This window comes from Marinomonas sp. IMCC 4694 (assembly GCF_008122525.1).
Taxonomy (GTDB): Bacteria; Pseudomonadota; Gammaproteobacteria; order Pseudomonadales; family Marinomonadaceae; genus Marinomonas.
Map to the genome: position 1 here is coordinate 519,043 of NZ_VSRV01000001.1, position 57,671 is coordinate 576,713.

At 44.1% G+C, this 57,671-nt stretch carries 52 protein-coding genes and 1 tRNA gene (2 of these 53 only partly in view); 25 read left to right on the forward strand and 28 right to left on the reverse strand.

Annotated features, from left to right (window positions below; all coding sequences use genetic code 11):
- Positions 1 to 1,834: the 3' portion of a DNA helicase Rep gene (rep, locus tag FXV75_RS02415; RefSeq protein WP_148831018.1), read on the forward strand. It extends 215 nt beyond the left edge of the window; 1,834 of the gene's 2,049 nt are visible here — the last part of the coding sequence; its start codon lies off the left edge, out of view; the stop codon is at positions 1,832 to 1,834.
- A 12-nt stretch (positions 1,835 to 1,846) separates the two neighbouring features.
- On the opposite strand, the gene FXV75_RS02420 is transcribed toward rep, so the two are convergent.
- Complete coding sequence (locus FXV75_RS02420) at positions 1,847 to 2,176, reverse strand: c-type cytochrome (RefSeq protein ID WP_148831019.1); 330 nt, start codon at positions 2,174 to 2,176, stop codon at positions 1,847 to 1,849.
- Between the two features lie 180 nt (positions 2,177 to 2,356).
- On the opposite strand from FXV75_RS02420, the gene FXV75_RS02425 reads away from it, so the two are divergent.
- Positions 2,357 to 2,433, forward strand: a tRNA-Arg gene (locus tag FXV75_RS02425).
- Between the two features lie 236 nt (positions 2,434 to 2,669).
- Here FXV75_RS02425 and FXV75_RS02430 read toward each other — a convergent pair.
- Entirely contained in the window at positions 2,670 to 2,879 is a 210-nt protein-coding gene (locus tag FXV75_RS02430) for a helix-turn-helix domain-containing protein (RefSeq protein ID WP_148831020.1), read from the reverse strand.
- 128 nt (positions 2,880 to 3,007) lie between these two features.
- Between FXV75_RS02430 and FXV75_RS02435 the strand changes: the two genes are divergently transcribed.
- On the forward strand, positions 3,008 to 3,223 hold the full coding sequence (locus FXV75_RS02435) for a hypothetical protein (RefSeq protein ID WP_148831021.1): 216 nt from the start codon (positions 3,008 to 3,010) through the stop codon (positions 3,221 to 3,223).
- 184 nt (positions 3,224 to 3,407) lie between these two features.
- Here the strand turns inward: FXV75_RS02435 and FXV75_RS02440 are convergent, their stop codons facing one another.
- The 6 genes from FXV75_RS02440 to FXV75_RS02465 all read right to left on the reverse strand — a co-directional run bounded on the left by FXV75_RS02440 (position 3,408) and on the right by FXV75_RS02465 (position 11,546).
- Positions 3,408 to 4,178 carry a M48 family metallopeptidase gene (locus FXV75_RS02440; protein ID WP_148831022.1) on the reverse strand — a complete coding sequence of 257 codons (771 nt, stop codon included), beginning with the start codon at positions 4,176 to 4,178 and terminating at the stop codon, positions 3,408 to 3,410.
- Between the two features lie 6 nt (positions 4,179 to 4,184).
- Positions 4,185 to 7,526, reverse strand: a complete 3,342-nt coding sequence (locus FXV75_RS02445) for a type I restriction endonuclease subunit R (protein WP_148831023.1) — start codon at positions 7,524 to 7,526, stop codon at positions 4,185 to 4,187.
- 77 nt (positions 7,527 to 7,603) lie between these two features.
- Entirely contained in the window at positions 7,604 to 8,239 is a 636-nt protein-coding gene (locus FXV75_RS02450; protein ID WP_148831024.1) for a TIGR02646 family protein, read from the reverse strand.
- Positions 8,223 to 9,617, reverse strand: a complete 1,395-nt coding sequence (locus tag FXV75_RS02455) for an AAA family ATPase (protein ID WP_148831025.1) — start codon at positions 9,615 to 9,617, stop codon at positions 8,223 to 8,225. Before FXV75_RS02455 ends, FXV75_RS02450 begins: the two co-directional genes overlap by 17 nt.
- A gap of 193 nt (positions 9,618 to 9,810) precedes the next feature.
- On the reverse strand, positions 9,811 to 10,710 hold the full coding sequence (locus tag FXV75_RS02460; protein ID WP_148831026.1) for a GIY-YIG nuclease family protein: 900 nt from the start codon (positions 10,708 to 10,710) through the stop codon (positions 9,811 to 9,813).
- A complete protein-coding gene (locus tag FXV75_RS02465) occupies positions 10,707 to 11,546 on the reverse strand; it encodes a restriction endonuclease subunit S (protein ID WP_222863081.1) in 840 nt (279 codons plus the stop codon). Before FXV75_RS02465 ends, FXV75_RS02460 begins: the two co-directional genes overlap by 4 nt.
- Before the next feature lie 32 nt (positions 11,547 to 11,578).
- Between FXV75_RS02465 and FXV75_RS02470 the strand changes: the two genes are divergently transcribed.
- A protein-coding gene (locus FXV75_RS02470) for an IS3 family transposase (protein WP_187424833.1) occupies positions 11,579 to 12,735 on the forward strand; the annotation gives its coding sequence in 2 pieces (ribosomal slippage) (positions 11,579 to 11,849 and positions 11,849 to 12,735; 1,158 coding nt in all).
- Positions 12,736 to 12,958: 223 nt separating this feature from the next.
- On the opposite strand, the gene FXV75_RS02480 is transcribed toward FXV75_RS02470, so the two are convergent.
- From FXV75_RS02480 to FXV75_RS02495, 5 genes are all read right to left on the reverse strand, one after another.
- A complete protein-coding gene (locus tag FXV75_RS02480; protein ID WP_114413812.1) occupies positions 12,959 to 13,906 on the reverse strand; it encodes an IS30 family transposase in 948 nt (315 codons plus the stop codon).
- 97 nt (positions 13,907 to 14,003) lie between these two features.
- Entirely contained in the window at positions 14,004 to 14,147 is a 144-nt protein-coding gene (locus FXV75_RS16310) for a hypothetical protein (protein WP_187424836.1), read from the reverse strand.
- 77 nt (positions 14,148 to 14,224) lie between these two features.
- Complete coding sequence (locus FXV75_RS02485) at positions 14,225 to 15,244, reverse strand: YhcG family protein (protein ID WP_148831028.1); 1,020 nt, start codon at positions 15,242 to 15,244, stop codon at positions 14,225 to 14,227.
- On the reverse strand, positions 15,237 to 16,766 hold the full coding sequence (locus FXV75_RS02490) for a type I restriction-modification system subunit M (protein WP_148831029.1): 1,530 nt from the start codon (positions 16,764 to 16,766) through the stop codon (positions 15,237 to 15,239). Before FXV75_RS02490 ends, FXV75_RS02485 begins: the two co-directional genes overlap by 8 nt.
- A gap of 13 nt (positions 16,767 to 16,779) precedes the next feature.
- On the reverse strand, positions 16,780 to 17,376 hold the full coding sequence (locus FXV75_RS02495; RefSeq protein WP_148831030.1) for a restriction endonuclease subunit S: 597 nt from the start codon (positions 17,374 to 17,376) through the stop codon (positions 16,780 to 16,782).
- A gap of 421 nt (positions 17,377 to 17,797) precedes the next feature.
- Between FXV75_RS02495 and FXV75_RS16315 the strand changes: the two genes are divergently transcribed.
- The 7 genes from FXV75_RS16315 (at position 17,798) to FXV75_RS02525 (ending at position 26,982) form a co-directional block, all read left to right on the forward strand.
- Positions 17,798 to 17,947: a hypothetical protein gene (locus tag FXV75_RS16315; RefSeq protein ID WP_187424837.1), complete on the forward strand. Its 150-nt coding sequence runs from the start codon at positions 17,798 to 17,800 to the stop codon at positions 17,945 to 17,947.
- A 91-nt stretch (positions 17,948 to 18,038) separates the two neighbouring features.
- Positions 18,039 to 18,323, forward strand: coding sequence for an IS66 family insertion sequence element accessory protein TnpA (gene tnpA / locus FXV75_RS02500; RefSeq protein WP_148831031.1), 285 nt, complete (start codon positions 18,039 to 18,041; stop codon positions 18,321 to 18,323).
- The gene (tnpB, locus tag FXV75_RS02505) at positions 18,323 to 18,667 is read left to right on the forward strand and encodes an IS66 family insertion sequence element accessory protein TnpB (RefSeq protein WP_148831032.1); all 345 of its coding nucleotides are present in this window, start codon (positions 18,323 to 18,325) and stop codon (positions 18,665 to 18,667) included. Before tnpA ends, tnpB begins: the two co-directional genes overlap by 1 nt.
- Positions 18,668 to 18,693: 26 nt before the next feature.
- Positions 18,694 to 20,313 carry an IS66 family transposase gene (tnpC, locus tag FXV75_RS02510; RefSeq protein WP_222863082.1) on the forward strand — a complete coding sequence of 540 codons (1,620 nt, stop codon included), beginning with the start codon at positions 18,694 to 18,696 and terminating at the stop codon, positions 20,311 to 20,313.
- A 27-nt stretch (positions 20,314 to 20,340) separates the two neighbouring features.
- Entirely contained in the window at positions 20,341 to 21,207 is an 867-nt protein-coding gene (locus FXV75_RS02515; RefSeq protein WP_148831033.1) for a hypothetical protein, read from the forward strand.
- Complete coding sequence (locus tag FXV75_RS02520; RefSeq protein ID WP_148831034.1) at positions 21,204 to 23,783, forward strand: hypothetical protein; 2,580 nt, start codon at positions 21,204 to 21,206, stop codon at positions 23,781 to 23,783. Before FXV75_RS02515 ends, FXV75_RS02520 begins: the two co-directional genes overlap by 4 nt.
- Positions 23,776 to 26,982 carry a site-specific integrase gene (locus tag FXV75_RS02525; protein ID WP_148831035.1) on the forward strand — a complete coding sequence of 1,069 codons (3,207 nt, stop codon included), beginning with the start codon at positions 23,776 to 23,778 and terminating at the stop codon, positions 26,980 to 26,982. The genes FXV75_RS02520 and FXV75_RS02525 overlap by 8 nt, the downstream gene beginning before the upstream one ends.
- Before the next feature lie 547 nt (positions 26,983 to 27,529).
- Here the strand turns inward: FXV75_RS02525 and FXV75_RS02530 are convergent.
- A complete protein-coding gene (locus tag FXV75_RS02530) occupies positions 27,530 to 28,423 on the reverse strand; it encodes a LysR substrate-binding domain-containing protein (RefSeq protein WP_148831036.1) in 894 nt (297 codons plus the stop codon).
- A 104-nt stretch (positions 28,424 to 28,527) separates the two neighbouring features.
- Between FXV75_RS02530 and FXV75_RS02535 the strand changes: the two genes are divergently transcribed.
- The 4 genes from FXV75_RS02535 (at position 28,528) to FXV75_RS02550 (ending at position 32,742) form a co-directional block, all read left to right on the forward strand.
- Entirely contained in the window at positions 28,528 to 29,736 is a 1,209-nt protein-coding gene (locus tag FXV75_RS02535; RefSeq protein WP_222863083.1) for a M20 aminoacylase family protein, read from the forward strand.
- Between the two features lie 85 nt (positions 29,737 to 29,821).
- Positions 29,822 to 30,877 carry a TRAP transporter substrate-binding protein gene (locus FXV75_RS02540; RefSeq protein ID WP_148831037.1) on the forward strand — a complete coding sequence of 352 codons (1,056 nt, stop codon included), beginning with the start codon at positions 29,822 to 29,824 and terminating at the stop codon, positions 30,875 to 30,877.
- Positions 30,878 to 30,934: 57 nt separating this feature from the next.
- On the forward strand, positions 30,935 to 31,453 hold the full coding sequence (locus FXV75_RS02545) for a TRAP transporter small permease (protein ID WP_148831038.1): 519 nt from the start codon (positions 30,935 to 30,937) through the stop codon (positions 31,451 to 31,453).
- Positions 31,450 to 32,742, forward strand: coding sequence for a TRAP transporter large permease (locus FXV75_RS02550; RefSeq protein WP_148831039.1), 1,293 nt, complete (start codon positions 31,450 to 31,452; stop codon positions 32,740 to 32,742). Before FXV75_RS02545 ends, FXV75_RS02550 begins: the two co-directional genes overlap by 4 nt.
- 70 nt (positions 32,743 to 32,812) lie before the next feature.
- Here the strand turns inward: FXV75_RS02550 and FXV75_RS02555 are convergent, their stop codons facing one another.
- From FXV75_RS02555 to FXV75_RS02585, 7 genes are all read right to left on the reverse strand, one after another.
- Positions 32,813 to 33,991 carry a benzoate/H(+) symporter BenE family transporter gene (locus FXV75_RS02555; RefSeq protein WP_148831040.1) on the reverse strand — a complete coding sequence of 393 codons (1,179 nt, stop codon included), beginning with the start codon at positions 33,989 to 33,991 and terminating at the stop codon, positions 32,813 to 32,815.
- 29 nt (positions 33,992 to 34,020) lie between these two features.
- Positions 34,021 to 34,416 carry a Rid family hydrolase gene (locus tag FXV75_RS02560; protein WP_148831041.1) on the reverse strand — a complete coding sequence of 132 codons (396 nt, stop codon included), beginning with the start codon at positions 34,414 to 34,416 and terminating at the stop codon, positions 34,021 to 34,023.
- Positions 34,417 to 34,486: 70 nt separating this feature from the next.
- Positions 34,487 to 35,272, reverse strand: a complete 786-nt coding sequence (locus tag FXV75_RS02565; protein WP_148831042.1) for a 1,6-dihydroxycyclohexa-2,4-diene-1-carboxylate dehydrogenase — start codon at positions 35,270 to 35,272, stop codon at positions 34,487 to 34,489.
- Between the two features lie 11 nt (positions 35,273 to 35,283).
- Positions 35,284 to 36,300: a benzoate 1,2-dioxygenase electron transfer component BenC gene (gene benC, locus FXV75_RS02570; protein ID WP_148831043.1), complete on the reverse strand. Its 1,017-nt coding sequence runs from the start codon at positions 36,298 to 36,300 to the stop codon at positions 35,284 to 35,286.
- Positions 36,301 to 36,382: 82 nt separating this feature from the next.
- Positions 36,383 to 36,877, reverse strand: coding sequence for a benzoate 1,2-dioxygenase small subunit (gene benB / locus FXV75_RS02575; protein ID WP_148831044.1), 495 nt, complete (start codon positions 36,875 to 36,877; stop codon positions 36,383 to 36,385).
- Between the two features lie 10 nt (positions 36,878 to 36,887).
- Positions 36,888 to 38,264 carry a benzoate 1,2-dioxygenase large subunit gene (gene benA / locus FXV75_RS02580; RefSeq protein ID WP_148831045.1) on the reverse strand — a complete coding sequence of 459 codons (1,377 nt, stop codon included), beginning with the start codon at positions 38,262 to 38,264 and terminating at the stop codon, positions 36,888 to 36,890.
- 252 nt (positions 38,265 to 38,516) lie between these two features.
- Entirely contained in the window at positions 38,517 to 40,082 is a 1,566-nt protein-coding gene (locus FXV75_RS02585; RefSeq protein WP_148831046.1) for a methyl-accepting chemotaxis protein, read from the reverse strand.
- A gap of 186 nt (positions 40,083 to 40,268) precedes the next feature.
- Here FXV75_RS02585 and FXV75_RS02590 point away from each other — a divergent pair, with 186 nt between their 5' ends.
- The 6 genes from FXV75_RS02590 to FXV75_RS02615 all read left to right on the forward strand — a co-directional run bounded on the left by FXV75_RS02590 (position 40,269) and on the right by FXV75_RS02615 (position 45,859).
- Positions 40,269 to 41,444, forward strand: a complete 1,176-nt coding sequence (locus tag FXV75_RS02590) for an ABC transporter substrate-binding protein (RefSeq protein WP_148831047.1) — start codon at positions 40,269 to 40,271, stop codon at positions 41,442 to 41,444.
- Between the two features lie 91 nt (positions 41,445 to 41,535).
- Positions 41,536 to 42,399, forward strand: a complete 864-nt coding sequence (locus FXV75_RS02595; RefSeq protein WP_148835185.1) for a branched-chain amino acid ABC transporter permease — start codon at positions 41,536 to 41,538, stop codon at positions 42,397 to 42,399.
- A 15-nt stretch (positions 42,400 to 42,414) separates the two neighbouring features.
- Complete coding sequence (locus FXV75_RS02600) at positions 42,415 to 43,383, forward strand: branched-chain amino acid ABC transporter permease (protein WP_148831048.1); 969 nt, start codon at positions 42,415 to 42,417, stop codon at positions 43,381 to 43,383.
- Entirely contained in the window at positions 43,373 to 44,134 is a 762-nt protein-coding gene (locus FXV75_RS02605; protein WP_148831049.1) for an ABC transporter ATP-binding protein, read from the forward strand. Before FXV75_RS02600 ends, FXV75_RS02605 begins: the two co-directional genes overlap by 11 nt.
- A complete protein-coding gene (locus tag FXV75_RS02610; RefSeq protein ID WP_148831050.1) occupies positions 44,134 to 44,844 on the forward strand; it encodes an ABC transporter ATP-binding protein in 711 nt (236 codons plus the stop codon). The genes FXV75_RS02605 and FXV75_RS02610 overlap by 1 nt, the downstream gene beginning before the upstream one ends.
- Before the next feature lie 193 nt (positions 44,845 to 45,037).
- Entirely contained in the window at positions 45,038 to 45,859 is an 822-nt protein-coding gene (locus FXV75_RS02615) for an IclR family transcriptional regulator (RefSeq protein WP_148831051.1), read from the forward strand.
- On the opposite strand, the gene FXV75_RS02620 is transcribed toward FXV75_RS02615, so the two are convergent.
- The 5 genes from FXV75_RS02620 to FXV75_RS02640 form a co-directional block, all read right to left on the reverse strand.
- Positions 45,845 to 46,807 carry an AraC family transcriptional regulator gene (locus tag FXV75_RS02620; protein ID WP_148831052.1) on the reverse strand — a complete coding sequence of 321 codons (963 nt, stop codon included), beginning with the start codon at positions 46,805 to 46,807 and terminating at the stop codon, positions 45,845 to 45,847. The genes FXV75_RS02615 and FXV75_RS02620 overlap by 15 nt on opposite strands.
- A gap of 238 nt (positions 46,808 to 47,045) precedes the next feature.
- Complete coding sequence (locus FXV75_RS02625) at positions 47,046 to 47,816, reverse strand: alpha/beta fold hydrolase (RefSeq protein ID WP_148831053.1); 771 nt, start codon at positions 47,814 to 47,816, stop codon at positions 47,046 to 47,048.
- Positions 47,816 to 49,027, reverse strand: a complete 1,212-nt coding sequence (gene pcaF, locus FXV75_RS02630) for a 3-oxoadipyl-CoA thiolase (protein ID WP_148831054.1) — start codon at positions 49,025 to 49,027, stop codon at positions 47,816 to 47,818. Before pcaF ends, FXV75_RS02625 begins: the two co-directional genes overlap by 1 nt.
- Complete coding sequence (locus tag FXV75_RS02635; protein ID WP_148831055.1) at positions 49,024 to 49,857, reverse strand: CoA-transferase subunit beta; 834 nt, start codon at positions 49,855 to 49,857, stop codon at positions 49,024 to 49,026. Before FXV75_RS02635 ends, pcaF begins: the two co-directional genes overlap by 4 nt.
- 1 nt (position 49,858) lies before the next feature.
- Entirely contained in the window at positions 49,859 to 50,674 is an 816-nt protein-coding gene (locus FXV75_RS02640; protein ID WP_148831056.1) for a CoA transferase subunit A, read from the reverse strand.
- A gap of 186 nt (positions 50,675 to 50,860) precedes the next feature.
- Here FXV75_RS02640 and FXV75_RS02645 point away from each other — a divergent pair, with 186 nt between their 5' ends.
- Complete coding sequence (locus tag FXV75_RS02645) at positions 50,861 to 51,661, forward strand: IclR family transcriptional regulator C-terminal domain-containing protein (RefSeq protein ID WP_148831057.1); 801 nt, start codon at positions 50,861 to 50,863, stop codon at positions 51,659 to 51,661.
- Between the two features lie 18 nt (positions 51,662 to 51,679).
- Here the strand turns inward: FXV75_RS02645 and FXV75_RS02650 are convergent, their stop codons facing one another.
- On the reverse strand, positions 51,680 to 52,582 hold the full coding sequence (locus tag FXV75_RS02650) for a LysR family transcriptional regulator (protein ID WP_148831058.1): 903 nt from the start codon (positions 52,580 to 52,582) through the stop codon (positions 51,680 to 51,682).
- Positions 52,583 to 52,600: 18 nt separating this feature from the next.
- On the reverse strand, positions 52,601 to 54,361 hold the full coding sequence (locus tag FXV75_RS02655) for a sigma-54-dependent Fis family transcriptional regulator (protein WP_148831059.1): 1,761 nt from the start codon (positions 54,359 to 54,361) through the stop codon (positions 52,601 to 52,603).
- A 267-nt stretch (positions 54,362 to 54,628) separates the two neighbouring features.
- On the opposite strand from FXV75_RS02655, the gene FXV75_RS02660 reads away from it, so the two are divergent.
- The 3 genes from FXV75_RS02660 to FXV75_RS02670 form a co-directional block, all read left to right on the forward strand.
- Entirely contained in the window at positions 54,629 to 55,588 is a 960-nt protein-coding gene (locus FXV75_RS02660; protein ID WP_187424838.1) for a PDR/VanB family oxidoreductase, read from the forward strand.
- 142 nt (positions 55,589 to 55,730) lie between these two features.
- Positions 55,731 to 56,786, forward strand: a complete 1,056-nt coding sequence (locus tag FXV75_RS02665; RefSeq protein ID WP_148831061.1) for an aromatic ring-hydroxylating dioxygenase subunit alpha — start codon at positions 55,731 to 55,733, stop codon at positions 56,784 to 56,786.
- 177 nt (positions 56,787 to 56,963) lie between these two features.
- A protein-coding gene (locus FXV75_RS02670; RefSeq protein WP_148831062.1) for a muconate/chloromuconate family cycloisomerase crosses the window boundary here: on the forward strand, positions 56,964 to 57,671 show its 5' portion. It continues 411 nt past the right edge of the window; the window shows 708 of its 1,119 coding nt (coding positions 1-708); its start codon is at positions 56,964 to 56,966; the stop codon falls past the right edge of the window.

A 57,671-nucleotide genomic window follows, 5' to 3' on the forward strand; every position in this document is an offset into this window, starting at 1 on the left:
TCGCGAGATGAAAGAACGAGTGATGGGCATGTTATCTAAGCCTGAAAGTCGCGGTTTGAGCATCTCGACGTTTCATAATTTGGGCTTGCGGATACTGCGTAAAGAGTTCCGTCGCGCCGGCTTAAAAGAAGGCTTTACGCTGTTTGATGCGCAGGACTCTTTGAGTCTGGTGAAAGAGATTCTAGACAAAGAATTCAATGGTCAAATGGACTCGGCGGCGTATTGTCAGCATACGATTTCGAATTGGAAAAACGACCTGACCACACCTCAAGAAGCGATGACCAACGCCGACACGGAAGAGTTTCTGCTGGCCGCGCAAGTCTATGCGCAATATCAACGTTATTTAAGAGCTTACAACGCCGTCGATTTTGACGATCTGATTTTATTGCCAGTGAGCTTGCTCATGGCCGATCAAGAGCTGTGCGATCGTTGGCAGAAAAAAGTGCGCTATTTGCTGGTGGACGAGTGCCAAGACACCAACGCCAGCCAGTACGAATTGATCCGTTTGTTGGCCGGCTTTCGTTGTTGCTTTACCTTGGTAGGAGACGACGATCAGTCTATTTATGCGTGGCGTGGTGCGCGACCAGAAAATTTAGAGCGTCTGTCAGTCGATTACCCAACGCTTAAATTAGTCAAACTGGAGCAAAATTATCGTTCCACCAAAACCATACTTAAAGCCGCCAACACCCTTATAGCAAATAATCCCCATATTCACGATAAAGCCTTATGGAGCGATCACGAAGTCGGCGATCCGATTCGTATTATGGTGACGCGCAATGAAGACGCCGAGTCTGAACGGGTCGCCGCAGAAATTCAGTCTCGGCATTTACGTCACGATATTCCTTATCGGGATTTTGCCATCTTGTATCGCGGCAATCATCAAGCACGACTATTGGAAATTAAGCTGCAAGCCTATCGTATTCCCTACAAGATGAACGGCGGCACGTCGTTTTTTGCTCGTGCTGAAATCAAAGATTTGATGAGTTATTTGCGTCTTTTAGTGAATCCGTCAGACGACAATGCATTTTTGCGTATTGTGAATTTGCCGCGTCGAGAGATTGGCCCAGCGACCTTGGAAAAAGTCGGTAATTTGGCCACTGAGCGCGGTGTGAGCTTGTTCGAAGCGTCTGGTTATAAAGAATTGGAAGACTCGATTACAGGGCGCTCATTGAGAAGTTTACAGGAATTTGAGCGCTGGATGTCGACGCTTCGCCAACGCTTAGAAGGCGCGTCGCCTGTGCCGGTCATTGAGCAAATGATTCATGACATGGATTATTATGGCTGGATACAAGAGCAAACCTCGTCGTCAAAAGCCGGCGATCGTCGGATTGAGAACGTACGTTTCTTATTGGATTCGATCCAGCGTATGATGGAGTCGGCCTGGGAAGAAGACGAAACCGCGGGCTTGGATCAAGCCATTAGTAAGTTACTTTTAATCGACATGTTAGAACGTCAAGAAGAAGAGGAAGACGAAGACAAGGTGCAGTTGCTTACTTTGCATGCCTCTAAAGGGTTGGAATACCCGCATGTGTTTTTGATCGGCTGCGAAGAGGAGTTATTGCCTCATAGAAACAGCATCGAGAATGACGACATCGAAGAAGAGCGACGCCTTGCCTACGTGGGCATTACCCGCGCGAAGAAAACCTTGTGTATTACCATGGCCGCCAAACGTCGCCAATACGGTGAAGAAATCGACTGTTTACCGAGTCGATTCTTAGATGAGTTGCCCGAAGAAGATTTGGTATGGGAAGGGCGAGGCGACGAAGGCGAAAGTGCTAAGAAAGAACGTGGCCAGGCCTCCCTATCGGCGTTAAAAGCCATGCTAAATGGCTAGTGCTTAAAAGGCTTATTTTTCCGTGCTATCGATCATAAACTGAATCGTATTTTGTATTTCATTGTCAGTGCAATTGGAACACATACCACGCGGTGGCATCGCCTTGATTCCACTGATGGCGTTTTTCAGTAGGGTTGCCATGCTTTTATCGATGTGTGGTTGCCAGTCTGCTTTGCTTCCCAGTTTAGGTGCACCCGCTACGCCACTCATATGGCATGCAATGCAATAAGTATAAAAAACTTGCTCACCGGAGCGTTCAGCATAAGCATACTGACTGACGCTAAAAGCCGCTAACAAAACGCCACTCACCAAGGCTTTAAACACAAAAGTCTTCCACAGCATGAGATACCCCAAATTAAAAAGCGCCAGCAAAACCCGTAAACCGATTTGATCTACGCCATACCAACGAGAAAAACATCATTATCTAATGCTTTGTGTCATTAAGCACTGGAATCCTGAGTAATTTCCTTTAGAATACGCACCCTAAGTCGATTCAGACTTCATGTTGTGTGACTTAAACATGCACCCGTAGCTCAGCTGGATAGAGCGCTCCCCTCCGGAGGGAGAGGCCGGAGGTTCAAATCCTCTCGGGTGCACCATTTATTCAATTAATTCAAAGATTTAGAAAATAAGTTCCTTTCTTTTATATCTAATAATGCCTTCCGTTACCTTTTCGCAATTAATACTGTGTACTTAACTAATAGTCTTCAATCAGCATGAAATGTCCTTCGCTTTTTGTGACCAAAACAGCCTGTTTTTTGACTTGTGACCAAAATGTGACCATATGGTGACCAAAATGATTTTGGACAAGTCTAAGCCTCTAAATTACCTCTGTTTATTTGCCTTCTTTTTGTATCTCTAAGAGCTCTTCAATACCGCACTCAAAGTAGTTACATAATTGCTCTAGTACATCGAACTCTACTCGAATTGCTGTCTCGTGATAAAGGCGTGTAATGGTTCCTCGATTGATTCCAGTTTCGTTTGATACGTCTGATATCTTAAGCTTTCTTTCGCCCATGATTTTAGATAAGTGGCATTTTATCATCTTAAACCTCAAAAAATGATCTATAGAAGATCAAAAATCTTGCAAAAGATCTAAAATTGACTATTATGATCTACAGAAGATCATTAAGGTCTTTTAAAGATCCTAATAACTTGCAGGAGTTGAATATTATGGCACAAACATACTTAACAACCGAAGAACTTTCTGGGCGTATCAAGTACGACAGTAAGACCATACGTCGCAAATTAAAAGACACGGTTCTTATCGAGGGTATCCATTATTTTCGACCATTCGGTGGTCGCAAAATTTTGTACATCTGGGAGCAGATAGAGGAAGACATGTTTAAAGCGGCTGCCATTAACACATTGATGGCTGGTGTTCACTAGGGCTATGGGTTCAAGATAAGCTAACGAGTGACTACGAGCGTTTTCGAGTTATGAGGTGCTCAGAGGCTCGTTAGTTGGAAGTGTTCCTGCATTTCTTCAAGGAGACTGCTGGTAAAACGTTATAGATAATAACAATAAATAAGGGCTTAGCTGTTTGTGCTAGGCCCTTTTTCATGAGTGGTTTCTATCCATTTAAGTAGACTTCAGCCATACCATCGAGTTTGGCTTTTACTTCTTTCCAATTGGGCATGACTTGCGTGAGTAAGCGCCAGAATCGCTCGCTGTGGTTGTGTTCGGCAATGTGGCAAAGCTCATGTAGTATCACGTAATCAATGCATTCCTTAGGTGCTTTCACAAGGTGAGGGTTAAGCACTAATTGGCCTTTGGCGGAGCAGCTCCCCCATTGTTTTTTCATTGCCATCACACGAAATGATGGCGTGTCTGTCACCCACGTGGTTTTGCCGAGTATTTCTGTCAGTCGTTGTTGAAACAGCGCTTGGGCTTTATTTTTATACCATTGATCAACCAGCTCTTTTACTTTCTTGGCGCGCTCTTCGTGATCCTGTTGAAATGTTACCTGTAGCTGGCCACGGTTTAGTTTGACGTTGTTTGTTTGGTCAGTATCCACCAGCACTTTTAAAACATAACGTTTGCCTAAATAAAATTGTGTTTCGCCACTGACGTAATGCTTCGGTATCACAGTATCTTTTTGCTTAGCAAACGCTTCGATACTTTGCCAAATCCATCTAGCTCGCTTTAGCACCGCTTTTCTTATGAGCTCTTCAGACGCATCAAAAGGGGCTGAGGCTGTTACTTTTTGGTCTGGGTATACTTTTATCGTAACTTTCCGGTTACTTTTTAACGCATCATCACAAATCGCTAGTTTACGAATGACATGATATTGAATAGTGTTGTCTCCATAAGTAAAAAGACCCGTTTCACTGGGTGTTGTCATTGCGCCTTACCCTCTTGCTAAACCTAAACGTGTGATTTTTAGGACTTCTTCTATCAATTTTTGAGCGTTATCGAGACCTATAGCAACAAATAACACGGGTAATAATTTCATGCTGATGGCGTTTTCAATTTCAGCTGGATTAATAGAATATTCTGCAACAGCCGTTGTAACAGCCTCATCAATTTCAAACGCGAGAGAAACCAAACGACTATTATCCAATGATTTTTCTGATAAGAACTCATCATCAAAAAGAAGTTTGAATAACCCGAAATAGGCCTGTGCATGTCTGTTGAGCTTTCCAGACTCGTCGATAAAATCGTTTGGCATGTCAGGCATCTTGCGTTCTTTAATATCTTGTTCAAAGTCGGCAAATAAAATGTACTGTTTGACCGGCGCATCAAACATGGCTTTCGCATCCTCAATGGCTTTTTTTAGAAGATTAGAAAAATGCTCCTGAGCATAAGGATCATCCGCCAAATCCTGTTCAATCATTTTGGTGATACGTCCCGTAATTTTATCAGTTTGATTTCGAGCTTCATCGTTGGTCATTTCTTCTGGTTGTGCGTGCCTACCCAAATTACCTACCAAATAGGCGCCTTCGGGTTCTTTTATTTCAATGCCGGCAATATGCTTGTCGAGCAAGCTTCGAATGTCTTCTGAGTATTCGTCATAGTTGATGGTTTCATTGGCATCTTCACGGACTTGTAGGCGCAATTCAACAAACGATTTTAAGTCACGTTTATACAGATCCCGTTTGTTCTCGGCCGAGGAAGTACCATCAAAAAATTTGTCCTCAAAGTAATTGGCTGATTGAAGGGCAACCTTCATACAATTAGAAAAGGCAGTGAGAGCGGCATAGAAATCGTCTCTTTTCTTCGAATTTGCATCACTAAAATGCCTGTCTGATTCGCGGATTTTTGGCGCTAATGCTTGTCTTAATGCGGGACCATCTTGCTTGTTTTTCACATCATCAAAAATGGCCCATAAATCACGATGTAAGCCTGGGAGTTTTTTGTACTCCATGTCCATTCGGTTGTATAAACCCTTCAAATCATCAATCTCAAAGCCCTTTTGTGTACGCTCAGCTAGGTCTTGGTATTTATCGATTGTGGTATCTAGCTCTTTTAAAATACCGCGATAATCAATTAAGTAGCCAAACTGTTTTTTGTTGTGTAAGCGGTTTACCCTAGCAATTGCTTGTATCAAATTGTGTTCTTTGAGGGGTTTATCAATATACAGTACGGTGTTTTTTGGCTCGTCAAAGCCTGTTAATAGCTTATCGACGACGATCATAATATCGGGGCCTTCATCACGGCTGAACTCATTAATGATCGCTGAGGTATATGCCTTTTCATCACCACGATACATTTGTGCTACGTTATTTTTCCACCACTTTTGGACGATGTCTTTGCTTTCTTGGTCCACATCTTCGTGTCCTTCACGGGTGTCTGGCGAAGACATAGCAAGAACCGAAGTGACTTTGCCAATTTTATCCAAAGCATATTGGTAGCGAACGGCCGTGGCTTTTGAGTCGCAAGCCAACTGACCTTTTAAATGTCTTTGTTTAAAGTTCTGAAAGTGGTCAGAAATATCGTGCGCAATTAGCTCAATACGACCCTCGGTCTGATAAATTTGGCCTTTCTGGGAGAACTTCCTTTTCAGATCCGATTTTTGTTCGTCTGTGAGTTTTTCGGTAATTCGATCGAACCAGGCATCGATGGCTTTGTCATTCACATTCAAATCGGGAATGCGCTCTTCATACAACAGAGGTGTGACCGTCTGGTCTTCGACGGCCTGTTGCATGGTGTAGGAGTGAATGATCTTACCGAATTTATTTTCTGTCTTATCGTCTTTTAATAGGGGGGTTCCGGTAAAAGCAACAAAAGCGGCCTTTGGTAAGGCTTGTCGCATCCGAATGTTGTTTTCGCCGTTTTGACTACGGTGGCCTTCATCCACCAAAACGATAATGTTTGGACTGTCGTTATAGCAGTTCTTTTGTTTTACCGCGGAGCCAAATTTATTGATGATGGAAAAGATGACCCGTTCGTTGCCTTGACCGATTTGCTCCGCCAAGCGTTTACCCGATGTTGCCATGGCCTCTTTTTTATCTCGTGCGGTAAAGACTCCACCAGATGAAAAGGTACGGCTTAGCTGGTCTTCTAGGTCTATTCGATCGGTAACAATGATTACTCGGCACTGGGCGAGCTCTTCAAACCAAATCAAGGCTTTGGATAAAAATACCATGGTAAAGGATTTGCCGCTGCCGGTGGTGTGCCAGATTACACCACCTTCTCGTGCGCCAGCAGGGTCAAACGTACTGATACGCTCTATTAACGCTTTAATGCCAAATACTTGCTGATATCGAGCGACGATTTTGCCTGCTTTTTTATCAAATAAAGTGAATAAGCGGGTCATTTCCAGTAAACGGTCGGGGCGTAGTAAGCAAGTGATGATCCTGTCTTGATCGGTCACGGCCAAGTCTCCAGCGCTTATTAACGACTCGTATTGTGTTCTGGAGGAGGTTGGTCGGTGATCAAAAAGCCGGTTGAGCTGTTGATCGTTTAAGGCCTGGTTTTTCAAGCGGATAAACTCAGCGTCTGTTATTCCAAGGTGAGAGTCTTCTTCTTTCCACTTAGCCCAAAACTTTTCAGGTGTGCCGCAGGTGCCATATAAACCATCGTGACCATTGACCGACAGTAATAACTGACTGTAGGCATAAAGGTGAGGAATTTCGGTTTGGCCTTGATTGCGAATATGCTGAGAAATCGCTTCGGTATTTGTTGAGCGACCTTCCTTTCTTGAGTCTGGTCGCTTGGCTTCGATGACCGCTAGAGGAAGACCATTTACAAAGCAGACAATATCGGGAATACGGTTACTGGTACCTTCTGCGTTCTTGACTACCAGCTCTTCAGTGAAATGAAAAGAATTGTTTTCAATATTATGCCAGTCGATTATCTGAATCGTTGGAGAGGCTTTTTTGCCATCTATAAACTCAGTAACACTGATGCCATACAGTAAGGCATTATAAATTTTTTCATTGGCTGCCTTTAACCCAAGGTTCATTGCAGGGTTCAGCTCATGAATGACTTTATCAATAACGGCATCGGACAGTAGGTATTTTTTTCCGGCAAAGGGAAAGGACTGCTTTGCTAAGAATTGTTTTAGTACGGGTAGCAAAATTACTTGGTGAGTGCTTTTTTTCTCTATGCCTGCGTGGTTGCCACGTAGGGCTTCGCATCTATCTGGCGGAATAAAGGTGTAGCCCAGATTTGAGAGTAAAGACAGTGCGGGGATTTTTGCGCTGAATTCTTCCGAGTAACTGACGGCTTTAGGCGGAGTTATGTCCATATTAAATACTCTTTAACTGATTGATCTCTCAGGATCAAAGGCTACTGTTTTAAACGTTTATTTTTAATGTGGTTGAGTTATAAAACCCATTGTTTGAGTACACTGATCGCGGCCGGTGAAAAGGCTTCCAGTTCTCCGTCTTTAGGTGTGGACAAGTCTTGGATTAGCATCTTAAGAATTTCGTTATCTTCTATCCCATCTTCTGGGTCCACGCCGTTGCACAATAACAGTGAAGTAACGAGTTGCTTTCTTTGTTCTATAAGAGAACGGTTACCGGTCAATTCGTCACCTAAATTTAAGATTTTTATCGCTTCTTTTGCTCTATCAGTTAAGCCAATTATTTTTCCGCTTAACGTAAAGCTTAATTCTGATTCACATGCTTTTACTAAAGGCGAGAATGGAAGTGGTTGAGACCCATGAGCATCATCACATTGTTTAAAGGTTCTGCAACTTGCAACGATATTGGAAAAATCTAAACTGCGCTGAGGTGCGATTCTTCGAGCTTCAACGTGTTCATTCATGGTGTCTTTGGTTGAACCTGATATTTTCTTACAGCAGTATGCACACAGGTAATATTGTTCTGAGGAGCACGCTGATCGTATTGCTTCTCTTTCAACTTCGCCAAGGTCGCTATATTGACCTATTGGATTGTGTTTTTTCCACTTCTTTATAACCTCAGGTTCAAACCCTAATCGTTTAATTATCTCTTTCAAGGTTAAGCTCCTTTTTACGAAGCAATAGCCTTGCCTTGGATAATTCTATGTTGTCTATGGGTAGGGTATGTTGTAGCTCTGTTAATTGCTGCTTAGCGTTTTCGATTTCAGAATCGTGAATCGAGTCGTATAAAAGCGTAAGCTTTTCATTTATCACTGCATTGCGGATGTCAGTGTCCATAATATCAAGGAGTACTGTGTTTGCATCTTGCCCATACAGTGAGGGCAGTTCTTGCACTTCGTCCTCGTTAATCAGGTAGGTTAAAACCCCTTCACTGTCGCTGATAACCAATGGTGAGTGTGTTGTGAGTACAAACTGGCATTGTGGAAATGTGCTGGTAAGTTGGTGAATAAGACGGCGTTGCCATTTTGGGTGAAGGTGCATGTCCACTTCATCAATGAGGACGATACCGTCTCCGATCAAAGGATTGTCTAGCGACGGGTTCATAACCGCCAAGCGTCTCGCAATATCACCAATGAGTGCCATTAATGACTTTTCACCTTGAGAAAGCTGAGCAACATTTAATGTCTGGCCATTTTTATCAATCGACATATGCAGTCTTGGCTTACGTCGTACACGCAGGTTTGAAAATTCCGGCATAAATGCATAAATAGCTGAGCGTACAGCGGCCAGCTGTATATCTCTTTTTGATGCTTTTATTTCTTTAAGTTTTGCCCAGCTCTCATCGTCGTGACCAAAAACAAGACGCAGTTGTTCAAGCATATCGTCTGATATGCTTGATTCGTTTTCAGTGTCTTCACGCTCTCTAAACCATTCAAAGAAGCGTCTAAAATCCACGCCCTGACTGAGAGATTTGTCATAACCATCAAGTTGTAAAAACGAGTGTTTCCCTTTTATTTTCAAAGGTATATCAATAACAACACGCTCAACTGAATAAAAGGCGATTAAAGGCAATGATGATGTATCGTTCTGTGACAGTAAGGTACGGTAATGATTGGCCAAAGAGGTGACGCCCCAGTAATCACTTTTCAATGAGGCTTTGCGACCTTTGCGTGTTCTTGCAACGCGCCAAGGGAAACAGTTTCTATCATCGGACTCTCCTTCAGTGTCAGTGTCAGTGTCAGGGTCTGCGGTATTGCCAGTAAAATGATACACATCCAGATTAACGGAAGCGGATGACGCTTCATTTTTAATGACTAATTCTGGGATTGGGCTGCCTACGCCTTTTTCACTTTGGATACGTGCGACAAGCCAACTGAGCGATGTCGCAAGAGACTTTAGTATCGATGTTTTACCAGAACCGTTATTACCGACGAAGACAGTAACATTGCTTTGTTTATTTCCTGCAGGGGCTAAAAGGACTTCTAACGTATCAAAACGACCTATATTACGAAGTGTTAACTTTTTAACTTCCATTAGCTTGCCTTTGATTCTAAATTTTCGTTATGTAATTTAACCCGACGTATGTCAGTAAACAACTGTCGTACCTAGGCTACCATCTCGTTATTGAAATGAGCGAATTATAGTCGACTTACCACTCATTTTGCCCGCAAATGAAAACGTCTGTTTGGTCCGTCATAGACTGCAGGGAATAAAACAACCTAATGGGTTATGTCACGCTGTGTACTTGCTCACTAGCTGACTCAAGTGTCCTGCCTTGATAATCATGCAATGTCACGCCTTGCTCTGTTTTCCAGTTTACCCAACCATTAGCTGTGGCAAGCAATAAAAACATCGAGGCGCCACTGGGTGAGGGAAACAAACAGTCACGTTGAAATACAAAGCGGCCATTTTGTTCAACTATTACCCCTTTAGCTAAAAGGCGGTCGCGTTTATCGTAAAACCTTTGGTCGGTTTTGCGTGTTGTTGTCATCGGGGCGGAGGAGCCTTTTAGTACCACCATGCCTTCGTTAGTGTATATGCCTCTGGCATCCACATCGGCACGGTTACAAATGAATACCTGTTCGGGTTTAGTAGATGACTGTTCAGCAAGAGGTTCAAAAATTGGATAACCAAGAGTGGCTAGCAACAAACTGCCGATTTCATGAATTTCATCACAATCGGCTTTAAGCGGAATCGGCGTGTGGGGCTTTTGCCCGCCATTGCCATTAAGCAGTTCATATCTCTGGCAGAGTTTTGCTTTTTCAATAGACAAGGATTCTAAATACAGCACATGAGTTTGGGTTAAGTTATTGGTGAGCGACACCAATACCAGCACTCGTTCACAGTCTTTCTTTTCATCTTTATAGTGCTGCATCAATCGGCTACCCACATCGCCCGACTGACCAATATACAGCTCGTCATTATCTGTATAAGTGTTATCGCCAGAGACTAAAAAATAAAGCCCAACTTGCTTGGCTTCTGGCATTTTTACAAATTCAGCAATATCACTACGAGGCACTTCAATTAAGCGAATGATCGACGTGGTTTGCTCGGCAATGCGAATACCCGCAGGGTCACCGGTAGGTAAAAATATTTGAATGGTACGAGGTCGCTTTTGTGAAATCATGCAACCACCTTATCGTCAACTTTAACCCTGCGCTTGCCCGTTAACAACTGCTGCATTAACGCTTTTTTCTCTTGTTTGAAATCAGCAAGCTGTTGTTCTAAAAGTTTGATTTCTTGATCAGCGTTGTTAAGAACAGAGGCAATTTTTGCCTGCTCGGAGTGAGTTGGTATCACTAGATGCAATGACTTAATATCATTACTATTCACAGCTTCAAATGTACTGCCTTGCGAATATTGTTCCCATCGAGGTTCAAACCAAAGTAACCACTGGTATAAATATTCTTGAACGTGATTTGTTTTGGCTTTGATTGATGATATTCCACGACCAATGCAAGCCTCATGAGCTGATTTAGCAACCGTTCCAACGGGTGCTCTAACACTTAATAAGATATCTTCAGGATGGCATTTTTTGGTCACTTCACTGGTATAAATTCTTGGTATTGACTTGCGATTTTTAATATCTGCATTTCCCTGAATAAGCGGAAGACCTTCACTGTTTTGATTGTATGACGATGACTTAGGCGAAGATCCCATAATAACTTCAGCCACATCTGACAGCTTAACTTCTTCCCATTCACCTTCAAACGGTTTACCTGAATCATCAAGTAGGCGTTTTTTACCAGTGAGCAGTTGTTGCATCAGGGCTTTTTTCTGCTGCTTGCTGTTGTCGATTAGGCGCTCGGTGGTGCTAATCGCTTTATCCCACGTTCCAAGGATAGTGGCAATTTTTCGTTGTTCTGGGAGGGGGGGGAGATTAATTTTTACTTTGTTAATAACCGATTTCGATAAACTAGGTACACCACTAGCTGTTGTGGTTGAATTAGCCGGACACTTCAATAAAGGATAATATCCAATTATTGAGGTGTAAAATGACTAAACGTACTAACAAACAATATCCAAACGATTTTAAGCAAGAAGCGGTGGCGCTGGTGATTGAGCAAGGTTACTCAGTTGTTGAGGCTGCCGCTTCACTGAATATCACTGACAAGCTACTTTATAACTGGGTAGCGAAGTTTAAACAACAAAATGAAGATTCAGAGTTGTCGAAGGATGAGCGGGCTGAACTCGCTCAGCTCAGAAAAGACAATAAGCGCTTGCTAATGGAGCGCGAAATATTAAAAAAGGCTTCAGCGTTTTTCGCAAAAGAAATGAAATAAAATATTCATTTATCAAAAGTTTAGGTAAGCAGTACCCAGTTGTCATATCGTGTAAAGTGATGCGCGTTAGCAAATCTGCATACTATGCTTGGCGAAAACGTCCCGCGATAATTATCAGTGCACAAACACTGAATTTACATCGTAGGGCGAAGGCGCTTTTTGAAGATAGTCGAGACAGTTTGGGTAGCCGTGAGCTTGGGAAAAAGCTTCGCAAAGAAGGCTTTGATGTTAGCCGGCATAGTGTCATTGGCTTGATGAAACGATTGGGGTTAGTCGTTAAGCAGCGTATCCCTTACAAAGTCACAACAAAGCGCAAAGACAGTGATGCTGTAGCTGATAATTTATTGAACATGAATTTTAACCCGTTAGGCCAGAACCAGGTGTGGGCTGGGGATGTGTCATATTTAAAAACAGGCGAAGGCTGGCTATACCTTGCTATTGTAATGGATTTGTTTGGTCGTCGCATAGTGGGTTGGCACACGTCAAAACGTATGACGACAGACTTAATTGAGCAAGCATTTTTAAAAGCACATCGCTTACGACAGCCGCCAAAGGGCTTAGTATTTCATAGCGATAGAGGTTCGCAATACACGAGTAAACGCTTTAGAAGCCTATTAAAACGGCTTGATTGCCGCTCTAGCATGGGTGACGTCGGTGCGTGTTGGGATAATGCCGTGGTTGAAAGGTTCTTCGGCAGTTTAAAACATGATTGGTTGTTCAAGGTAGCACAACCAACAAGAGAGCATATGAAGCAAGATGTTGCGGCCTATGTGAAATATTACAATCTGGAGCGATTACATTCGTCGAATGGCGACCAATCACCCATTGAGTATGAAAACTCCTTTAGGAAAGTGTCCGGTTGGACTTGACCAGAACATGCCTCACTCAAACTACGCCAAGGAACAGTCTGGAAAAACTGGTAAATAAAATATGGAACGGAATCTTTAAAACTATGAGTATAGAATAATGTATCAACAGTCCAAAACTTGCCCTTCAAAAACATCGGCTTATCGATAGTACCTTTTCGACCTATACAAACACTCTCACCATCATAAAGGCCTGAATTCAAGTCCGAAGTGCGACACTTTCACTTCAAGCAACTAAGCACATTTCTTTAAACACTACGGCTGGTTGCTTGAACCCTAAACACTTCCTTGGACGATTATTTATTCGTCTCATTGCGAAGTGTATTCTCTCTTCTGTAACACGTCTTAAATCGGTACCTTTGGGCACATATTGCCTTAGGAGTCCGTTGCTATTTTCGTTTGCTCCACGTTCCCAAGAACTGTATGGATGAGCAAAATACACTGTCGTTTCTAATGCTTCGGCTATCTCAGCGTGATACGCGAACTCTCGACCATTATCTGCTGTGATCGTGTGAACATGATCTTTAAAAGGCAGCAATAGCTCTATGGTTGCTTGAGTCACATCTTTGGCTGATTTCGAATCCACTTTCTTTATAAGGTAAAAACGTGTCTTTCTTTCTAGCAAGGTGACAATTGAGCCTGAGCCGTGCTTACCTAAAACAGTGTCTATCTCCCAGTCTCCAAAGCGCTTTTTGGTATCAACAATCACAGGCCGATCATCAATGGATACCTTATTCTTGATCACTTCAGCTTTTGTTCTCTGGCCTTTCCGGTAGCGTTTTCTTCCTTGCCTCAAATGGCGGTAAAGTGTCCCTTTGTTTCTTTTGTCATCATGGATATATTGGTAAATCCATTGATGACTAACGGGAACACCGCAGTTTTTGAGTACGTTAGAGACTTGCTCAGGACTCCAGTCGATTTCAATTAAAATACGAATAAAATCAATTGTCTTTGATGATATGCGATATTTTGCCGCTGTCTTCCGCCTTATCAAACAGGCTCTTTGGGCTTTGTCAGGGCAATATTCTGTTACTTTTTTATTCCGCTTTAACTCACGGTAAATCGTAGCTCTATGACAATTCAGGATGAGTGCAATATTTGCCACTGATATTTCTTGCCCTAAAAGAGCGGAAATCTGGTATCTTTTGCCTTCGGTCAACTGCTGATAATTCATGTTGGTACTGCTTTATCTGTGGTAAGAAGAAGTGTATCAACTTCAGCAGTTGGCTTCTTCTACACCTGATTTGCAGTGTCGCACTTATTATCTGAATTTAGGGGTAATCAGAGACACTTAGCATATATCCGCCAGAGCCATATACAGGAATAGAACCTTCTTCTAAATGCTTGTAGTCTTTACCACCACCAATAGTTAATACTTTATCTAGCGTTGTTTGCTCCCATCCATTAGGCACCATAACCCAACTCCTTTAAATATCCATCCATTTCCGATTCTAGATTCTGCAGTTCGTTTCTATTCGTTAATCGTTGTACTTTATTTATCATGGCTTTGCTCCATCAGAGTGGCTTCTACTTCTCGACGTAGCTCTTCTTCGTTGGGAAGGTACAGTTGGTATTTTTGTACAAACAAATTCGTGTCCATGCCATAGGTGGCGTATTCAACCAGCAATTCGTCTTTGTCTTTACTTAAAATAATACCAATGGGTGGGTTGTCGCTTTCGATGTTTTCTTCTGCAGCAAAATAGCCCATGTACATATTCATTTGGCCAATGTCGTGGTGCTTCACATCGTTTATTTTAAGATCAATTAAAACAAAGCAGCGCAAAATGCGATGGTAAAAAACAAGGTCGACTTTATAATGGGTGTTGTTTAGCGTGATGCGATATTGGCGACCAACAAAGGTAAAACCTTTACCTAGTTCTAGCAGAAACTGCTCTAGATGCTGGCATAGTGCCTCTTCTAGGTCTTTTTCACTGTAATGTTGTTTTTCTGGTAATCCCAAAAATTCAAATACATAGCTGTCGCGTTGTACATCTTCAGGTTTGTTGACAAGTGCCTGTTGTGTGGCAAGGGCTAATACTTGTTCCTTGTCTTTGGACGCAGCCAGGCGTAAAAACAAGCCGCTGTCTTTTTGTCGTTTTAACTCACGAATACTCCAGTTGGCATGGATGCATTGCTGGGTATAAAACGACCGCTCAGTTGAGTTGTCTATTTTCAATAGTTCAACATGATGGGACCAGCTCAAATTGTGCGACACTGTCGCATAATTTGAGTTTTGCATATAAAACTGACGAAAGCGTTGCAAGTTACTGATGCTAAAACCTTTACCATGTTTTAGTTTTAGATCTGCGCTGAGTTGTTTTAATAGCTGTTTTCCGTAAGTCGCTTGTGCTTTCCCCTTTTGCTCGTATTCCACAATATGCTGACCTATTTGCCAGTAGGTGAATACTAGGCCAGCATTAATGGCGCTGACGGTTTTTAGCTGTCCTTCACGAAATGCCGTTGAAATAGTGTCAACCAATTCATGGTATTGATGAGTGACAGGGTTACTCATATCCGAGTTCCTTTAGGTAACCTTCCATTTCTACTTCAAGGTTTTGCAGTTCATTTTTAAGTTGTATCCGCTCGGCACGCACAGCCACCAAATCAATTTCGGCCTCTTCTTCAAAGGTATCAACGTAACGAGGGATGTTTAGGTTGAAGTCGTTTTCTTTGATTTCGTCAAAACTTGCTAGATATGCGTATTTTTCAACCGTTTCACGGTCTTTATAGGTATCGATGATTTTTTGAATGTTGTCAGGCGTGAGTTGGTTTTGATTTTTGCCTGATTTAAATTCGCGGCTGGCATCGATGAATAAGACGTTTTCATCAGACTTTTTCTTCTTGAATATTAAAATAGCCGCAGGGATACCCGTTCCAAAAAACAGTTTTTCTGGTAATCCGATCACGGTATCAAGCAGGTTTTCTTCAATCAGCTGTTGGCGGATTTTGCCTTCGCTGGATGCTCTAAATAACACGCCGTGGGGGACAACTACAGCCATTCTGCCGGTGCCTGGTTTTAACGTATTGATCATGTGTAGGATAAAGGCATAATCGCCTTTTGTTTTTGGTGGTATACCACGATGAAAGCGGCCATAAGGGTCGTTGCTGGCATCGTCATGGCCCCATTTATCTAACGAGAACGGGGGGTTGGCGGTAACCACGTCAAAATGCAATAAACTGTTACTGTCTTTACCTTGCTGCTTGTTTTCAAGTAATAGTGGATTGCGAATGGTGTCGCCCCATTCAATACGGTGGTTGTCTTCACCGTGTAGGAACATGTTCATTTTGGCCAATGCCCATGTAGAGCCAATGGCTTCTTGTCCAAATAATGCGTACTTTTTTGAGCCAGTGTTTTTACGAACCATGGCGCCACACTTTAACAGCAGCGAGCCACTGCCGGTACAGGGGTCACATATTTGGTCGCCTTCAACAGGCTCTAAAACGGTGGCTAGAAGGGTTGAGACCTCAGGCGGGGTGTAATATTCACCAGCGGTAGCCCCACTACCAGCAGCAAAGTGTTTAATAAGATATTCATAAGCGTTACCGATGATGTCTAGGCTGCCCACGCGTTCGGTACTTAGATTTAAGATGTCTTTACCGAAATCCTCTAAAAGGTGACGGAGTAAATCGTTCTTTTGCTTTTCTTGGCCTAACCGGTCGGTGTTAAAGCTGATGTCTTGGAATACGTTTTTAAGCTTACTGCCATTGGCTTCTTCTAATGCGTGTAAGGCTTTATCAATGCGCTCGCCGTTGCCTGCTTCATAACGCTTTTCGTATAAATCCCAAAAGCTTGCGCCTTCAGGCAATACAAAGCGTTGTTTCGACATCATGGCGTGAATTAGCGCTGGGTTGTCGCCATACTGTTCGATTAGTTTGTTGTATTCGTCTTTGTAGATATCAGAGATGTATTTTAAAAACAGCATGGTGAGGATGAAGTCTTTATAGGTATCAGCACTGATCACACCACGAAAGGTATCGCATGCGTTCCAGACCGCCTTGTTAATATCGTCCTGATTGATTTGGTTGGTTGTCATGATTTTTGATTCCTTATGTACTTTTATCTAAACGGTTTAGAAGGTCTGATGCGATGGCTGTCATTTCTAATTGTCTGTTTTCAATTAGCTGATGATACGTTTTGATTTCCCTCATGGCGCATCGATGTAAATTGACAATATTTCTCTGTGTTTCTAAGTCAGGTAAAACAAAGGGGGTATCTTCCAATACTTTTTTTCTAATGCTGACTTGCAGGCTACCTTCAGCTGATACCTTGAAGTAGCGTTGTGCAGGCTTTTGATTGAGTTGCCAGCATATAAACCCAGCTAAAATACTATTCTGCTTATTCGGCTTTATTCTTAAATGAAAGAAGTGGGGCGCGCAGACTGTATCCTTAGTGAGACCTTCAACTAATGAGGCTGTGTTGTTGCTTCCCTTAGCAATAAACACTATATCATTCTGCCTTAGTCTATCTAGTGAGTTCTCTCTCACTGACTTGGCTAGAGTCAGTGATTTCACGTCGATTCTGCCTTCTGCATCAATGTTTCGCATCTGTACGACATAAACATCGCCATCTTTGTTGGACTCAATCCGTCCTCTGAATGGATGACCAGATGTTATCTGAACAAAATCACCTAATGTGGTCGCCATATTTTGACTATCTCGTTTTCAATGTATTGAGCTTTATATAGGAAGTTATTGTAGATGAAATACACACCATTTCAATGATGCAAAAAAAATAAACAATCAACTTGAATTTATTTGGTTATTTGTGCAGTATCGAAATGGAGATTTCACTGTATATAATAACAGGGTAAGTGGAGTGCTAAGAATTGAGAGAGTGATTTAATGAAATAACCGACGACATCAGAGATGTCATCGGTTCATAGAGTCTAATCGTCTGGTAAACGATATAGACATCTAAGCAACCAAGGCCAGCTTAATCGTGCCGCTGGTAAGGTCGGAGGTGAGAGTCTGTACTTTACCAATATAGTAGCGCTTTTCAAGTGAGGCTTTGTTAACGGTGTTTGCTGTCATGCGAACGCATAACATTCTTTATTGGGAAAAAGGTATGGATATAAGGTTAATAGAAGTCTCGAAAGGGTTCGTGTATCTCCATTTTAAAGAAAAAGGTTACGGTCTTTTCGTTAATCAATTTGAAGCGTTTGGCTCATTGATGTTGAAAGCAGGCACTGATGCTGAATACGACGCAGAAACGTAAGCGTTCATTCCACGCCGTTATTTCATCTCATCTTTTCTCACTCTAAACTGGGCTCCGTTTTCATCTCATAACCGATAACGGAGTCCTGCTCATGACCAAGCCTTATACCCGTCGTTCTTCTTCTGAATGGCAACAAATCATTGATGATCAAGCCGAGTCTGGCTTGTCCGCCCCTCAATACTGCAAACAACATCAAGTGCGTTACGCCAGTTTTAGCAAATGGCGTCAGCATTTTTCGGGAACGAAAACCTCGCCAGATTCTAGTCAATCAGACTTTATCGATCTCAGTCAGATGCCTGCTCTCTCAGGTACTGGACGTTGGAATATTACCTTGTGCTTAGGTGATGGTATTGAACTCCGATTGAGTCGTGACTGATGTTCCTGCCCGATCCCAATGCTAAAATTTGGCTCTACGCTAAACCTACCGATATGCGTAAGTCTTATTGTGGTTTGTTAGGGCTGATCAAACAGCACCTCAAGGAAAGCCCACTCATCGGGTATTTTGTGTTCATTAACCGCCGTAAAACGCAGATGAAAATCCTTTATTTTGAAGCCTCGGGTTACTGCATCTGGTGCAAACGACTGTCTCAGGGGCAGTTCAACTATGCGCCATCAGAAAACGATAAACACGCTCTCAGCACACTGGAATTACAGCATCTGTTGGCGGGCATAAAAGTCGAAAAATATCGTCAATTTAAGCGCTACAAACGCGCATCTTAAAGGGTTGGATGGTATAATCCAACCCCATGAACGACGCCACTTATCGACCTATTTTACCCTTTAAAAACACCGATTTGCTTCACACGAATGAGGTCGAAAAGCTGCGCGCTGAAGTTGAGGCGATGTCTTTTAGAATCCGTCAATACGAAGCCGAAGTGTGGGCACTAAAACGCGAGTTGTTCGGACCGAAAAGTGAACGTCGAGGCTTACTCACGCCAGACCAACAAGCCCTCGCCGATATCGTGGGTCCGATGCCAGCTGAGCTAACCCGCTTAGAAGACGCGTCCACCGTTGAGAAGGACAAGCCTGAGTCGGTCAGTGTTCGGGGCAAAGCCCCCAAGTCTCGTAACGGCAATGAAATCAACCTCACCGGACTGCGTTTTGACGAAACCATCCCCGTTCGTGAAAAGGTGATTCTAGCGGACGAACTGCAAGGCCCCAATGCGCACGAATACGAAGCCGTGGGCTTCAAAGAAGTCAGCTGCATCGTACAAAAAACCAGTGCTTACGAAATCGTGATTACCAAGCGCCAAGTGGTCAAACACAAAGCCAGCAAACAGCTTATTACCGCGCCACAGCCGGATAGGATTTTTGACAGCTCTGTCGCGGATGTCAGCTTTATCGTTGGCTTACTGATCAACAAGTTCCTGTATCATTTACCGCTTTATCGTCAACACCAACAACTGAGTGCCGCTGGCATCACCCTCAGCCGTGCGACGCTGACGAACCTCACCAAACGCGGGATCGAACTGCTACGACCGATTGTCATAGAACAGCTCATCAGCGTACTGGACAGCAACACACTCGCCATGGACGAAACGCCTATCAAAGTCACCCGACAGCCTGGGGTAGGCAATAAACCCGGCAAAATGAAACAAGCCTATTTTTGGCCAGTGTATGGTGACAAAGACGAAGTGGTGTTTACCTTCTCCCAAAGTCGCGGCATGAAACACATCCAAGACTTGTTGGATCATGTTTGGCAAGGCACCTTGCTGACCGATGGCTATGCGGCGTATAGCCGCTACGAAGCCAAATCGCCAGACATCACCCATGCCCAGTGCTGGGTGCACATGCGTCGTCAGCTGCTAAAAGCTGAAAGGGAAGAAACCGACGCCGTCACGCACGCGCTGAACCTGATTGCGGCCTTATATAAACAGGAAAGCCATATCCAACAAAAAGGCTGGACGGGTGAGAAAAAACAAGACTACCGAGCGCAACACAGCAAGCCTTTAGTGGATCAATTTTTTGCCTTCTGCGAAGAGCAAAGTCAACGGGCCGACCTGCTGCCAGACGATAGCTGGATGAAAGCGTTGAACTACACCTTAAAGCGCAAACGCCAACTGATGGTCTTCTTAGAAAATCCCGATGTTGCCATGGACACTAACCACCTAGAGCGAGAGATAAGACCCATCCCGATGGGTAAGAAAAACTGGCTTTTCTGTTGGACAGAACTGGGCGCCGAACACGTTGGCATCATCCAAAGCCTAATCAGCACCTGCAAGCTGCACGACATCGACCCTAACGTCTACCTGACGGATGTCTTGCAACGAGTCAGCCAACACCCAGCAAAAGACACCGCCGACCTGACCCCAAGACGATGGAAACACCTGTTTGCAGACAACCCGTTAAAATCGCCATTGCTCTGAGTCAGTGGCTGTCAATGACTCCCTAGAATGAACGCTTACGCAGAAACAACTTCTATTGTGTATGAGTGTGACGGCAAAGAACGGCAAATTTACTTAGATCAGCTGTCATTTGTGCCAGCTAGAACTGGAGAAAAACCACATATCTGTCTGGAAAACGTAATTGCAGACAGCATCATTTCTGTTGGCGCAGAAGTATCATCCTTTGGCGTTGGTGAGCAGCAGCCTAATTTGCTCAAATTACAACTGTGGGATATGAATGATGTGTCTGAGTTTAAATGGCATTCTTCTCAGTCTTTCGGTCTTGCTGAAATCGCAACCCATGTTCCTTTTGCTGTATCAGGGGGGCGTGCGTCTAATCAAGTAAAGATGCAAGTTGATGATTTTGTCAACAGCCGCTCGGATAATCCAACGCCAGACAAAGCAGGTGATATCGCTTTAGCTGATATCGAGGGTATTCACTCCAAAGTAAAATTGTTTTTACAACGTAACTCGACTTTAGACCGCGGACTACTGCCATTAACACGAAATGAGGTGCGGGATTATTTAACGCTGTTGCCTATAATTTTGGTAGAAGAAGATGGTAAGTATTACTGCGTGGCTGGTATTCAATCTTATCTGCAAGCTTTTAATGCCTTAGATAAAAAGGAAAAAGTACCGGTTCGCTGGTTTCAAGGAAAAATAGGGCTGGCTCTGAAACGACTAAACACGATGGAAGTGTTGGGCCTTCCGATTATATTCAGCACAAAAAAATACCAGCTTCAGCAAACCTTTGACACGCTTCAGACTTCGTTTTCCCCTTTGTATAAGCAATCTTTTTTCGCATCTTGTAGTAGCAAGCAGTTTGCCGCACTTTTCGGTGTAGACACTAGAACAATACAGGAGGGCGGCCGTTGAGTACTCATCGTTCACCCACTGTCGAATTTGAAGGCTCTTGTTTGCATCGCTTTCTTAAAGAGATGAAGAAACAGCAATTGACCATTGCCAATTTAACTGCGAAACAATCTCGCCAATTTGTACTTCATTATTGTAATCGGTGTCATATCCCGCCTCATTTACGCGCCATCGATCTTTTTATTGAAAACATTAGTGACGCCATCGAAAGTGTCAGGGACGAATGCGATGACCTTTCACTGCTAGAAGATGAGTTTGGTGAGGGGCTGATAGGGCTAAGTCGCTTTGCTGATTTTATGGGAAGAAATATAGCCCTGTTGGAGCAAGTTGGTGCTTTTATATGGCATGAAAGACCTGACATTGTGGGTGATGAACAACACCCGATGGTGAGTCAATGGGGACGGTATCCCATTTATTCTATGCTGATGAACTCAGCTGAAGATAATGAATATACCAGCAATTTTAATGGATTACAGATCATTGTGCTCGCGGCTTATTCATCATTGAGTCATTCGTTAGAGGTCTTTTCAATGTACATGAAAGATCAAGAGAAGCGCTCTAAGACAAACCAAAGCTCAGCATCATCAGCAGGTTTTTTTATTCGGAATTGGTCAGATAATAATGTGGATGATGACGAGATAGAATTTTTTTGCAATGACATTAATGTGTATGAATGGTGTGAAGATATTATAGCGGCACGTGATGACTCAGCTACAGAGGAGCGCCCATTGTATCGTCAAACAATGAGTCCATTGATTTCGAGGTGGATAAGCTTTGAGTCTCAGCGTAGAGGTGTCAACGCGGCAAGAAAGCGCGGCAAGGCTAAGCCGTATAACCGAAAGTCCGCTGGTTGGCATGGTGGCTATTGCCGATACAATTCAGGCATCGTTAGCGAGTCTTTTCCTATTGATGACAACGGTGTTGTTGAGGCAGTGGCGTTTGGGGAAGGACTAAGTTCTATTTCTGTTACTGGTATCAAAGTTAAAAAAACGCCAATCTTGAACTCTGAAGAAGAAGCAAAATACGCCGATTTGGAAGAGGATGAGCAGGGCGATTATGATGAGATTATTAGTGTTGAAGACCCAACACCTAGCTGTAACAATATTCTCACGAAGCGACAAATTACTAAAGTTGTACAATCTAATCAAAATTTGATTTGTCAATTTTCTAACGCTACCAACGTTGAAATCGCTCAGCTTGTTAAACTTTGTTTAGACGTAATGAGTCGCCCTGCGTTTTATAATGACTTTGTTTCTCATGCAGCGCCAATTGCTTTATTGATGTTATATACCGGTTGCTCTTTAAGAGATGTTACTCACGGTACCAGATGGTCTGCTGACCACCTTGCTTCTAAAGCAAAGATAACATCGGTGTTGGTAAGTAGTGAGCGGTTTTGGTTTCTCAAGGTTGCAAATGTTCGACGCACAAAACGGATGACTCAAGATGTTTTAGCGCAATGCCGAGTTGTTGAGTCATATATTAAAATTCCTGATGAGTTTGGTCTAGCCGATTTTTTAAAAGCACAGCACAAAGAGCATCTAGATCGCAAAGAAACTGGGAGGATTTTTAAGAAAAAGCTACCTCAGTACCGACTTATACTGAACAAGTTACTGCGCTTGTTGCCCAATGGTAACCGGTTAAATGAGCATAAAATTGCCAATTTTTTACCCGCTCATATAACTCATCAAACCGGTGATATTGCGGCCACGATCTTATCGACTGGCCAGTATCTTCCGCTTGGAAAGACTCTTTTACACTATAGTGCTCCTTCACCTCATTACCTTGAAAATAGCAGAGGGAAGGTTTGGAATAAACTCTGTCGTGATATCCCTTTGCCAAGCTTCATTAAGCCAGAAGAAGACAAATTGCCAGCAATAAGCACATCGTCAGTTTCACCGCTATGCCCGACGTTGGATAGGATTTTTAACATGGTGAAGGAAAGTAAAAGTGCGATCAAATCCGCAAAAGATTCTGGTGATATTTTGAATGTTCATAACATGATGACATATTACACCGCTCAGATGTTTGCGTATGGAACGGGAGTGCGTGCTATTTGCTCACCGCTGGCTTGCTTAACTGCTTTTGATTCAGCCACGAAAACGGTCGTTATCTCTGATAAGGATGGTGATGATTTTTATAACTCCCGATTGTGTATATTACCTAAACTCGTTTGTCAGCAGTTAGAGGCCTATCAAAAGCACGTCGAGCAACTCAAAAACACCACTTACTTTTTGGCTATTAACAACAATTCACTAATAGACATACCAGACTATTTCTATCTCGATAAAGATCTTAATCCTATAGAAATTAAACCTAGCCTAAGCTTTGCGCTTCAAGAGCCTTTTTTACATTTACCCATGAATACTAACCGTCGATTTATTCGCACTTATTTGATGGAAAAAGGAGTGAGAGGTGAGTTGATTAATGCGTTCATGGGGCACTGGGGGGTAGGGCAAGAGCCTTGGGGTAAATTCTCAACATGCTCGCCATTTGAGCTTATTGAGATGGTGGCGCCAAATATTGACGAGATGCTTACCACTTTTAAATTCACTATTGAGCGGGGGCTTGCAGATGCTTGAATTACAAGTGATTGAGTCTAATGTCTCATGGAGAGCTGAAATAACAGAAAAGCGGTGGCCGATTTTTCACGAGTTTGAATTAGCAATAGGTGACTTAGAAAAGCCGTATTTTGAGTGCTTTATGACTTGGCTTGTCGAAGATGACAGCACAGATTCAAGGGGCATTATTAATGGGTACAGTCGTTTTAAAAAATGTAAAAAATTTAATGCTAACAAACTTTTTAATCGATTCATCAACACCTGCAAGCTAGATGCTGAAGGTATTGTTCATGTGTCTAAGGTGCTAAGGGCACTTGTCGTATATTTGAAAAAAATAGGTGAATTAGACAGTAGTGCTTCTCTTCCAGCTTTAACACAAAAAATGCATCGCGAAGCTGGGCGTTTAACGCCTATTCGATTTAATCGTTATGTTGTTTTGTATAAAGATGTTGTTAGCGCTTTATCTGAGTCTCTAAAGCAGCCGAATTGTACGGGTGATGTGAAGAGGGGGCAAATACTACTGTCGTCCGTTTTATATGGTGGCCTTCTATCAGTGGATAGTTTATATGGCCTTTTGGTTAATTCGTCTAGGTCACCTTGTGTTGTAAACAGTCAACATGTTTGGTCCTTAGACCTAAAAGCAAGCGAGTATTCGTACTCTGAAAGTCGCTTATGGTACCCAGATATACTGACCGAAACGCTCTTACTCAAGAGTCAGATCCCGGAAATTGAAACAATAACAAGTCAAAAACGAGAGATGAAGAAGAAAATAACATCTCTTATTCAAGAAGTTTTCTCAAACCTGCCCGTGAGTGTAAAAAAAATGCTCGCAATTAAGAAAGTAAATCTTACAACTCTTCTTAATGTGGTATCCGTTCATTATGAGCAGTTCGTACCTTCGTTTGTTGTCCGGTATTGTTATAGAGAGTTTATTAGTCATTCATTAAAACCGAGCGCTCTTAATCGTTTGGCGGGTTGTTGTGTTTTAGATGATGGTCTTGGAAAGAGTGATTTACCTGTTAGATCTACCTGGGGTCCTAGTGATCAATATTTATCACTGAGTAGTGATACTAACTTGATGGGCAATACATCTGAGCAAGAGGAAGATGATCAGGCTGCAAGCTGGACTTGGGTTGAAAAGCACATCAAACAGGCAGACAGCAAGAAAAGCTTGGAGTGTGACATTTCAGTTCTACTCAAAAACAATACTGAATTGGAGCCGGTACAAAGGCTGGTACTGATGTGGGGAGCACATTTAGCATCAGTAGGTAGTAATGATTTCACAAATCTACAGACAAAGCGTATTAGCTATATGATGTGTTCGGTCGGTTCTCGACTGACAGGTTTGGTACAAAACGATGATATGAGTTTGTACTCATCTGAAGATTTGGAAGGGCTATATGAAGAGCTCCTTGGTACGGTTTCATCGACCGGGTTAAAAAGAAAATTGGCCAGTATGCTGGATCGGTTTCAAAAATACTTGGAAAGCCACCACTGTGTTGACGCTATTGATTCAATAGAAGTGTTTGGAATTCAAAATTCACCTCTGCCCGTCGATGCTAATGTTCTGCTTGTTGACGAATATTTAAATGTCTTAAAAACCTTGGAAGGTATTGATGAGCTCGACTTATCACCAGAGGTGAATGTCGTAATCAGATTAATATTTATTCTTGGATACCGCTGTGGACTAAGGCAGAGCGAAGGCTTAAAACTGAGAGTGGAGGACATTCAAGGTGATGAAGATTGTTACCTTCTTATCAGGCCTCATCATTATCGAAGGCTCAAGACAAATAACGCTAAGCGCCACTTTAAGCTGAGTCATTTTCTAAGTCATGGTGAGTTATTGCTGTTTAGGAGTTGGGTGAACAAGAGGCGTGAGCAGCTTGCAAGCGGGGAAAGTAGTTCGCCTTTTCTATTTGCATGCGCATCAAAAGGATATAGCTGTATAAATGCAGATTTGGTGTTTCCTGTAATCCACAAAGTAATGCGGGCTGTATGTGGGGATGACTCCCTGAGATATCACAACCTTCGTCACTCATTTGCAACTCTGACATTATTAAAGCTGATGAATGAGGGGGCTTGTCAGTTATCCATCTATGAACAGCACCCAGAAACACAGAACTGGTTGGCTGATAATGTAGCTTTTAAGCATTACTTATACGCGAGCCAAGATCCAACCAGAAGACACCTTTATGCGTTATCGATACTGATGGGGCATGCGTCGCCAGAGACAACATTGGAACATTACATTCATTGTATGGATTACCTTGCTCGCTTTTCTATTGAAAAACGAATAATGCCGACGGCAGAAATACTGTCGGATGCATCAGGGCAATCTTTAACTACCATCTATCGATGGTTGCGTGATGGTGCTGATGGGTATCGTTTGGGTCTACATAAGAAGTACAAAAAAATCTTACCGCAGCCCAATCAAACGGTGTTTTCTGCTGCGATTTCTAATTTCAGATTGGAGCTCATCGCCAATAATACGGTTAGAAAATTTGATGACTGTCGAAAAGTATTGTTTAAACTGATTCAAAGCCCAGTATTAAAAATCGATGAATATAAGCAGTATGATGTGTTATTAGAGCAAACTGGAGTCAATGCATCAGAGATCAAGAAGTGGGAAAGAAATCTCCTGTCTTTGCTCGGTCTAGATAGGCATAAAATTACTTCTGGCGGTGTTGAAAACGGCTCAAGAAGAATCAACTTAGAGCGCTATCAAAACGAAACGCTACCGTTGCCAGCCAAGCCAAGAAACATCGATATTGATCATAATGCTTATATCGAGGTGGTAGACCGTCTTCAGATTATGGCCAAAGAAGACCCTGTCAAACTGCAAGCTCTATTAAAAGGTTTTTCTAAACATACCCAAAAGCGAAACTACCTATTCAGGTTTACTGACATTGCTTCCGCCGAACCAGTCATCGATGCATTAAGTGCATTGACTAACGATAAGGTATCGTTGTCATTTACGTTGTTGCATGGGCAAAAGCAATCAGACAATAACGTGAGACGAGTCTGTATCCCATATTGGCGAATGGGCTTAAAACTCTCTAAGAAATGCAGCTTTATATCTCGCCTTGCAAACAGCGATGCTAAAGCAGGTGAATTTGGGTGGTTTGGTGTTAACTTGGTTAACACCAAAACAGGCAAGGCCATTGAAGGGCTAAGATATGCTTTCGCAATGATGTATGTGTTAGAGGTAAGTGCTGTTTAGTAAACCTGGAAAGTCCATAATGCTGTGTTTATTTATGCTACTTTTATAGCGAGAAGTGGTTAATTATAAGAAGAAATATAATTGTATATAATTGGCGCACAAGAAGGGTGATTTGCCACTTTATTTGATTGTTTATTAACTATTCATACCGACCTAGGGTCTAGGGAAGGCACGAACAAGTCCTTGCCATGAGACAATTCATTTTTAATCTTCGAGTTTAACCATGTAACATCAACTGGCTGCTGAGGCTTAGATAAGAATGACGCCAAACTGGCGATGCTGTTTGCCTTAGCCAATGTCTTTAGAGTTGACCAGATGATTCGAGCCGCAAGGTATTAATCCGTTCAAAAGCCCCTAAATAAAGCTGAATGAGCTTATTTAGGGGCGGAAAGTGCTAGAATGAGCTACATATTGTACTTTTTTCTTGAATGAAAGAAGTTTAGTGTGTTTCGACTTCTTAATTGCAGTTTCCCTAAGCTTTTGCAGTATTTTGTGCATGATTTCTTTGCAAGTAATATGAAGCGCTTGTTAATTCTTTTTATCAATATTAAAGGTGTGCCAGCTCGCGTCTAAATAATGTCTCTAATACTTGTGCTGTTGGTGTTAGGGGGGTGCCTCGGAGTCGAATAATTCCCACGGTGACATCACCCGGTTGTGGCGATATATCAAACGTTTGTACGGCGTTGCCGCAGAGTGGATCATCAAATAAACGTGCAGGACCATAACCGATTAAATCCGTGCGTCTCATCATTTCTAGCATTAAAAAGGGGGATGAACACTCCACAATGTGTGCTGGGCGAGGCAAATTTTGTTGCGTCAACCAAGTCAGGAAAAGGTTTGAACTACTGCCTTGGCTTAAATTCAGCACCCAGCGTTGCTGTAATAACGTGGGCCAGTCATGTGAATGCGCCACGGGGTGCGCTTCTCGTCCCGCCACGCAGGAGCGAATAGCAACCATAGGCGTGAAGCTTAATTCGGAGGGCAGCTGAGTGGAGGCGGCAATGGCGACCCCAAAATCCAGTCTGCCTTCTAGCAAGTCAGGAATAATGCCGGTCAATAAACCTTCTTTTAAACTTAAACTAGCGTCGGGTAAGGCTTGGGTAAACTGCCGATAAATAGACGGAAAAAAAGACACCATGGTCACCGGTGTTAATCCCACCCGCACTCGTCCGCCACGCCCACCGGCAATCTGTTTGATTTCATCGCGCGCGGATTCAAGCGTTTCTAACACTAACCGTGCTCGCCTTAATAGCGCTTCCCCCGCGAACGTGAAGCTAACACCTCGATAACTGCGTTGAAATAATTCGGCGCCTAAGTCGATTTCTAACTCTCGCATGGTGCGGGTTAGCGCGCTTTGACTGATGCCCATATTGCGCGCGGCTGCTCGAATAGAGCCGTTATCGGCGATTTGAACCAAGCCTCTAATTTGTTGATGCTTCATGGTTAGATGACCTCAAAATGTGTTCACCATGGCGATATTAGTGTCTTTTATCACTAAGTGAAAGTCCTATACTCGACTATATCGTTGCTACAGAGAATAATAAAATGACCAGTCAACTACTTGATAAAGACACGATGCAAGCTTGGCGACATCAGATTCATCAACAGCCAGAGCTAGGGTTTGAAGAACATGCTACCAGTCAGCTGGTGGCGGAAAATTTACGCCAGTGGGGCTACGAAGTGACGACAGGGTTAGCCGTTACGGGTGTCGTTGGTAAAATGGTGTTTGGTGATGGGAAAGGACTAAGCATTGGCCTGCGAGCCGATATGGATGCCCTGCCATTACAAGAACAAACCGGTTTGCCATGGCAAAGTCAGCAGAGTGGTAAGATGCACGCCTGTGGGCATGATGGTCATACCGCTATGTTGTTAGGCGCGGCGAAGGCGTTAGCCAGCCTTAAAGAGCAAGCGAATTACCCTTTAAATGGCACGCTCATCATGATTTTTCAGCCAGCTGAGGAAGTCGGTGGCGGCGGCGGCGCTCAGCGCATGTTGGACGAGGGGTTGTTCACGCGTTTTCCTTGCGATGAAATCTATGCGTTACATAATTTCCCCGGTACTCCGGTGGGGCAATGTGTCTTTCGCCCTGGCCCATTTATGTGCTCATCAGATAAAGTTCGCATTCAAATCAAAGGCAAAGGCGGCCATGGTGGCTTGCCTCAGCTTGCCATTGATCCAACCCCGCCTTTAGCGGCAATGGTACTGGGGCTTCAGGCTATTGTGGCGCGTAATCTTGATCCGTTAGACACCGGTGTAGTCAGTATCGGAAGACTACAAGCGGGGACGACGTACAATATCATTCCAGAAACATCTCAACTTGAACTGAGTGTGAGAGCCTTGCAGCCACATGCTCGCAAGCGCCTCCATGAACGCATTAAAACCTTATGTGAACAGACCGCAAGCGCCTATGAATGCGAGGCTGAAGTGCTGATTGAAGAAGGCTATCCTGTGCTGATTAATCATCTCTCACCCGTGCAACGCATAGTGTCTGCCGCGAAAGCAGTATTTGGCCAAGATGGCGTCGATGATCAAGGGCGGCCTCTGACGGGCAGTGAAGATTTTGCTTATATGTTACAGGCCGTGCCTGGCTGTTACGTATTGATTGGTAATGGCGACAATGGCTATACCAAAGGCCAGCCGCTTGCCGGCCCATGCAGTGTTCATAACCCTCATTATGATTTTAACGACGAAATATTGGTGCAAGGCGCACAGTTATGGGTGCAACTCATTACGGAGGCGTTTCGAACGCGCTAGCATTATTTGAAACTGAGTACGATGACTAAAAACGAACGCTAAAAATAACAAAATAATAGTATGATAACAACAAAAGGTGACCGGTATGACTTTAGTTTCTAGCAAACCAATCTTTAATAAATCCATAAAAACCAAAGCATCATTAGGTGTGGCGGTATTGGTGACGAGCCTTAGCTTTCAGGCTCAAGCGACCACTTTTACCCTTTCTAACTGGGTGCCGCCGACGCATTTCGTTACCACGGATATTCTGAATGTATGGGCTGAACAAGTGCAAACGGCTACCGAGGGGCGTGTCAAAATTCGTATGCTCCCGAAACCTGTCGGCACGCCTGCACAGCACTGGGAGTTAGCCCGTAAAGGCATTGTGGATATTACTTGGGGCAATTTTACCTATGAGCCCGATCGTTTTAAATCTATCTGGTTTGCTGAAATGCCATTTAATGGCGAAGATGTTGAGGCCTCTTCTGTCGCACTATGGGATACCTATGAAACATACCTAGCCGGCAATCCGACTTATGCTGGCGTGAAAATGTTAGGGGTGGGATCGTTGGGGCCAGGCGTTATTAATCACGGTAGTAAAGCCATCGTATCGTCTGAAGACATTGCCAATCAAAAAATCCGCATGGGCGGACCCATTCAAAAACGATTAATAGAAGAGTTGGGTGCGGTCCCCATTGCCGCGCCAGCAACAAAGGCTTATGAGCTGTTAGCAGGACAAGTGTTAGACGGTTCCTTGCATACGTTGGAATCGGTGGTGAACTTTCGTCTAACCGACCAGCTATCGCACCATACATTAATCCCCGGTGGCTTTTATGACGGTACGTTTTTTCTCGTCATGAACGAAGGTAAATGGAAAAGATTGTCCGCCGCCGATCAGGCCACGGTGATGTCTGTTTCGGGTAAGGTTTTTTCCCGCCTATGGGGACAAACTTTTCAGCGAGAAATTGATCAAGCTTATGCCCAATTGCGTGAGGAAGGACACCAATTTAGCCAGCCTACCGAAGAATTCATGGCGAAAATTGGTTCAGTGCGTCAGCAGATGATACAAGACTGGGCAGCCGAGCATGATAGTTATGGTATCGAGCAACCACTCGAAATGCTTGACTACTATCGTCAGCGTTACACCGATCTTTCTAAATAATAGTCAGCGTTAACAAGAACGGCGAGACCGTTCTTGTTAACGCGAGGAGAACGTATTGTGAAGTTTATTATTCATAGTTTTCAGAGCACTATTCGGTTTTTGCTGATTCTGTCACTGAGCGCCATGGTTATACTGACCTTTGGTGATGTGTTGGGGCGCCGTCTATTTAATACGCCGATTTATGGTGCTCATGATCTAACTGAACACTTGATGGCGTTAATCGTTTTTTGTGGTTTACCTTTACTCACCTCGGTTCGAGGGCATTTGGCGGTCGATTTGTTTGATCGCTGTATTATGCAGCCGAAAATGGCTTGGTGGCGCGCTTGTATTAGCCTTATGGTGGCGGCCATCTTGTTTCTTATTGGTTTTCAATTTGCGATAGCCGCTAAGGAAGCTGTTTTTATTCAAGAGGTTAGCCAAGAGTTACTGATTCCGCGCTACTACTTATACACAGTAATGAGCGTTAGTGGCTTCATCAGCGGCGTAGCGGCTTTATTACCAGAATCTAACAATAATATGAATAACAGCGATTCGGCCTTGACCAAGGGCCCGTTGTCTAGGGAGAGTGGTTTATGATGACGGGCTTAATCGCGCTAATTGCCGTTTTGGCATTGGCTTTTTTGCGTGTCCCTTTGGCCTTTGCCTTATTAGGTGTGTCCATTATTGGCTTAGGGGTGCTACTGGGGGCTGAATCATCAATATCGATGGTGTCAATGACGATTACTGAAGCGGTATTTTCTTATGAATTAGCCGTCGTACCGCTTTTTATTCTAATGGGGAATGTTCTATCTAGGACGGGTATTTCGTCCGACTTATTCCGTGCTGCCAATGCCTATCTTGGTCATGTTAGAGGCGGTCTTGCCTTGTCGACCATGGTGACGTGTGCGGGCTTTAGTGCCGTGTGTGGTTCCAGTCTTGCCACGGCCGCGACTATGTCAAAGGTCGCTTATCCTAGTATGAAAAAGTACGGCTACTCCAATTCGCTGGCGTCGGCATCGATTGCTGCTGGTGGGACGCTAGGCATATTAATTCCGCCTTCTATTATCTTGATGATTTATGGCATTTTAACCCAGACCAATATTGGTCAACTTTTTGTTGCGGGGGTCATTCCTGGGTTACTGGGCTTAACGTTTTATATGTTAGCGATTTATGTGATCGCCATTTTACGTCCTGCAGAAGCACCACGAGGCGAAAAATCAACCACCGTGGAAAAGTATTATGCCTTGAAAGGTGTATGGCCATTTTGCTTGCTTTTTGTGCTGATTATTGGCGGTATTTACGCCAAGATTTTTACGGCAACGGAAGCCGCAGGAATGGGTGCCGGCTTTGCACTGCTGGTTTCTATGTTTCAAAAGCGTATTAGCATAGCGGACTTTAAAGTTATTTTTCTGGATTCCGCCTTCACTTCAGTGATGCTCTACTGTGTGCTGTTTGGTGCCATGTTGTTCGCCAAGCTGATTGCTTTTTCAGGACTGGGTGAGTCTCTATTGGAGATGGTTGCGCAAGCAGATTTAAGCCCTTATCAGCTTATTTTTGCCATCCTGTTTGTGTTTCTTATATTGGGTTGCGTGATGGATTCGCTGGCGATTATTTTGATCTGTGTGCCGTTGTTTATTCCGATTGTGGTTGCCAATGGATTCGATCTAGTGTGGTTCGGCATTGTGGTGGTGGTAGTCACCGAAATCGCGTTGATCACGCCGCCAATAGGCATGAATGTGTTTGTGCTCAAAGCGGCCTTGCCAGAAGTCGCCATAAAGGACATTTTCAAAGGCTTGGTCCCCTTTATCGCGGTCGATGTATTACGTTTATTGCTGCTGGTTTTCTTCCCTATACTAACGTTGTTCTTAGTGAAATTTATGAAGTAGAGGCGGCTGTCGGCAAGAGTGTGCAGAAAAAAACGCCTATGACTTACCCCCAAGTAATCTGAAATAGTGGTTACTTGAGGGGGGGCTTCACGCGCCTTAATAGCGTTAACAAGGCGTAAATCCCCGTTCCTAGTACCACGCCCCAAAAAGCGGAACCGATACCGAGTATTTCAATGCCTGAGGCGGTGGTCATAAAGGTAATGGCCGCCGCATCAATATTGGCGGTGTCTTTCAAGGCGAGAGTCAGGCTATTAAATATCGCCCCCAAAAGCGCTAAGCCTGCGATGATGGCAATCATTTGAGCTGGAAAAGTAGTGAAAAACAGCACAATACTACCGGCGAAAATACCGCCAAGCAGATAGAAAACACCATTAAAAATGCCGGCAATGTAGCGTTTGCTCGCATCGGGATGAGCATCCGAGCTGGCACAGATTGGCGCGGTAATGGCCGCTATCACCGTCGTGATGCCGCCAAAAAATGCGATGGGGATGGACACTAGGCCGAGCAAACTAATAATCGGGCGAGTCGCGACCTGATAGCCAAAGGTCTTTAATATTGTAAACCCAGGTAAGAATTGCCCCGTTAAGCTGACAATCACTAAGGGCAACGCCAAACTCAGTGTGGACGACCAAGTCCATTGCGGTGTTATCCAAGTGGGGGACGCGAGTTGCCAAGAAAAATGGCTAAAATCCGTGTCTAAAAAAAGCACCGAAAGCGTGCCGCCTAAGACCACCATCAGCATTAAAGAATAGCGATTGCTCATGGTCTTAAAAATGACGTAGCCAACCAGCATGGCCATGGTTAAGAGAGGGGCGCTGGTTAATGCTTCGAAGGCGGAAAGGCCAAAATTAAACAGAATGCCCGCCATCATGGCCGCCGCGACACTGGCCGGAATAAGGTTGATAATCTTGTCAAACCAACCGCTTATGCCGATAAGAAAAATAATAATAGCCGCAGTGATATAGGCCGCTACTGCTTCGCTTAAACTCAACTGAGGGAATAACGTCACCAATAACGCGGTCCCTGGAGCCGACCACGCGGTGATAACGGGGGCACGAAACACAATACTCAGCACAATACCGCTTATGCCCGCGCCAATAGAAATAGCAAAGACCCATGAGGTCATCATTTGGGGATCAATATTGGCGCTGCGGGCGGCTTGGAAAAAAATCGCCAAAGGACCAGAGTAAGACACAAGCACGGCAATTAAGCCTGCAATAACCGTCGATAGGTGAATATCTTTAATCATAATGAGGCCCTTGCATGGCGATGGTGAAATTAAGAGGATTTTGCAGCGATGGCTTTCACTTCCAAAAAGTAGCCCGCCGTGCCACATAAAGAGGCCGCGCCAATGGCTGTCCAAGCAGGCAAACAACCGGCGAAATACAGGTTTCGAACTTCCATATACAGCGGTAAATCTCGCATGTCAGTATGATAGCTGGTGATCTCGACAACATCGGCAAAATCCATCTTAGCGGTATGCAAGACGGCCTTCATGTTTTCAAAACATTGAATAAATTGCTGGCGTTTTTCTTCCACCAGTTGCCGCTTTGAGTCGCGGCCTATTTGCCCTGCAATATAGAGCGTGTTACCGCTCAGTACGCCAGGAGCATAGCCGATTTCGTCACGAATGAATTCCATACCGTGCGGAACAATAGCGCTGCGCTGTGTCATGATGATTACCTTAGGGTGAAAAAATAAAAAGCCAGCTACTAACTAAGTGGCTGGCTGTGATGGACGAACCTTAACCTAGGTCGCCACCACCAACGGGAAGGGTGGAGCCAGTAATATAGGAGGATTCGTCACTGGCAAAGAACAGGATGGCATTGGCTTGCTCTTGCGTTGAGCTGTAGCGTTTCATTAGGCTGGAGTCGACGGTTTGATCGACGATTTCTTGGTACCAGATTTTTTCTTGCTCTGTCATGGTTGCTTGGTTGCGGGGGATCTTGCGTTCACCCACGTCCGTTCCTCCTGGCGCGACGGCATTGACTCGAATTCCGTAGCGAGCATTTTCAAACGCTAAGGAAGCGGTCATCGCATTGACTCCGCCTTTTGCCGCTGAATAGGGAACACGGTTAAGGCTGCGAGTGGCAATCGAGGAGACATTGACAATATTGCCTGCTTGTTGCGCTTGCATGATATCGAGCACCGCATGACAGCACCACAGTGTAGGGAACAGCGAGCGTCGAATTTCGGCTTCGATCTGCACTTCTTCGTAGTGCTCATAAGGCTTAGCCCAGATGGTGCCACCAACATTGTTGATCAAAATGTCGATGCGACCAAATTGCTTTACCGCGGTTTGCATGGCTTGATGGCATTCGGTGAACTTTTCTAGATCAGCAATAATGACCAAAACGTCTTTTGCCCCCGCCGCTCTAGCTTCTTCGGCGACGTCATAGACGAGTTCTGAACGATCCAGTAAAACGAGCGTGGCTTTTTCTTCTGCCATTTGCAAAGCAACTTGACGGCCAATACTTTGTGCTGAGCCGGTAATGACCGCTACTTTATTCTCAAAACGTAATGCTCTCATGCTGGTTTTCCTTAATGGCTGCTGGCCGCAAACTTTTCATAGTAGAAGTTAGCAGGCACGATATTTTTCTCTTTCATAAAGTGACTCACCGCTTCGACCATAGGAGGAGGCCCACACAAATAAATGTCTACATCGCCATTGTTGAGGTGAGCGGCATCAATGTGGTTGGTGACATAGCCTTTTTGTGGCCATGCGCTTTCTTCTGATGCCACGCAAGCACTGACGGTGACATTGTCGATGCTCGCAGCAAAGGCTTCTAATTTTTCCATTTCGACTAAGTCAGAATCATAAGTGACGCCATAGATAAGGTGCACAGGGTGGTTTGTGCCTGTGGCCTTAATGCTTTCTAGCATCGCCAGAAAAGGCGCTAAGCCGGTTCCCCCTGCGAGCATCAGAATAGGGCGTTTGATATCACGCAAATAAAAACTACCGAATGGGCCGCTTAGCTTGATGTCATCACCGACTTTCGCGGACTCCGTCATAAAGGTGCTCATTAGACCATTAGGGACGACGCGAATTAAAAAGGACGCTGAACCATTGCTTTCTTGCATCAACGAACTAAAAGAATAAGCGCGTTTTTGATCTGTTCCGGGCACATGTAAATTAACGTATTGGCCCGGTAGAAAATGCATCGCTTTGACTTGCTCGCCTGCCACGCTAAAACTAAGGGTTGAATCGGAAAGGCGATTCAATTCAAGAATCTGCCCATGGATGTCTTCTTGTTTGCTACGCACACAGACTTCGGAGGAGGCCGGTACGGAAATAGCGCAGTCAGATTCCAAGCGCATGCAGCAGGTCAATACCATGCCCGCACTCACTTCTTCGTCGGACAGTGCGTCTTCAATGTAGTCGGTCATTTCAAATTGCCCTGACTCAGACTTGCATTTGCAGGTACCACAAGCCCCATCGCGACAATCCATAGGAATATTTAAACCAGAACGGTACGCCGCATCGGCAACGGTTTCACCAGGAAGGGTGTGAACAAAACGAGTGACCCCGTCTTCAAAATTTAATGCAACTTTATACATGGAAACCACCTTGAGCCCCTTTGAAGAGGCTACTTTTTATTAGGTCATGAGCAAATACATGCCATCAGCAAAACGTTGTTTATTAAACGTGATAAATATCAATGACGTGATGAATGTAGTCGTTCACCAGAATGATTTTTTTACGTTTAATGAGCATCTGACCCTCTGCATTTTTGACGAGGGTAACGAAGGTTGTACCAAAATACGTGTCGACAGTTTTGTAGCGGTAGCTGTTGGTGCTCCAATTATAACGAACGTCGGCGCTTTGCTCTGTGCTCTGAATCACCTCAATGTTGCCAAGAATGTGGCTCGTTCTGGCTTCAGGTAAGCTAGAGGCACTAGAACGTTCAGTTTTAATGCGGAAGATTCGGTCCTCTAACCCGCCTTTGTGGGCGTAATACATCAGAGACACTTCTCTTTGAGGGTCTGTTACCAGTTCACCATCGTCGTCCCAGCTGGGCATCCAGAAATCAACCTCTGGATGGTAAAAAGTCAGCCATTTGTCCCATTCTTTGTCATCCAGACTGCGCGCTTCGGCGTAGAGAAAATTGCGTATTGCTTCGTATTGAATTGTCATAACGTACTCCTCACTGTTGCGCTTGGTCGGTTGATACTTGAGACAGTTGTTCTTGATCTTTTTCTAAGGCATCCGTCATCGCATCGACCCAGTATTGATGCTGAACTTTAAATAAGCCTTCATCTTCGGATTTTTTCCCGCTTAATAAGGGCTTCAAGTCGATTTTCTGAGCGGCTTCATCTGGGCCTTGAACCCAGTGTTTCGCACCACGAGACAAGTCATTCCACGGTAATTCGCTGCCCAAGAAGCCTTCTTGGCAAGAGCGAAATTCTTCTAAATCGTCTGGGGTCGCCATGCCGGAAGCGTTGAAGAAATCTTCATATTGACGAATGCGTTGTGCTCGTGCCGTGTCACTTTCGCCCTTAGGCGCAATGCAATAAATCGTCACTTCCGTTTGATTAACCGAAATAGGGCGGAAAGTACGGATCTGTGAGCTGAACTGATCCATCAAGAAGACATTCGGATACAAGCATAAGTTGCGTAGATTAGAGATCATCCAGTCCGCACGGTCTGCGCCGAAATCTTTTTCTAGTTCAGCACGACGTTCGGCTAAGGGACGATCCTCAGGGTTAGGCCAGCGCATCCATAACAGGATATGGCCGTGCTCAAACGCATAGAAGCCCCCTTGTTGCTTGTTCCACGTACTGGCATCCATGGCTTTGGTGTCGTCCACCGCGTCGTCTAATTTGCGACGTGCGGTTGTGGCAACATAGTTCCAATGGACGGAAGAAACGTGGTAACCATCGGCACCGTTTTCGGCTTGGACTTTCCAGTTGCCGTCGTAAGTATAAGTGGATGAGCCTCTGAGGACTTCTAGGCCTTGTGGTGATTGGTCAACAATCATATCGATGATTTTGGCGGCTTCACCAAGGTGTTTGGTGAGCGGTTTGACATCAGGGTTGATGCTGCCAAATAAGAAGCCACGGTAGGATTCAAAACGCGCGACTTTTTTAAGGTTGTGTGAGCCGTCGCAGTTAAATGAATCCGGGTAGCCAGCTTCTGTTACGTCTTTTACTTTGATTAATTTGCCTGAGTTATTAAAACTCCAGCCATGGAATGGGCAAGTCATCACCGACTTGTTGCCTTTTTTGGTACGGCACAGCATGGCGCCTCGGTGGCTACAAGCATTGATAAAGCAGTTTAGCTCATCGTCTTTGTTGCGCGCGATAAAAATGGGTTGACGTCCAATGTAACCGGTAAAGAAATCATTTTTATTAGGGATTTGGCTTTCGTGAGCAAGATAGATCCAATTGCCTTCGAAAATATGTTTTACCTCAAGATCAAATAACTCTGGATCGGTAAACATGTCACGACGAGCTCGATAAAGACCCTTGTCCGTATCGACTTCCATCATACTTTTTATTTTTTTAATGAGTTCGTTATGCATTGTAATGCCCTCCTGATTTTTAAACAGGTTAGGCTTTGATTGTGTTGGTCACTATCCAGCAAGTGTTTTTCTTTATCCGCTCTCTGCAAAAAAGCGCAAAAAATGGCATTTGAGGGCAAAGCTATAGACAAAGCTCGCCACAAAAAGCCTGACACAATAACGCCTATTAGACTGACTAATCGTCGCTATATGTACATTATTAGCGGGTATGAACGGATATGAGCTGGTGAATAACGCGGGTGAAAAACCATCTTAATGTTGGTTTAACGCTGTGGCGTGGTTCAAATAAACCCCACAGCCGATAAAGGCATCGCCTTCCAGCTTGGTAATGTAAAGCAGCTTATCAGCCACTTGATCGGTTTGTGGGTTATTAAAACGAAACTGGTAGCCATTAATGCCTTTTGTTTTTGCTAGGCTAATCATCTCTTGCACCATCAAGCGGCCATCGGCATCTTTGGTGTGATAAAGATTTTTGCCCACCATTTCAGGATTGGCACCGTATGCTAATACGTCACCGTTGAAAGTGATCGCGACGATGAACAGCTCGCCCTGGATGAAGTTTCCATTGGGGTCTGAAAAGTCGGAGAAAGACGTCGCCTCACCCTTTTCCTTGATGTGTTCTAGCGCTTTTATGAGTAGCTTCTTGGCATCGTCTGGATGAAATAGGCGGAATTGCCCAATTGTCGTCTTTGCGAGCTTAGAAAAAACGGACAGTTGTGTGACAGCGTTGAGGTTTGAATGAACATCTTTACGGCTTTCTTGCATGGCTGAAACAACCTGCTGCAAGGTTTCAGAAAGCCCTAGCGCAGTATTTTTTTGTTCGCTGGTGGTGTGATTTATCGTTTGTAGTTCCAGTGCCACACGCTTTATTTGTTCGACTATATCTTGTAGTGCCTGCTTAGAAAGGTTGGCTTCCTGCTTGGCTTGATTGGCGGCTTGTTCACTTGCCGCCATGTCTACTAAGGCTTTTTGCAATTCGGCTTGCATGGCTTCCACGGTTTCGCTTATTTGTTCGGTTGCGTTGGCTGTTTGGGTTGCTAGTTTACGCACTTCATCGGAGACAACAGCAAAACCACGTCCATGCTCACCTGCTCTGGCGGCTTCGATGGCGGCATTTAGCGCTAATAAATTCGTTTGTGAGGCAATGCCTTTGATTAATTCAACAATTTTATTAATCTCATGGTTGCGCTGGCGAAGCTGGTTCATGGTGACCGCACAGAGATGAATATGGTCAGAGATTTTGTTAATAGACATAAGATTTTGTTGGATCTTGGTTTGACCTTGTTCTGCAACGTTCATTGCTTGCGCTGCGTTTTGCGTGGCAAGGTGGCAGGTTTTTGCGACATCTAAAGCGATGGCTGATAGCTCCTTACTGGCGGCGGCAGAAGTACTGAGCTGATCACCAACGGTATCAATATTGTGTACTAAATTTGCGGAATTTTTTTGCAGTAGTTGAGCGGATATAGACACATTGACCGTACCCTCAGAAAGCAAGGCCAGGGTGTTTTTGAGGTGTTGAGAAAAGGCATTAATCGTCGTGTTAAGACGGTTGTTGGCACCTTTACTGGTATCAATAGTCCTGGTGAAATCCCCATTTGATAAGGCGGTAATGACTTTTTCAAGATCGCTGTCAATCTGTCTACGCGCTGTTTGATTACCTGTGGTTAGGGTATAAATGGCTAAAAAGAGCATGACAACCGATAAGCCGAAGACGATTTTCAGGAACAACACTGAGACGTCGTTCAAAAAAAGGGCAGTGCCTGTGCTCAGGCTAATTGCAACGCAAAGTACTGAAATAAGGGAGTTGATCTTAGGCATAAATATTTCCAGCAGTGGTTTTTATTTATTTATTTCACCTTAGCTCAGTCACCAATCAAACCACAACAGTCGACAGTATAAGCTTGCATTTTTTGGACATTGATCTGCATCTTGCGGCTATTGTTATGGCTCGCTCTTCTCTTTAATCGATATCGACTAATAATAAAAATGATATCGAGGCTTACAATGAACAAAAAAAATAAGATCGTTAGCAAGGTTTTGGTAGGAGTATCGGCAATGGGTTTTGGCTTTGCTGCCATAGCCGCAGACCCCAATCCTATCAAGGTAGGTGTCATGCTTCCGTTTAGCGGTGTCTACGGTGGTTTAGGAGATGCGACGCGCAATGGCTTGAAGATGGCATTTCAAGAACACGCTGTTGAATTGCATGGTCGTCAGATCGAATTCATTGAAATGGATACCGAGGCTCAGCCTTCGCGCGCGCCTGAAATAGCCAACTTATTGTTAAATAAAGAACGCGCTGATTTTATTGTAGGACCGGTGCATTCTGGCGTCGCAATGGGCATGATCAAGGTATTGAAAGATAAAGATACCATTATGATCATTCCTAATGCGGGCATCGATGCCGCCACCGGGCCTTTGTGTGCGCCGAATATTTTCCGTACGTCGTTTTCTTCTTGGCAGCCTTCTTATCCGATGGGCAAAATCGCTCTTGAACAAGGTTTCAAAAAAGTCATTACCATGAGTTGGAACTATGGTTTTGGCAAAGAAAGTCTTGATGCGTTTGAAGAGTCATTTGAAAGTGGCGGTGGCGAAATTGTTAAAAAAATTTTAGTACCTTTCCCTAAAACAGAATTCCAGTCTTACTTGTCTGAAATTGGCACCATTCAGCCCGATGCGGTGTTTGTGTTTTTTGCCGGTGGTGGCGCGGTTAAATTTGTTAAAGACTACGATGCGATGGGATTAAAAAGCAAAATTCCATTACTGGGTGCTGGCTTCTTAACCGAGGGAACCTTGGAGGCTCAAGGCGATTCGGCGGAAGGTATACAAACCACCTTGCATTATGCGGACTCTCTTGATAACCCAGAAAACCAGCGTTTTCGTCGTGACTATCAAGCAAACTTTGGCAAGCCTTCTGACCTGTACGCGGTGCAAGGCTATGACACGGGGCTGATGATTGCGAGCGCCGTCAAGGCGTTAAAAGGGGACATTAGCGATCAAGGTGCCTTAATTAAAGCGTTAGAAACAACGGAAGTTATCAGTCCTCGTGGTGCTTTTACTTTCTCTAAAGCACACAACCCAATCCAAAATATTTACTTACGCCGCGTTGAAAATGGTGAAAACCAAGTGATCAAACTGGCCGCATCAGCGCTTGAAGATCCCGCTCGCGGTTGCAAAATGTAGGTCGCCTTTAGTCCGTCTTTTGCGCTTCTTTGCTCTGTGATGTTTCAGTAGAGAAGTGCTTTTTTCTTTTCAAAATTGTGTAGGTTTTATGATGGATAGTACCCTTTTTCTCGTGCAGTTGATCAATGGTATTCAGTATGGGCTGTTGTTGTTTTTGATCGCGTCGGGCCTGACTTTAGTGTTCGGTGTGATGGGGATTTTGAATCTGGCGCATGGTTCCATGTACATGGTTGGGGCGTATCTTGCTTGGTATTTTGTCCAACAGACTGGCAGCTTTGCGCTCAGTGCGCTTATTTCTGCGGTCATTGCCTTATGCATTGGCGTGGTTGTGGAGCGAACGCTCATTCGGCAGCTGTATCGGCGTAACCACTTAGATCAAGTGTTACTGACCATAGGGATGATTTTTGTCTTCAATGCCTTGCAAAGCTTGCTTTGGGGGAATGATCCGCTGGGCGTGGATGTCCCTGAAGCGTTAGCGGCGTCGATTCCCTTGACCGGTATTATTGAGTACCCAGTCTATCGTATTTTTGTGGCGGTGTTCTGTGTTGTGGTCGCCACTGCCATGTATTACGTCATCAATAAAACGCGTCTTGGGATGTTGATTCGGGCCGGTGAGTCAAATCGTGAAATGGTGGAATGCCTAGGGGTCGACATTAGCCGTCTTTATACCATTGTGTTTGCAATTGGGGTGATGTTGGCAGCGGTGGCGGGGGTGATTGCTGCGCCGATTAGTTCCATTGTTCCTGGTATGGGGGAACACATCTTAATCTCTTGTTTTGTGGTTGTGGTGATCGGTGGAATGGGCTCTATCAAAGGCGCTTTTGTTGGCACCTTGTTGGTGGGGTTGGTCGATACATTTGCCTCGGTACTGGTACCAGAATTATCCAGCATGATGATCTATGTATTTATGGCCTTCGTCCTTCTATTAAAACCTCAAGGTTTGTTTTCATCCTAATAAGGAGTTTGGATTATGTTATTCAAAAAACGCGCTGAACGACTGTTTATGTGGGTGTTTTTTCCCTTGGCATTGCTCATGCCGATGTTTCTGGAGCAAAATGAGTACTATGTTAATAAACTGACGACCATTATGATTTTGTCGATCTTTGTCATGTCGTTAGATTACTTGGTTGGTAAGTGTGGTTTGATCACTTTGGGTCACGCTATGTTCTATGGCTTAGGCGGCTACATTTTTGTGATCTTAGCACCGGAATACGAAGCAGTGAATTTCTGGGTTTATACCTTTTATATTTGCGCTATTTCGGCGGCTATCGCGCTTGTGATCGGCTTATTAGTGCTACGTACCAGTGGCATCTATATGATTATGATTACCCTGGCATTTGCGCAAATGACGTTTTATTACTTTTCCGGCTCGATTGATTATGGTGGTACGGACGGCGTATTTGTTTACGTTAAGCCGGATACCAGCATTTTTGGTTTAAGCCTTTTCGATTTAGACAATCCCACGCATTTTTATTATCTCTGCTTGTTGTCCTTATTTAATACCTTGTTGTTTTTTAAGGTGTTGGTGCGTTCTCGGTTCGGTCGAGTTGTTGATGCCATACAGGTGAATCCAGGTCGTACTACGGCCCTAGGTTATAATATTTTCGTTTATAAACTAATGAGTTATGTGGTCGCTTCTGCTTTAGGCGCCTACGCTGGGTATTTGTTTACGCTGCAATATGGGTTTGTTAATCCGTCCATGTTGGCTTGGACTACGTCTGGCACTGCATTGGTGATGTCAATTCTGGGTGGGATTGGTAGTATCTACGGCGCGATATTAGGCACGATTATGTATGAAGGGTTGCACTATACGCTTGAGCATTGGACTGAACATTGGATGCTGTTTATGGGGGGCTTAATTATTTTGATGGTGATGGTGTTTAAGAAAGGTATTGCCGGTTTCTTAGAAGATCTTTTGGAGAAGCGTGATGGAAAATAATGTCATTCTCGAAACAGAGGGCTTGTGTAAATATTGGGGCGGGCTAAAGGCGTTAGACGATTTGTCCTTGGCGTTTCATGATAAACAGCTGCATGGCATCGTAGGTCCCAATGGCGCAGGTAAAAGTACCTTGCTGAATATGTTATGCGGTCACTATAAACCCACCAGTGGCGAGATAATTTACCGCGGTGAATCCATCAGTTCAATCAAGCCCTTCGAATTTGCTCGTCGTGGGATTGGGCGCAGTTTCCAAAAAACCAATATCTATACGAATGCTACGTGTCTAGAGAATTGTTGTGTGGCGGTTCAGCGTTTAATGGGCGGGAGCTTTAACTTCTTTCGGTCTCGTTATTCACAAAAAATGCTTGATGACATCGCCACCAAAGCGCTGGAAAAGGTCGGGCTAGTACATCGTCGCGATTATATTGCATCGCAAATTAGTTATGGTGAGCAAAGACAGCTTGAAATTGCCATGGTGTTGGCGACCTCTCCAGAAGTGTTATTGCTTGATGAACCAATGGCAGGCATGGGACATGAAGAGTCGCAGTTAATCATTGATCTGCTGAATACCTTAAAAAAGGAATATTGCATTGTCTTGGTTGAACATGACATGGATGCGATTTTTGAATTGTCTGATCAGTTGACCGTAATGGTCGACGGGCAACATTTGGTGACAGGAAGCGTGGATGAAGTCAGAGAAGATGCGCGAGTAAAAGAGGCGTATCTTGGTCAAGGCGATGAGGTATATTAATGAGTAATTTATTGGATGTTAAAAGTGTTCACAGCTTGTATGGCGACAGTCATGTATTACACGGCATTAGTTTTTCCCTTGAGGCGGGGCAAACTCTCAGCCTGATGGGGCGTAATGGGATGGGTAAAACCACGACGTTAAAGTCGATTCTAGGTCTGGTGACACCTCGAAGTGGTAACGTCTTTTTTAAAGGTGAAGATATTACCTCGTTAGCCACTTGGCAGAGAATGAAGCGAGATATTGCTTATGTGCCTGAAGGGCGTGGCATGTTTCATAATTTAACCGTGAAAGAGCATTTGCAAGTGGCGGCGCGAGCCAGCGCTCAAGGGAATAAGGCGTGGGACTATGATCGCGTATTGAATACCTTCCCAAGATTAAAGGAGCGGCTTTCAAATTTGGGCACGCAACTCTCTGGGGGTGAGCAGCAGATGTTGGCGATAGGTCGAGCGCTGGTCACGAATCCGGAGTTGCTGATCTTAGATGAAGCAACAGAAGGGCTTGCCCCACTGATCCGAAAAGAAATCTGGGAGGTTATCCGTATCATTAAAGAAACGGGCATATCGACCATCATTGTGGATAAGAATATCCAAGTTCTGCAGAGTCTGTGCGATCGCCATGTGGTATTGGTGAAAGGCCAAGTGGTGATGGACCTTAATGCACAACAGTTGCAGGCTAACTTGGCGCAAGTGGAGAGTCATTTGGGGGTATAAATGTTACCCTGCCACACTGGTGCTGACAGTGGCCGTTAAACAAATTATCGCTTGTGTGCGATAACTTGTTTATGGGGCTGAAAACATAGAACATAGCGGCTCACTTGGTTTATTCTTGAGTCGCTACATTACTGATATTTGTGGCTGATTTTTTGTGGTGTTATTTTGATGATTGCGAATAGGGTCAAATAGGATGTCTGACATAGAAAAAATGAAGCAAGACAACGCCCGTCAAGGCATTGGTTCTTTAGAAATTGGACTGCGAATTTTAAACCTGATTACACAGTCTCCCAAACCACCTACGCTAAAAATACTGTCTGAACAGTTATCACATTCTCCAAGCCGTTTGCATAAATACTTGGTAAGCTTGTTAAGAATGGAATACATCACTCAAATCAATGGCAGCCAATATGCGTTAGGGAAGGCCAGTTTAACTTTAGGCATTGCCGCGATTAAAAAAATAGATCCCATCAGACAAGCGCTTGATGCGGTGGACAGTTTGTCGCAGGAAACCGATAAAACGGTGTCTGTGACTATATGGAATGGGCGTGCTCCGCTGGTGATTAAATGGCTTGATGCTAGCCAGCCTATTGCCGTTAATGTCAGGCTGGGTTCTGAATTGTCGCCGTTCTTTTCGGTATCAGGGCGTATTTTTTTAGCCAATTTACCGTTGGCGAGACGTAAAATACTGGTCAGCGACTTTTTTGAAAATTTGCCAGCTGCCCCTCGATACCAAGGAAAATCGATGAATCAAGAGGCGTTTAATGCGCATTTAGAGCTGATAAAAGCAGACAACCTGTGTGCGTTTTCTGGCGATTTCTTACCAGATATCAACGTGATCGGCAGCGCTATTTACGATATAAATGGCAATGTATCTTCTGTGGTGACCTTAATGGGCATGGCTAACGATTGCAGCACTAAAAAAGACAGCTGGTATCCTAGTCTGGTTAAAAAATACGCCAATCAGGTAACCGACGTTATCTGTGGCAGCCGAAGCCCCTCATCGGCGCTTTAATGTTTCCGATGGCAATTCTGAAAACATTTTTTTGTAGTCAGACGAGAAACGTCCAAGATGCAGAAAACCATAATCCAAAGCGATCTCAGTTACGTTACGTATGTCATTTTTTAGCACAATCTCATTTCTTAAATGCTTGAGTTTGGATTGTTTGATAAAGGCTTTGGGTGTGATGTGGTAATGTTTGGCGAATATGTTATAGACTTTTCTCACGCTAATATGAGCCACGTTAGCCAACTCTTCAATACTGATATCTTGTTTGATATTGCTTTCAATATGGTGCAGTAGTGTGGTGAAACAACGGTCGTTCAATTCTGGGTCTTGTGAGTTCTGCGTGTTGTTATCGAACTGCTGAAAGAGCTTGCGAATCAGAAGGTTTCGGTAAGGGGGTTGCAGTTGCAGACAATCGATTTCTGAGTCATTTGCTTCGTGTAAAATAGCGTCCATAAGACTCAAAAAACCAAGTGACTTGCTTAATTCAATCACCTTTCGTTCGAATAGAACACCAGAGTTTGGAATGACCTTGTTTTGCTCTAGACATAAATTATTAATGAACGCCTGGGGCACCTTCACAATCACTTTCTCACAATCAGCCGAATACGAAATATCCATATTTTCATGTGGATTCATCATCAAGGCTTGGCCAGGCTTTAGTAGCAAAGATTCTTCTTCAAATTGCCAGCAACATTGTCCCTGCGTGACGACTTGAAAATGATAGATATCATTTAAGTCCGCGCAGTGAATTTTCACCTCATTGCCATAGCGAATAGAAGATAACCCCAACTCAGCAAAATTTCGATGTTTAAGCTGAGAGGGCAGAGATTTTCTGTTTTTAACCGATTCGGACAGCAAAGTATGATGCCCAATATGACTATTTATATAATCGGATACTTCAAGCGGGTGAGCTTGGTTAAAAACAACAGCATTACTTAGGGCGTTAAAAAACATAATTGTTAACCATTTTTTTGTAATTATTATTAGTTTTTTTATATTAGGTGAATCTATAGCGACTAACAATGATTAATTATTCGTCTATTCTGATGGTGCTTATGCTCTCCAATCAGGCCTATCGTGATGATGAGTGAATACACGCTGACCCGCTTAGGGTGTGAATATACATCGCTAAGCGGGCAGTATGTCGTGCTTTTAAAAAGCGACGTATTTCAAAGGGTACGGGTTTAAAACGTTACGGGTTTAAAAAAGTTTTTAATAAAGGCACGAGTTGTTCTGGTGCCTCTACCGATGGGACATGTCCTACATTGGGAAGTACCGCGACAGTATTGATTTGTAGTAACGAGGCAAGGCTCTGCATCAATTCAGGTGTGGTCGCTACGTCTTTCTCTCCGCAAATAAGCTGAACAGGAACCGCGCTCGTAGTTAATGAAGCGGACAAATCGATATTGCCCAACCAAGCACAAAGGGCGCCGTAACTGTGGTCATCGACTTTAGCGAGTTGCATTTGCCAGTGGCTTGCCAAGGTAGTGTGGAAGTGGATGCTGTGCTCACTAAACCAACGCATCACTAATGTCGCCGCCATCGTTTCTAAGCCTAAACTCATCACGTCTTGTTGACGCGTTAGCCATGCGTCTTTGGTGCCAATTTTTGCGCCTGTGTTGGTTAAGGTTGCACTCAATAAACGGTCAGAGTGCTGAATAAGCAATTGTTGGCCGATGACACCACCGATTGAAGTGCCCATATAGTGAAATTGCTTGATACCAAGCTCATCGCATTTTTCAATTAATGGATCAACCAAAGCATTCGCTGTTAATGGTGAAGAATTTGGATCAAGGGCAGCACTTAGTCCATGTCCTGGAAGATCCCAGCGGATAACACGAAATTTTTCCAATAACTCTGGGACAATTCCATCCCAAACTTGGCTGTTCATTCCCAAAGGATGGCCCAGAACGATAGCAGGTTTGCTGCTATCGCCTTCCAGTGTAAAAAATAGGTTCTTCATTAAATATCGCTCCGTTCGATTAGCATGGCAATGCCTTGTCCGACGCCAATACACATGGTGCAAATAGCATAGCGTCCGCCTGTGCGTTTTAACTGCATAGCGGCGGATTGTAATAGACGAGCACCAGACATGCCTAATGGATGCCCAAGAGCAATCGCGCCACCATTTGGGTTAATGCGCCCATCTTCTGGTGAAAGGCCCAATTCTTGTATACAGGCTAGCCCTTGTACCGCAAAGGCTTCATTTAATTCGATCACATCCATGTCGGCGAGAGTAAGACCGGTACGTTTTAGCAATTTTTGCACTGCGGGAACAGGTCCCATGCCCATCACTGTCGGCTCCACGCCAGCCGTTGCCATACCAATAATTTTCGCTAAAGGTTCTAGCTTGTGTTTCTCGACTGCTGCTTTACTGGCAATCAACATTGCAGCAGCACCGTCGTTTATACCGGATGCATTGCCTGCCGTTACTGAGCCATTGTCTCTAAACGGCGCTCTTAGTTTTGCTAAATCTTCCAAGGTGGTATCAGGACGTATATGTTCGTCTTGATCGACGATAATTGGATTACCACGTTTTGGCTTGATCGTAATCGGGGTTATTTCTTCGGCGAAGCGGCCTTCTTCTTGTGCCGCTTTGGCTTTTTGTTGAGAACGCAAAGCGAATAAATCTTGTTGTTGACGCGTTATTTTATAGCGCTCAGCAATGTTTTCCGCCGTTTCTGGCATGGATTCCGTGCCATACAATGACTTTAAGACTGGATTAATAAAACGCCAGCCCATGGTAGTGTCTTCTAATGTTTGCTGTCTATCAAACGCTGCGCTTGGTTTGCCCATAACGAATGGAGCACGAGACATGGACTCAACGCCGCCAGCTAATACCAATTCAGCTTCACCGGCTTGAATGGCTCGAAATGCGGTACCGATAGCATCCATACCTGATCCGCATAAACGGTTCATCGTTGTGGCAGACACGCTATAAGGCATGCCAGACAGCAGCGTAGCCATGCGCGCCACGTTACGATTGTCTTCACCTGATTGATTGGCACAACCAAAAATAGCATCGTCAATGGCCGCAGGATCAAGATCTGGTGCATCACTTAGCACCGCTTGAATGACTTGAGCTAACATGTCGTCTGGGCGAACGGCCGCAAGGGAGCCTGCATAACGGCCAACGGCTGAGCGTTTAGGGTGACAGATGTAAACAGAGCTCATATTGCCTCCTGCGCACTGTGTGCTTTTTCAGTTCGTGCTTTTAATTCGCGTAAGACGTGCAGCTCTTTTTCGCTTGGTACTGGAGTGGTTTCAAGAGAGTCGGCAAATTTAATTTCCCAGCCAGTTGCTTCAATGACGTCTTCTGTTGTTGTGCCAGGATGCAAGCTGGTGACAATCAGCTCTTTGGTCGTTGGGTCAGGTTTTAAAATACATAAATCCGTAATCACTACGCTTGGGCCACGACCGATATTTGGTAAATTATCTCTGCCCTTGCCATCACGGCCAAAACCAATTGTAGTGATGAAATCCACATCTTTTACAAAGGTACGTTTTGAGTGCTTAACCGTAATAAAGACTTCTTTGGCATTGGTAGAAATTTCCGGCGCACCGCCACCACCGGGTAAACGGACTCTTGGATTTGCATAACTGTGAGCGCCGTTTTTGCCGTCTTCAGGGTGATTGGCTGCAATAACCGTGGTATTCAGATTAGCAAAACGGTCGATCTGTGCTGTGCCTAAAAAGCCAACATCGATGTGGCCACCTTGTAGCCAATAACGGAACATTTCTGGCACGGATACGGTGGTGAGAGCAGACTCACACAGTTCACCATCGCCAATGGACAAAGGCAACACATCCGGTTTGGTTTGCAAAGTGCCGGATTCGTAAATCAAGGTAACATCAGGAGCATGAGTCAAACGTGCTACGTTAGCGGCTTCGCTAGGTAAACCAATCCCCACAAAGCAGGTCATATTATTCGTCAAGGCGCGTGCTGCTGTGATGGTCATCATTTCAGCAGAAGTATATTGAGTCGTATCATTATGTGTTGTCATATTAAACATCTCCTTGGCCAAACACATGGGATTCTAACCATTGGTTGAAGCTGTCTCTGTCGCGACTGATGTTGTCCCATTGTTTGTAATAGTTGTTGTCTCGGTCGTAATAGCCAAGCGTATAGGAAGGTTTCGCTCCTTCCGGTGTAACTGCAATAGCGTCAATTGTCCATGCTGGTAAGACGCAAGCGTTTGGTGTGACTTCCAAGTTATCGACAATTTCTTCTACTGTGACAATGCTGCGTTTTGCTGACAGAACAACTTCTTTTTGAACACCAATAATTCCTTCGATAAGTACATTGCCAGCGCGATCAGCCTTTTGCGCATGAATAATACCCACATCAGGTTTAATGGCTGGAATGGCCGCTAGCTGCTCGCCAGTAAAAGGGCAAATTATGGATGCAATTTCTTTGTTGACGAGAGGCAACTCACTGCCCACGTAACCGCGAAAAACGGCCAATGGCAGACCTGCTGCGCCAGCTTCATAGGCATTCGCCATAGCGGCATGACTGTGTTCAACCGTTTCTAACGCGCAAGGGTAATCATTTTCTATGGCATCACGAACCCGATGAAGCGATCCAACACCAGGGTTTCCACCCCAAGAAAAAGTTAATTTTCGAACACAACCCGCACCTACTAATTGATCATAGATAAGATCTGGTGTCATACGAATGAGGGACAAGTTACGTCGCTTTTGACGAATAATTTCGTGCCCTGCGGCGAAGGGGATTAGGTGTGTGAAGCCTTCAAGTGCAATGGAGTCACCATCTTTTACATAAGTAGCGACAGCGTCTTTAAGTGTCATAAACTTCGTCATAATGTGTCCTGTTCGTTATACGAATTTAAGTTTGCAATGCGAACAAGATAGATCAATCTAGTATTAATGGTCAAGTCAAAATTTTGTATTTGTTTTTTTTTATCTGTATTTAGATAAAAAATGTGAGGAAAAGTCCCTTTCCTCTAGCTAGCCCGTAACGAATCATAAATAATGACGGGGTTATTAATGGCAATGAGTAAACTGGGTATGAATGAGGAAAAGCTGTCACCGGATCATAGAGATTATGTAGGTGCATTGGCGTCAGGACTGGATGTCATCATGGCATTTGATCCGCAGCATAAGGAAATGACGCTGTCGGAAGTGGCTGAGCAAACGGGAATGGACAGAGCAAAAGCTCGACGTTTTTTGTTAACTCTGCATGCGCTTGGATACATTAAGCGGGAAGGGCGACAGTTTACGTTAACGCCTAAAGTATTGGCGCTCAGCTACGCTTATAATGCCAGTAATGATCATCTCAATGTGGTTGAGCATTATCTGCATGACATCACCGCACAGCTGGGGGAATCTTCGTCTCTTGCCGTGCTTGATCAACAAGACATCATGTATGTGGTTCGTTCGCCAGCAGCCCACCGCTTGATGTCGATAGCTTTAAGTGCTGGAACACGATTGCCTGCTGCTTATACTTCAATGGGTCGTATGCTAGTTGCTAAGTTACCATCAGAAGAACAAAAAGAATGGCTCAAAGATGTTTCTCTTGAGGCGTTCACACCGCATAGTATTGTCGATAAACCTGCTTTTGAGCTGATGCTTAAACAAGTCGCTGAACAGAATTTTTGCATAGTTGATCAGGAGCTAGATCTTGGTCTACGTTCGTTGGCTGTTCTCGCTTTTGCTTTTGATGGATCTTTGCTCGGGGCCATTAATCTCAGTACCAATGCATCGCGAGTAAGTCACCAAACTTTGGTGGAAGAATATTTGCCAGTACTGAGAGAAGTAGCAGAACAAATTCGTTTGCATACCAAATAGCATTGTGCGCGTGAATCGTTATAAACCGTTTGGATGATTATTAATAAGTTTTTTGAGGATCTTGACCGCTAGTGCCGTAATTGAATCCATAGGTTCTTTTCTACGACTAAAAATAACTGGACACGTTATGGACTTATCCTTCAAAGGAATAAACACCACATCATCTCGTCCAAAATGCCTTACTTGCTCGGACACCAGAGTAAACCCCATCTCCGAAGCCACTAATCCTAACGCTGTTTGTAGGTCATTGACCTGTTGAGTCACCTTTGTGGTAAGTCCTCGGCTGGTAAATAATGAAGTACAAATATCAGCGAAGGTAGGAGTGGCGGCCTGACCTGCCGGATATAAGATCATTGGCATCTTCGCTAATTCTTCCAAAGTTGGCTCGCCTTTTTTAAGCAGAGGATGACCAACATGTAATGCGACTAATAAGGGCTCTTGAAACAAGGTAGTTTGTTCCACTTGTTCGTCTGGGATTGTTAAACGACCAAAACCAATATCAATTTTACCTGTTTTTAACGCCTCGATTTGCTCACCTGTTTTTAAATCATGCAGCAAAATATTCGCGTTGGTTTGTTGGCGTAAATCCCTAACCAGAGTAGGTAACTGGCCGTAAAATACGGACGGCACAAACCCAATGCTGAACACAGCCTTTTGTTCTTCTGCGATGCGACAAGTGTTTTCAACGACCATGTCGGCTTTGGCCAACATCTGCTTTGCTTGCTCCCAAAAGTATTTTCCCGCGGGTGTTAACGTTAACCCTCTAGAGTGACGATCGAACAGTTGCGCTCCCACATCTTCTTCCAACTGCTTTATCTGCCTTGTTAGTGGCGGTTGAGCAATAAATAGCTTTTCGGCAGCACGAGTTAGGTTTTTCTCTTCTGCCACCGCACAGAAATAGCGTAAATGTCGAAACTCCATTTTATGGTCTTCTTTTAATTAGTGTTTTTTGGGGCCAGATGAATTTTTCGGTAGTTGGTGTTGCAATTTCTGCATGTTTTTTAGGCGGTATTCAAATTGTCCACGTCGCATTTTTAGCATACGTGCTGCTGCCGAAATATTTCCTTTGCTGCGTTCTAAGGCATATTTTAATACCATATTTTCTAAGGCTTCAAGTGAACCTTTTGATTCAATTAGGCTTTCAATCATTTGTTCTGTAGTTCTATCGTCAAAGTCTTTAGTAGGGAGGGTCTTATGTAGATGACCATCTTGACCAAGCCTAAAAAGAACATCATCAATTTGCTCGCCGCCAGAAAACAAGTGATAAACGTCTAAATTATCTCCGTTGTCGGCCATGATTACACCGCGTTCGACGATGTTCTCCAGCTCCCGAACATTCCCTGGCCAGCCGTAAGCCCAGAGTGCTGCATGAGCAGCTTGAGTGATACCGTTTATTTTCTTGTTGAAGCGAGAGGAATAGCGCTTCACAAATACATTCATCAATAAAGGAATATCTTCGCGTCGTTCGCGTAAAGCGGGAATGTTAATCGGAAAGACATTTAGTCTAAAGAATAAATCTTCACGGAATCTTCCTTCGCGCACTTCCTCGCGGAGGTCTCGGTTGGCAGCTGCGACAATACGAACATCAATGTTGATGACCTCGCTTCCTCCTAAACGCTCAACTTCTCCTTCTTGTAACACCCGCAAGAGCTTCCCTTGAGCAGACAGTGGCAGGCTGGCAATTTCATCTAAGAACAAAGTCCCGCCATTAGCCCTTTCAAAGCGGCCATGTCTAGAAACAGTAGCGCCAGTGTATGCGCCCTTTTCTACACCAAATAGTTCCGCTTCAACTAGGTCGTGAGGGATTGCGGCACAGTTAATAGATATAAAGGGGGTGTCAGCGCGTTTACCAATAGCATGTAAGGTCTTGGCAAAGCGTTCTTTACCAACGCCACTCTCGCCGTTTAGTAATACAGTCGCATCGGTTGAGCCAACCCGTTTAAGTAAATGAATTGCGGCATTAAATGGCGCTGAAACACCTATTAGCTCCGGCATGGGTTCCGTTGTCTCAGGCTGACCTGTAAAGGGTGTATCGCTAGAGGGAATAGTTTTGCCCGGCGCTGATACGAAACTTTCTAGTTTCATAAAGGAGAGATCGAGCTCGGTATCTTCAAACTCCTCAAGTGGCTGACCAATGACGCGACAATGTGGATGTCCCATGGCAATACATTCAACTTCACGCCAGATAATAGGTCGTCCCATCATAGTCGTCGTAAAGCCATTTGCATATCCTGTCATCATCCAACAAGCTGGCTGACCTCCGATGCCAAAATGTTTATGGTGAGCTTCACCTTCCCATGAAGATTGCCAATAGTAATCCCCGTGAAATTCCCCAGTGTCCATATTGAATGCCATTCGGTTAACTGCTTGGTTGTGTATGAAGCCTTCTATTTCACGCAACCTTGGCCCTAATGCCATGGTGTGTTTTAAGTTTCCTCCTTCATATTGTCGCAAGCAACGACCATCTTCAACACCTTGCTGGTAACCGATTCGAGTGAATAGTTCACGAGTTTTGTCGAGACCCAAGCGCTCAATTAACTCTTGTCTTAATGACGTCATCGAAAAACAGTGCATGAGTAGCATCCGTTGATCGAATAGATGGATATGGCCGCTGTCCGGTGTGAATCTTAAGTACTGTGCCAGTACATCGTCGTCGATCGTCTCATTTATGTTATGCAAGGTTTTATTATTTTTATTCATAATTATCTCCACAGTTACTTTTTCAGCAATAGCAGAAAAAACACGTTATAGATAGATAAAAATCTCTCCATTTGAGTAACAAAATATTCCCCGTCACATTTCTACAGTTACAGTAAATATTTATAAATCCTATATAAAACAGATAGTTATTCTTTATTTTGTAAAACTGGCACATCTTTCGCTCTAATCTTTTTATATGAGTGTCAGTCTCAAACGCACCGTATGGCATCCAAAACGATAAAAATAAAAATAGAAAGGAGTACTCGTATGGCTGATTCTTGGTTACAAGTTGCTGTACATAAAAAATATCTTTTAGCAGAAGATATTTTGGGTCTTGAACTGAAAGCGATTCAGGGAGAGACACTGCCCCCAGTCGAAGCTGGGGCCCACATTGACGTTAAGCTTCCTAATGGCATCACTAGAAAATACTCTTTGACCAATGCCCCAGACGAAGTAGGGGTATATAAGTTGGGTATTTTACTGGATCCCAATAGTCGTGGCGGCTCCGCTTATATCCATAGGGAACTAAGACAAGGTGATGAGTTATTAATTTCAGTACCTTGCAATTATTTTCCTTTGGTTGACTCTGAACACGCCCTACTTTTTGCTGGAGGAATTGGCATCACACCTATCTTTGCGATGGCCGAATCTCTTTATCAGTCTGGTAAGAGTTTTGAGCTTCACTACGCCTGCCGCTCAGAGTCGAAAGCAGCATTTTTAAAGACTCTTTTGGTTAAGCCTTGGGCGGACCGAGTAAGTTTCTATTTTAATGACGCAAATCAGAAAATCGATGCAGAAGCGCTTATCTTTGATGCTGAGATGACCACGCATCTATATTGCTGTGGCCCATCGGGTTTTATCAACTGGATCAATGATGTTGCGGTTAAGCAGCGATGGCATGCTGATCGCATTCATTTCGAACGTTTCAATATGAAGAAAAGTGAGACGCCCAGTCAAGAGAGCGAGTTTGAAATTCGCCTTCAGAGAAGTGACAAAGTGATCGAAGTTGGAGTAGATCAAACTGTTGCGCAAACATTACTTGACCACGGTATTGATGTTGCCATGTCTTGTGAACAAGGCATTTGCGGATCTTGCATGATTCCAGTTTTGGAAGGGACCCCCGACCACCGAGACATGTTTCAGTCCGAAGCAGAAAAAAAACGAAATCACCAGTTTACGCCCTGTTGCTCGCGCTCACACAGTCAAACCTTAGTGTTGGATATTTAGTAAAAGCCAACCATTAGGATAATCAGAATTTGGACCTAATTGTCCAATGGCTAACGTATCTTAGCCGCCTAAGCTGGCTCGCCAGTCAGTTATTCTTGAAATGAAATACGTCTGTAAAACAACAATAAAAGAGAGAGAACTTATGACTTCAATGAATAAAAGTCCTTACCTAACGAATGTGTGGTACGTTGCAGCCTTGTCTACTGAAGTGGGTACGGAAGAGTTATTTAGTCGTACATTATTAGATACTTCAGTGCTGATTTACCGTACCGAAGATGGTGCAGCGGTTGCGATGCAAGATCGTTGTCCGCACCGTTTTGTACCGCTTAGTATGGGACGAAGAGAGGGGGACAACATAATTTGTGCTTACCATGGGTTGAAATTCAATTGTGAGGGCAAATGTAACCACAACCCTCATGGAAATAATCGCATACCCGTAGCAGCGCAAGTGCGTTCTTATCCGATCATTGAAAAGTATGGCTTTATCTGGATTTGGATGGGTGAAAAAACGGCTGATCCGGCTCTATTACCTGATTTTAGTCCGTTAGTGGAAGGACATCCTAATTCCGTAGGCTACACCTATATGCCTCGTGAATGCCATTACGAATTGATTACTGATAACGTTATGGATTTGAGTCACATTGATCATTTGCACGGCGATATTATTACCACCCGAGGACAGTTGTCGCCCAAAGTGCCTCAGATTAAAGAAGGTGAGCGAAGTCTATCAGCGCGATGGGAGTGGGTGCAGAAGCCCGCTATGCTGATTTTTAATCAGTATCTATCTAAGCCCGATGATGAAGCTGATCATTTCTTTGATATCACATGGACACCACCGGCCAATATCCAATTGTCTGTTGGTGCAAATCAAGATAAAGGCGCTTTAGATCTAGATCATACTGTCGGTCAGTATGACCTTCATACTAGTACCCCTGGCTCTCAAAATTATACCCATTACTTCTTTGCCACTCGTCGTAATCATATTGAGGACGACGCTGAATACAACGCAATGAAGATCAAAGCGATGCATGAAGCATTTGTCGCAGAAGATGGTCCAGTATTAGATGCAGTTCATAAAGAGATGGGTACATCAGATCTATTCAGCCTTAACCCTGTGCTGCTTACCAGCGACGCAGCGCCCGTTAAGGTGCGGCGTTTGTTAAAAGAGATGGTAAAGGCTGAACAAGAGAACCTTTAGAACTAAATGACTACCTATCGCTCTTCGATAAAAGGTGACGTCGAGGAGCGATGGGCGCCTATTCGGACGCTTCACGGTTCCCATACTTTAAAGGTATCACGTGCAACCAAATTGATATTTGTGAAGGATTTTACCGGGGGCTATGGTAAGTAAAAACAATAAACGGACACACTTAGCATGACATCTAAAATTGCCCACATTGAAACAATGCTTGTGGATATTCCTACCATTCGACCTCATAAATTATCCATGACGTCTATGGCTGTTCAAACCATGGTGATTGTCCGAATTAAGGATGATCAGGGCCGAGAAGGCTTAGGGGAGGGGACTACGATTGGCGGTTTGGCGTATGGCCCAGAAAGCCCAGAAAGTGTCAAAACGAACATCGATACGTATCTCACTCCTTTGCTGATTGATCAGCCTCTACACAGTATTAAATCGCTTATCCAGCGTATAAATATGTCTGTACGTGGCAATATGATTGCCAAATCCGCGCTACAAACCGCACTGTTGGATTTACAGGGCAAACACTTAAACGTTCCTGTTTCTACTTTATTAGGCGGCGCAATTCACCAACATATCCCTTGTTTATGGGTGTTGGCGTCAGGCGACACAGACAAAGACATTGCAGAAGCCAAAGACCTGATGGCAAGCGGTCGCCACTGTGATTTCAAACTTAAAATCGGCTCTCGACATGTCAATGATGATGTGGCTCATGTGGCAGCTATCAAAGCGGCCTTAGGCAATAGCGCAAGTGTTCGAGTCGACGTGAATCAAGCGTGGGATGAGTCCACCGCCACAAAAGGTATGGCAGCACTTCAAGAGGCGGGTGTTGATTTAGTTGAGCAGCCCACCCCTGCGAAAGATTGGGATGCTTTAGCGCGC

Bases quoted from the DNA above. Each gene is read 5' to 3' on its own strand.
- FXV75_RS02420 (WP_148831019.1), bottom strand. From the start codon at position 2,176: ATGCTGTGGAAGACTTTTGTGTTTAAAGCCTTGGTGAGTGGCGTTTTG.
- FXV75_RS02430 (WP_148831020.1), bottom strand. From the start codon at position 2,879: ATGATAAAATGCCACTTATCTAAAATCATGGGCGAAAGAAAGCTTAAG.
- FXV75_RS02435 (WP_148831021.1), top strand. From the start codon at position 3,008: ATGGCACAAACATACTTAACAACCGAAGAACTTTCTGGGCGTATCAAG.
- FXV75_RS02440 (WP_148831022.1), bottom strand. From the start codon at position 4,178: ATGACAACACCCAGTGAAACGGGTCTTTTTACTTATGGAGACAACACT.
- FXV75_RS02445 (WP_148831023.1), bottom strand. From the start codon at position 7,526: ATGGACATAACTCCGCCTAAAGCCGTCAGTTACTCGGAAGAATTCAGC.
- FXV75_RS02455 (WP_148831025.1), bottom strand. From the start codon at position 9,617: ATGGAAGTTAAAAAGTTAACACTTCGTAATATAGGTCGTTTTGATACG.
- FXV75_RS02460 (WP_148831026.1), bottom strand. From the start codon at position 10,710: ATGATTTCACAAAAGCGACCTCGTACCATTCAAATATTTTTACCTACC.
- FXV75_RS02480 (WP_114413812.1), bottom strand. From the start codon at position 13,906: ATGAATTATCAGCAGTTGACCGAAGGCAAAAGATACCAGATTTCCGCT.
- FXV75_RS16310 (WP_187424836.1), bottom strand. From the start codon at position 14,147: ATGGTGCCTAATGGATGGGAGCAAACAACGCTAGATAAAGTATTAACT.
- FXV75_RS02485 (WP_148831028.1), bottom strand. From the start codon at position 15,244: ATGAGTAACCCTGTCACTCATCAATACCATGAATTGGTTGACACTATT.
- FXV75_RS02490 (WP_148831029.1), bottom strand. From the start codon at position 16,766: ATGACAACCAACCAAATCAATCAGGACGATATTAACAAGGCGGTCTGG.
- FXV75_RS02495 (WP_148831030.1), bottom strand. From the start codon at position 17,376: ATGGCGACCACATTAGGTGATTTTGTTCAGATAACATCTGGTCATCCA.
- FXV75_RS16315 (WP_187424837.1), top strand. From the start codon at position 17,798: ATGGATATAAGGTTAATAGAAGTCTCGAAAGGGTTCGTGTATCTCCAT.
- tnpA (WP_148831031.1), top strand. From the start codon at position 18,039: ATGACCAAGCCTTATACCCGTCGTTCTTCTTCTGAATGGCAACAAATC.
- tnpB (WP_148831032.1), top strand. From the start codon at position 18,323: ATGTTCCTGCCCGATCCCAATGCTAAAATTTGGCTCTACGCTAAACCT.
- tnpC (WP_222863082.1), top strand. From the start codon at position 18,694: ATGAACGACGCCACTTATCGACCTATTTTACCCTTTAAAAACACCGAT.
- FXV75_RS02515 (WP_148831033.1), top strand. From the start codon at position 20,341: ATGAACGCTTACGCAGAAACAACTTCTATTGTGTATGAGTGTGACGGC.
- FXV75_RS02525 (WP_148831035.1), top strand. From the start codon at position 23,776: ATGCTTGAATTACAAGTGATTGAGTCTAATGTCTCATGGAGAGCTGAA.
- FXV75_RS02530 (WP_148831036.1), bottom strand. From the start codon at position 28,423: ATGAAGCATCAACAAATTAGAGGCTTGGTTCAAATCGCCGATAACGGC.
- FXV75_RS02535 (WP_222863083.1), top strand. From the start codon at position 28,528: ATGACCAGTCAACTACTTGATAAAGACACGATGCAAGCTTGGCGACAT.
- FXV75_RS02540 (WP_148831037.1), top strand. From the start codon at position 29,822: ATGACTTTAGTTTCTAGCAAACCAATCTTTAATAAATCCATAAAAACC.
- FXV75_RS02550 (WP_148831039.1), top strand. From the start codon at position 31,450: ATGATGACGGGCTTAATCGCGCTAATTGCCGTTTTGGCATTGGCTTTT.
- FXV75_RS02555 (WP_148831040.1), bottom strand. From the start codon at position 33,991: ATGATTAAAGATATTCACCTATCGACGGTTATTGCAGGCTTAATTGCC.
- FXV75_RS02560 (WP_148831041.1), bottom strand. From the start codon at position 34,416: ATGACACAGCGCAGCGCTATTGTTCCGCACGGTATGGAATTCATTCGT.
- FXV75_RS02565 (WP_148831042.1), bottom strand. From the start codon at position 35,272: ATGAGAGCATTACGTTTTGAGAATAAAGTAGCGGTCATTACCGGCTCA.
- benC (WP_148831043.1), bottom strand. From the start codon at position 36,300: ATGTATAAAGTTGCATTAAATTTTGAAGACGGGGTCACTCGTTTTGTT.
- benB (WP_148831044.1), bottom strand. From the start codon at position 36,877: ATGACAATTCAATACGAAGCAATACGCAATTTTCTCTACGCCGAAGCG.
- benA (WP_148831045.1), bottom strand. From the start codon at position 38,264: ATGCATAACGAACTCATTAAAAAAATAAAAAGTATGATGGAAGTCGAT.
- FXV75_RS02585 (WP_148831046.1), bottom strand. From the start codon at position 40,082: ATGCCTAAGATCAACTCCCTTATTTCAGTACTTTGCGTTGCAATTAGC.
- FXV75_RS02590 (WP_148831047.1), top strand. From the start codon at position 40,269: ATGAACAAAAAAAATAAGATCGTTAGCAAGGTTTTGGTAGGAGTATCG.
- FXV75_RS02595 (WP_148835185.1), top strand. From the start codon at position 41,536: ATGGATAGTACCCTTTTTCTCGTGCAGTTGATCAATGGTATTCAGTAT.
- FXV75_RS02600 (WP_148831048.1), top strand. From the start codon at position 42,415: ATGTTATTCAAAAAACGCGCTGAACGACTGTTTATGTGGGTGTTTTTT.
- FXV75_RS02605 (WP_148831049.1), top strand. From the start codon at position 43,373: ATGGAAAATAATGTCATTCTCGAAACAGAGGGCTTGTGTAAATATTGG.
- FXV75_RS02610 (WP_148831050.1), top strand. From the start codon at position 44,134: ATGAGTAATTTATTGGATGTTAAAAGTGTTCACAGCTTGTATGGCGAC.
- FXV75_RS02615 (WP_148831051.1), top strand. From the start codon at position 45,038: ATGTCTGACATAGAAAAAATGAAGCAAGACAACGCCCGTCAAGGCATT.
- FXV75_RS02620 (WP_148831052.1), bottom strand. From the start codon at position 46,807: ATGTTTTTTAACGCCCTAAGTAATGCTGTTGTTTTTAACCAAGCTCAC.
- FXV75_RS02625 (WP_148831053.1), bottom strand. From the start codon at position 47,816: ATGAAGAACCTATTTTTTACACTGGAAGGCGATAGCAGCAAACCTGCT.
- pcaF (WP_148831054.1), bottom strand. From the start codon at position 49,027: ATGAGCTCTGTTTACATCTGTCACCCTAAACGCTCAGCCGTTGGCCGT.
- FXV75_RS02635 (WP_148831055.1), bottom strand. From the start codon at position 49,857: ATGACAACACATAATGATACGACTCAATATACTTCTGCTGAAATGATG.
- FXV75_RS02640 (WP_148831056.1), bottom strand. From the start codon at position 50,674: ATGACGAAGTTTATGACACTTAAAGACGCTGTCGCTACTTATGTAAAA.
- FXV75_RS02645 (WP_148831057.1), top strand. From the start codon at position 50,861: ATGGCAATGAGTAAACTGGGTATGAATGAGGAAAAGCTGTCACCGGAT.
- FXV75_RS02650 (WP_148831058.1), bottom strand. From the start codon at position 52,582: ATGGAGTTTCGACATTTACGCTATTTCTGTGCGGTGGCAGAAGAGAAA.
- FXV75_RS02655 (WP_148831059.1), bottom strand. From the start codon at position 54,361: ATGAATAAAAATAATAAAACCTTGCATAACATAAATGAGACGATCGAC.
- FXV75_RS02660 (WP_187424838.1), top strand. From the start codon at position 54,629: ATGGCTGATTCTTGGTTACAAGTTGCTGTACATAAAAAATATCTTTTA.
- FXV75_RS02665 (WP_148831061.1), top strand. From the start codon at position 55,731: ATGACTTCAATGAATAAAAGTCCTTACCTAACGAATGTGTGGTACGTT.